The sequence below is a fragment of the Mesorhizobium sp. W067 genome (genome assembly GCF_054719525.1).
On sequence record NZ_JBTTII010000001.1, the window covers coordinates 1,804,755 to 1,860,696 of the forward strand.

Genomic DNA, 55,942 nt, shown 5'->3' on the forward strand with positions numbered 1-55,942 from the left:
TGCCGCACGAGCCGCGCCCGGTGCTGCTGCCATCATCCAGCGCCCGCATCCTGCTCGCCGGCCAGGCGCCAGGCACAAAGGTGCATTCGTCCGGCATGCCGTTCACCGACCCGTCCGGCGACCGGCTGCGAAGCTGGCTGGGCGTAACCAGCGAGGAATTCTACGACACGGATAAATTCGCCATCGTGCCGATGGGGTTCTGCTTCCCCGGCCAGGACGCAAAGGGCGGCGACCTGCCGCCGCGCCGAGAATGCGCGCTGGCCTGGCGCGCGCCGCTGATGGCGCTGATGCCGCAGATCGACCTCGTTTTGACAATCGGCTCCTACGCGCAATCCTGGCATATGGGCGCCACGCGCCGGCCGTCGCTGACCGAAACCGTGAAGGACTGGCGCACCATCTGGGATGCGCCGGCCAGCCTGAAAGTGCTGCCGCTGCCACACCCGTCATGGCGCAACTCAGGATGGCTGAAGCAGAATCCATGGTTTGAAATGGATTTGCTGCCGTTTCTGAGATCGGAAATCCGCTATCGCATAGATTAGACTTTAAGCAAGATATCACTCGCTTTTGTGCCATCCGGCAGAATTTCTTTCTTGTGAAAGGCCGAAATAAGAGGGAGTATAGCCAATCTATTCCCAAAGCGCGTCGCGCCCGAGGGAACGCGGCCTGCACCAGGAGCACCTCAATGGATCGCCTCGACAGAAAAATTCTCCGCCTCCTGCAGGAGGACGCGACGCTCGCGGTTGCCGATGTCGCCAAGAAAGTCGGCCTGTCGACGACGCCGTGCTGGCGCCGCATCCAGAAGCTGGAGGAAGAGGGAGTCATCAAGCGGCGCGTCGCCATCCTCGACCACGAAAAGGTCAATGTGCGCGTCACCGTCTTCGTGTCGATCCGCACCAATTCGCACAGCCATGAATGGCTGCGGCGTTTCTCGGAAGTCATCCAGGAATTTCCCGAAGTTGTCGAATTCTACCGCATGAGCGGCGACGTCGACTATCTCCTGCGCGTCGTGGTGCCCGATATCGCCGCCTATGACGCCTTCTACAAGCGGCTGATCGCCAAGATCGAGATCCGCGACGTGTCGTCGTCCTTCGCCATGGAGCAGATCAAGTACACGACCGAAATGCCGCTCGACTACATGCTGCTGGACAAGGAATCCGGCGCCAACGCGGCCTGAGCGCGGTTGTCCGTGACTGGGCGGTGACGCTGCACAAGCAGGCGGCGCTTAGTTTTTCTTTTTGTTGAGGAAACTCCAGGGCGAGTTGACCGGCAGCGTGATCGTGTCCGGCACCGTGTCGACTGCCACCACATCGGCTTTGCGTACGGTGTAGCCGGACTGGATGATGCTGACGCCGTCGAGAATGAACAACTGGCTCTTCTCCAAGCCGGGCCGCAAGGCGCCGGTCACGGCAACCGACTCATAGGCCTGCGACATCTTGTAGGGACGGGCCGGCGTCACCAGCACGATCTGGTTGGGCGGCGGCGTCGGCATGTGGCTGCAAGCGCCTGTCCACGGCACCAGCAGGAACTGGTAGACGAGATCGCCATCACGGTCGACCGGCAATGCATAGCCGGCTAATTGTACCGTCTTGTCCTGCAGGTTGAGCGACAATGTCTCGCCACGATCGGGCAGTTTTGCCGCAATCATCGGCAGGCCGGCATCTTCGGCCACCGCCTGCGTCGCCGGGCGGAGATCCTTCCAAAAGATATGCGCGGTTTGCGCTGAGGCGTCGAAGGTACCGGCTGTCAACAACGCGGCTGCAAGCGCGAGGGTCGATTGGAGATGTTTGGCCATAGGCCGAGTAAAGACGTCCTGGCCAATTGCGTCAACGCTTGAGCCGCATCATATGTCTGCGAGAGCCGGCGGCCAGGTTGCGTTGGCAAACGGGTTGCCAGGTCAGCCTTTTCTGGCGGCGATCCGCTCGATGATCTTGGCATTGGTGAGTTCCCGTACGGCGTCCTTGCCAATCCAGCGAGCCGTCTTGTCGGTCGACTGGGCCAGCCGTTCGGCCACGGCAAGGGCAGCGCCGTGCATCTCCAACGATCGCTTGCCGATCGAACGAAGCGCCCAGTTTACCGCCTTCTTCACGAAATTGCGGCTGTCGGCGGCATGCGCTTCGATGATCGGCAGGAAGCCAAGGAAAGTCGCCACCGGCTCCTGCTTCCGGTGCACGACGGACCACGCCATCATGGCAAAGGCCGTGCGTCGAACGAACTCGCGCTCGTCCGCCGCGAACTCTTCGATCAGCTCCTTCCAGGCGTCCGTGTCGACGAAGAGATCGGAGACGCCGTCGACGATATCCCAGGAATCGAAGGATGCGGCCCATTGTCGTGCATCCGCGGCTGAGAAGCGCTTCGGGTCGGCCGTGACGGAAGCGATGAATTGCGCCTCCATGATGCCGGTCTGCCAAAGTTCGAAAGCTCGCTCGTGTTTGCGCTTGATCTTTTTGGCGATCTGCCGCTGCATGCCATGCGAGATGCCGAGCGCGCGCTCGATCTTGATGCCGTAGCGCAGCATACCGCGGCGATTGTCCTCCGAGCCGATCGAGCGCAAATGGGCGACGATCTCATCGGCGCTCGATTGGGGCGAAAGCTCGGCCATTGCGAACGCCTATTTTTCCAGGCGCGCCAGCAAGGACGAGGTGTCCCAGCGCTTGCCGCCCATCGCCTGCACATCCTTGTAGAACTGGTCGACAAGGGCGGTCACCGGCAGTCTCGCGCCATTGCGGTCGGCTTCATCGAGGCAGATGCCGAGATCCTTGCGCATCCAGTCGACGGCAAAGCCGAAATCATATTTACCGGCATTCATCGTCTTGTGGCGGTTCTCCATCTGCCAGGACCCGGCAGCGCCCTTGGAAATCACCTCGATGACCTTCTCGATGTCGAGCCCGGCCTTCTTGCCGAAATGGATGCCTTCGGCCAGTCCCTGAACCAGCCCGGCAATGGTGATCTGATTGATCATTTTCGTGAGCTGGCCGGCGCCCGACGGACCCATCAGCCCGACCATCCGGGCAAAGGCGTCGATGACCGGGCTGGCCTTGTCGAAGGCAGCCTGCTCGCCGCCGACCATCACCGTCAGCACGCCGTTCTCGGCGCCCGCCTGCCCGCCGGAAACCGGCGCGTCGAGGAAGGAAAAGCCGGCCTTTTCAGCGGCGTCGGCCAGTTCGCGCGCGACTTCGGCCGAAGCGGTGGTGTTGTCGATGAAGACCGAGCCTTTTTTCATCGCGGCGAAGGCGCCATCGGCCCCGGTCGTCACCGAGCGCAGATCGTCGTCATTGCCGACGCAGGAGAAGACGAAATCCTGGCCCTCTGCGGCGTCCGCCGGCGTCGCGGCAGACTTGCCGCCATGCTGGGCCACCCATTGTTCCGCCTTCGCCGCGGTGCGGTTGTAGACGGTGACGTCGTGGCCGCCTTTGTTCCTGAGGTGCCCGGCCATGGGATAGCCCATCACGCCAAGACCGAGAAATGCCACAGATGCCATGAGTTTGCCCTTCAGACGGAACGGAATTGTCTTGGAAAGCTCTAGGCTCTACGCGCCATTCGTCAAGACGCGCATGAGCCGATCGACTGGTACAGCCGACCGCTCAGCGGATCAGATGAATGGTGATCCGCCGCTCGATCCATTCGACGCCATGTCGCAGGATCTCGACCATCACCAGATAGACGATGGCGACCCAGACATAGGCCTGGAAGTCGAAGGACTTGGCGTAGGCGAGCTTCGCGTTGCCCATCAAATCATAGACGGTGATGATGGCAACGATGGCGGAGGCCTTGATCATCAAGACGAGTTCATTGCCGTAGGGCCGGAGCGCCACGATAAACGCCTGCGGCAGGATGACCTTGCGCAGCGTCTGCAATTTGTGAAGGCCGAGCGAAGCAGCGCCCTCCCATTGGCCTCTCGGAACACTTTCTATGGCGCCGCGCAGGATTTCGGCCTGGTAGGCGGCGGTGTTGAGCGCGAAGGCAAACACACCGCAATTGAAGGCGTCGCGGAAGAACCACCACAGTCCGACGGATTCGAGCTGCACCCGGAATGAGCCCAGGCCGTAATAGACGAGATAGACTTGGACGAGCAGTGGCGTGCCGCGGAAGAAATAGACGTAGCAATAGGCCAGGACGGACAAATAGCGGTTCTTCGACATGCGGGCATAGGTGACGGGCAGCGAAAAGAGCGCGCCGAGCACCATCGAGATGGCCACCAGCGCAAGCGTGGTTCCCAAGCCCTGCAGATAGGCAGGCGCGTATCTGGCGAAGAACTCGCCATTCCAGGCGTAAACCAGATAGACGGCGATGCCGATGCCGAACAGGATCCAGAAGCCGACCAGTGCATAGCCGACGACACGGGCTCGCGGCCAGCCCCGCGCCCGTGGTGGTGGCTTCTCGATGTCGACGGCGGCGCGCGTCACGACGCTCATCGTGCCTCCCTCCGCCCGAGCGAACGCAGGATGAAGCCGGTGGCGATCGACGACAGGATGGCAAGGATGAGAAACACCATCGCCGCGACGCTGTAGAACAGGAAGGAATGTTTGGTGACACGGGCCGCCACGCCGGCGTTGCGCAAGGTTTCAGCCAGATTGACGACCGACACCAGGGCGGTGTCCTTGAGCAGGCTCAGCCAGCAATTCTCGAGGCCGGGGAAGGCGATGCGCAGCAGCTGCGGCAGGATCACCTTGCGCATCGTCTGCCATTTCGACAGCCCGATGGCATAGCCGCCTTCATACTGGCCCTTCGGAATGGCGCGAAAGGCCGAAAGGAAGACTTCGCTGGAATAGGACGAAAAGATAAGCGACAGCACGATCATGCCGGCGAGGAAGCTGTCGACATCGACCGTCGCTTCCGGCCTGAACAGACGGATGACATACTGCAAGAGGATCGGCATGCCGAAGAAGAACAGGAAAAGCGTCACCAGTTCCGGCAGTCCGCGAAACACCGTGGTGTAGATGTTGGCAGCCACGCGAAGCGACGGCTCTTCGGATTGTTTCGCCCAGGCGACGAAAAAACCGATCGTCAGGCCGATCGGCAGTGTCGCCAGCGCGAGCGCAATGGTGACCAGTGCGCCATAGGCAATATCGTCAATCCAGCCATCGGGTCCCCAAGTGAGAAGTATCCATATGTTCTGGCTTGGCATTGACGGGTCTTGTCTCCACTTCTGTCAGGCCAAGGCGGCAGGAGGAAACTTCCCCTGCCGCCTTGTTTCAGACGTTCAGGACTCGGCGCCGAAGACGTCGAACTTGAAGTACTTGTCGTTGATTTCCTTGTACTTTCCGTTAGCGCGGATTGCGTCGATGGCGCTGTTCAACTTGTTGACCAGATCCGTCTCGCCCTTGCGCACGGCGATGCCGGCGCCCGGTCCAAAGATATCGACCGGCTGCGGCGAGGGCTGGCCGAGAATCTTGCAGCAGGCGCCATCAGGCGAATCCAGGAACTGCTGCAACACGACGATATCGTCCTCGATCGCGTCGAGACGCCCGTTGGCGAGATCGGCCTGCTCTTCGGGGCTGCTCGGATAGCCCTTGACCGTGCTGTCCGTATAGGTTTTCGAGGCGTAATTGAAATGCGTCGTCGTGGTTGCGACGCCGATGGTCTTGCCGGCCAGGTCTTCCTTGGTCACGCCCTTGAGGGTCGAATCCTTGGGTACCGCGATCGCCGACGGCGTGTTGTAGTATTTGTGGGTGAAGTCGACCTTCTCGGCGCGCTCCGGCGTGATCGACATCGAGGCGACGATGGCGTCGAACTTGCCGGCCTGCAGAGCCGGAATGATGCCGTCCCAATCCTGGGCGACGAAGGTGCACTTGACCTTCATCTCGTCGCAGAGCGCCTTGGCGATGTCGATGTCGAAGCCCACGAGCTGGCCGTCCGAGGTCAGGTTGTTGAATGGGGGGTAGGCGCCTTCGGTGCCGATTCTCAGGGTCGTTTCCTGAGCCTGGGCGACGCCGAGCGTCAGCAGCGCAGCCGATGCGGCGAGCGCGATACGCAGTGCAATACGCATGATAGTCCTCTCTTTATGGCTCCCGGCCGTCGTTCCGGAACGGCTCTGTGGGGCGGTGCTTTTGACCGCCCGCTGGCGCGATACTCCCACTGTTTTCGGGAGAAAAGCAACTGTAAAACCGTTGCTTGCGGGATTTGCGGGTCCAGCCAATGCCGACGCCGGGTTAATGCATGTCGCCCAAAAGTGCGCAGCGGTTTTGGGACGACGACATGCATAAATAAAACAACCTGAAGCGCGTCGCATGAGGCCGTTCAGGCGCGACGCGCTTAGACAATGCAACGGCGGAAGAGGGCGGCTGACCCGGGCGAGGGCAGGGGCCTCAAGGTTTGAGGCCGGTCATGCTCTCGATGAAGTCGGCTATCCCTCCCGTGTCGTCGAGATCGAACACAGGCAGGCTTTCGCCGGTAACCGCGAAGTCGGCGGCAATCGCCACGATATGTCCGTCGTTCGCCGACAGCGGCGAGCGGTCCTTGGCCTCCCGCCGCCGGGTCTCGATCTTTTTGTGCGCCTCGCGCTTGTAGCCTTCGACCAGCACGATGTCGCACGGGGCCAACCGCGACAGGACCGTCTCCAGCGTCGGCTCGTCCTCACCGCGCAATTCATGCATCAGCGCCCAGCGTTTGCCCGACACCACCGCGACTTCGGTGGCGCCCGCCTGGCGGTGACGAAAGCTGTCGGCGCCAGGCTTGTCGATGTCGAACTCATGATGGGCGTGTTTGACCGTCGACACTGTCCAGCCGCGCCGGACGAGCTCTGTGACCAGCTTCTCGGTCAGTGTGGTCTTGCCGGAATTCTTCCAGCCGGTGATGCCGAAGATGTTCATGGGCCGATGCTCTGCAACAGACGCTCGGCCACCGCAAGGTCGTGCGGTGTGTTGATGTTGAAGAACGGGTCGATCTCGTCACTGCCGTGGGTCAGCAACGGAAATTCCACTTCGACACAGTCGTGCCGCTCGATGAAGGCGGAGACGCGCCTGTTGTCCTCGTCGATCAGGAAATGACGCAAGGCCTCACGCAGCCCGAGCGGCCACAGCGCGAAGGTCGGATGCTGCCGGCCGCCGGAACTGGCAACCGCCATCGAGCCCGGCCGACTGGTCGCGGCAGCGGCCAGCTTTGCCACCAGATCCACCGGCAGGAACGGCGTGTCGCCGGCGGCCGTCGCCAATGCCTTGAAAGCGGTATTCGCTGCCGCCCATTCGAGGCCGGTGAGGATTCCGGCAAGCGGTCCGGCATAGCCTTCGACCGTATCGGCGAGAACCGGAAGACCGGCCGCGGCGAAGCGCGCCGGGTCACCATTGGCGCTGACCGCCAGCGATCCGACCTGCGGCGCCAGGCGGGCAACGACATGGTCGAGAAGCGGACGCCCGCCAAGCCCCAGCAAAGTCTTGTCGCCGCCGCCCATGCGCCGTGACAGGCCTCCGGCGAGGATAATTCCTGCAATGTCTTGGCTCATGGCCAAACTATATGCCGTCCGGCGCCATGTCGGGTCCAGCGCTTTCGGCTGCGGGTTTTTGCCGGCCGGCGACCCGCTCGCGATAGAGCGCGTAGAGGCCGGAGCCGATGATGATGGCGGAGCCGAAGATCATCGGCAGGTCGGGAACATCGCCGAAGATGATGAGGCCAAGCAGCATCGACCAAAAGAGGGCGGTGTAGCGGAATGGCGCAATGAAGGAGATGTCGCCGGCCCGCATTGCCATGATGATGAACTGGTAGCCGATCAGCACCAGCACCGCCGCCAATGCCAACAGTGCCGTGCCTTTGCCGGACATCGGCGTCCAGCCACCCATCGGCGACAGCAGCACGGCGCCAACGATGGTCATGGCGATTGCCGTTGCCGTCGACACCAGCAAGGTCGGGATAGCCCTCGGGATGCGCTTGGTGGCGAGGTCACGTACTGCGCAACAGGCGACGCTGACGAGTGCGTACAGCGAATAGACGCTGAAGCCTTCGAAGCCTGGTCGCACGATGATCAGCACGCCGCCGAAGCCGACGGCGATCGCCAGCCAGCGCCGCCAGCCGACCGCTTCGCTGAATACGAGTGCCGCCCCCATCGTCACCGCCAGCGGCAGCGCCTGCAGCACCGCGGAGACATTGGCGATCGGCAGATGCGCCAATGCGACAAGGAAGGCGACGGTGGCGCCGGCCTCGGCGATCACGCGCAATGCCACCAGCGGCTGCAGCATCGAGCCCGGCCGTGCGAGCGCGCCTTGCTGCCAGGCGAGCAGGCCGACGAGCAGCGACGCAAAGGCGCCGCGCACCAGCATGACTTGCGCCATGTTCATCGATTCCGACGAGAACTTGGTAATGGCGTCGTTGAGGGTGAAGCCGATCATGGCCACCATCATGCACAGCGCGCCGCGAATGTTTGGGGAAAGAGGCAAGGGCGTTACCGGTTTGCAAGAGCAATTCCAGGAAAAGTGTGAAACTGTTTTCCGTCCGGAATTGCGTGAAAACAAAGAACAAAGCGGTTCGACGTTTCGGCGAAACGGTGAACCGCTCAAGCCTGTAGCAGCCGGCGGCAAGACAGCAACGTCAAAGAAATAGGCCACGGATGCTCACCCGTGGCCCCTAGAAATCCCTGAGAGGGCTGGCCGGATGACCGGCAGCCTTATTTCGGCGTCAGCACCTCGGTGCCGCTGCCGTTCTTACCGGCGATGGTCCACAGGCCGTGCAGCGAGCCGTCATCCTCTACCTTGTAGACGACGAGACCGATTTCCTTGCCCATGACATAGCCGGCGGAGAAGGCATCGTCGTTGCGCATGCAGATGCCGTCCGACGATGATCCGCCCGTCTCCCAATGGATGGTGCAGGTGGTCTCGCTGGTCAGCGTGATGGTGGCTTCGCCGCCATATTTCGAGCCGTCGAAATTGGTGCCCGCGACGGTGTAGCTGCCACCGATGGACTGTGCTGCTGCCGGCGCGGCGGCAAACCCAAGCATTGCAAGAGAAAGTAAGAATGTGCGCATGTCGTATTCCCCCAAACCGAGCGACGAGCCGCTATGTCCAGGAATCTAGGCTCGAACGCGCTTGCGGTAAATCCGCCAGCTATATGCGCATGAGACTTTTTCTGGTGTGTGTCCGAAAAGCTCACGGTCCTTTGAGGCTGCCGGCGATGGCGCCGACCAGCGGATCGTATTTCGCTTTAACGGCCGGCGGATAGTCGATCCGCACGGTGCGGATGACGCCGTCCTTGCCGAACAGGCGCCGTTCGTAAAAGATCTTGCCATCCTTCAGTCCCGGCAGCACCGCCCAGTTCTTGCCGGTCTTGCTGTAGCTGATCTGGTAGCCCGCTTCCTTGATTGCCTTCTCCTCGGCGACGAAGCTCTTTGGGGTGTCGTCACTGACGTTGAAAATACCGGAGCAGATCAGGCTGGCGCCGTCGGCGCTGAGCCATTGCTGTCCGTCGCGATTGTACGGCTCGGGCTGGCGATCGGTGAAGATGTCGTCGGGAAAGGTGCAGACCGTGCCGAAGCGCGCATTGGTGTAGGTGAACGGCGCTGCATTGGCGCTGCCTGCCGCGATCAGTGCAACTGCCAATCCAATGGAAAGACGCTTCATTCGATGTCTCCAGCCAACAATGGGAGACACTCCTTGCACCAAATCTCGGAAAAATCAGCCGCCGGTGACGCTCATATGCCTGGATACCGAGGGGCGGCTGGTGCGGCGGTCGATGATGAAATCATGGCCCTTCGGCTTGCGGCCGATCGCTTCGTCGATGGCAGCAGCGACCAGCTCGTTGCCTTCGGAGGCACGCAACGGCGCGCGCAGGTCGGCGGCATCCTCCTGACCCAGGCACATATAGAGCGTGCCGGTGCAGGTCAGCCGCACGCGGTTGCAGCTTTCGCAGAAATTATGCGTCATCGGCGTGATGAAGCCCAGCCTGCCGCCGGTCTCTGCGACATGGACGTAGCGGGCCGGACCGCCGGTCTTGTAGGGGATGTCGCTCAGCGTGAACTGGCGCTCGAGCGAAGCGCGCAGCAGCGACAGCGGCAGATACTGATCGGTGCGGTCGGCGTCGATCTCGCCCATCGGCATGGTTTCGATGACGGTCAAGTCCATGCCGCGGCCATGCGCCCAGCGCATCATCTCCGGCAGCTCGACGTCGTTGAAGTCCTTCAGCGCAACGGCGTTGAGCTTCACCTTCAGCCCCGCCGCCTGCGCGGCATCGATGCCTTGCATGACCTTGCCGAGATGGCCCCAGCGGGTGATGGCGTGGAACTTGTCGGCATCGAGCGTGTCGAGCGAGACATTGATGCGCTCGACACCGCAATCGGCAAGCTCGGCGGCAAAGCGCGACAGCTGCGAGCCATTGGTGGTCAGCGTCAACTCTTCCAGCGCGCCGCTCTTCAAGTGCCGCGACAGCTGGCGCACCAGATGCATGATGTTCTTGCGCACCAGCGGCTCGCCGCCGGTGAGGCGCAGTTTGCGCACGCCCTTTTCGATGAAGACGGTGCAGAGCCGGTCGAGTTCCTCGAGCGACAGCAGGTCCTTCTTGGGCAGGAACGCCATGTCCTCGGCCATGCAATAGGTGCAGCGGAAATCGCAGCGGTCGGTGACCGACACGCGCAAGTAGCTGATCGTGCGACCGAAGGGATCGATCATGTCCATGCGTTCAAGCGTTTCCAATGCTGCGAGTGGTGCCGTTATATACGGCTATGTGATACGATCCAACCCGCCATTCAAGATAGCCGCTCTCGATCTTTGGTGACATTCCCTGGCCGACATCCGATGTCGGCCGGGTTCAAATGGCCTTTTCCGCTCGCGCGAAGCAGCGTAGGGAAGGGCGGAGCGATGCGGGATGCAGAACAATGACGGCGCCGAAGGAACTCAGGGTCTCGAAGGACAGAAAACTGCTGTCCGTCACCTTTCCCGATCATCGGCCGTTCGAACTGCCGGCCGAATTGCTGCGCGTCGCTTCGCCCTCGGCCGAGGTGCAGGGCCATTCGCCGGACCAGCGGGTGACGGTTCCCGGCAAGCGTAACGTTGCTATCCTGAAGATCGAGCCGGTCGGCAACTACGCCGTGCGCATCACCTTCGACGATTTTCACGACACCGGCATCTTCACCTGGAATTACCTGCACACGCTTGGCCACGAAAAGGACGCGCGCTGGAATGCCTATCTCGCCGAGCTCCAGGAGAAGGGACTGAGCCGCGACCGCTAGTTCGGCACTGTCGGCAAAACGTCATTGACTGGGGGTAACGCCGGCAAAGGTTCGGAGACGGGAAAATGTCTGACATCACCACGGTCGAACAGCTCGAAGCCCTCTACGGCCTGCCCGGCGAAGCGTCGACGGTCAAGGAACTCGACCACGTCATTCCCGAATATGCCGCCTTCATCGAAGCCTCGCCTTTTGTCGCCCTGGCAACGAGCGGGCCGGAAGGGCTGGACTGTTCGCCGCGCGGCGATCTCGCCGGCTTTGTGCGCATGCATGACCCGAGAACGCTGATGATGCCGGACAGGCGCGGCAACAACCGCGCCGATTCGCTGAAGAACATCATCCGCGATCCGCGCGTCGGGCTGCTGTTTCTTGTGCCGGGTTCGGGCACGACGCTGCGCGTCAATGGCCGCGCCCGCATCACCACCGACGCCGCGCTTTGCGCCTCCTTCGCCGTCGAAGGCAAGCCGGCGCGCTCGGTCACCGTGGTCGATGTCGATTCGGTCTATTTCCAGTGCGCCCGCGCCATCGTTCGCTCGGAGCTGTGGAATCCGGCAAAGCACGTCGACCCGAAATCGCTGCCGACACCCGGAACAATCCTGGAAGTCACCAGCCGCAAGAATATCGATGCCGGTACTTACGATAAGGAATGGCCGGAGCGGGCGAAGAAGACGATGTGGTGAGGTGGGAGGCGCGTGGATCGAACGGCTCAGGTATCCTTCAGCACGTCATAGATCTTGCGCATCTGTTCGCCGATCATGTCGCACTGTTCCGCTGTCGACTGGCTCATCGCCTTTTCGATCAGCGCCATATGCACCTTCAGCGCCTTCATCAAAAGCTCCGTGCCGGCCTCGGTAAGCGTCAGCCGCAGCACGCGCTTGTCCTTCTCGTCGCCTTCGCGGCGCAGCAGGCCGCGCGCCTCGAGCTGCGGCAACAGCATGGTGATGTTGGAGCGGCCGACCAGCAGTTTGCGGGCGAGATCGTGCTGCGACATGCCGGGATGGCGATAGAGGTTCATCAGCACGTCGAGCTGCGCCGGCTTGAGATCCAGCGGCGCCAGCTTTACCGCCAGCGCACGCTCCAGCACATGGCAGGCGCGCGCCACCGCGACCCAGTTGCGAAAGCGCGGGTTGTCCCAGGGCAGCTCTTGTTTAATGTTCATGTTTGAACTATTATGTTCATGCTTGAACGGAATGGATGGATCGCCACTATGGCATCATTTGGACTGAAGGTCATCCGGGGCGTGTTCCGCGCCGCCGAGCATGTGGCGCCCCGCCTGAGCGGGCGCGCCGCCTTCGAACTGTTCTGCCGCACGCCGAGCGTGAAGGCGCTCAGTGACGGCGAGCGGCGTGCGGTCGACCGCGCCGCCGGCTTCATGGCCGAGGCGCGCCATCATCGGCTGCCGACCAAGGCCGGCTGCGTCATGGTGCACGAATTCCGGCCCGAGCCGGGCAGGGCGTCCGCCGGCACGGTGCTGGTCGTCCATGGCTGGCGTTCGCGCACGGAATATATGCGCGCTCTGATCGAAGGTTTTCGCGATGCGGGCTACCGGGTCGCCTCGCTCGACCTGCCGGGCCATGGCCAGTCGCTGGGCCGGCATCTCAACATGGTCAATGCGGTCGAGGCGGTCAGGGTCGCCAGCGAATGGTTCGGTCCGTTCAAGGCGATCGTCGGCCATTCCTTCGGTGGCGCCGTCGCCGCCAATGCCATTGCCGGTTCGATCAGGGGTATCCACCCAGTGGCGGCCGAGCGGCTGGTGCTGGTGGCCGCGCCAAGTTCCCTGCCGGCGATCTTCGCCGACTTCAGCCGCATGCTCAACGTCGGCCCGCGTTCGCAGGTTTCCATGGCCGATCAGGTGAAAAGGTTGTCGGGCCGGCCGCTGCACGAATTCACCGGCGATCGCCAGCTGGCCGAAGCGCCGGTGCCGACGCTGGTCATCCACGCGCCGGACGACCGCGAAGTCCCCGCCGATCATGCCACACGTTATGCCGGCGCCGGCAGCCATGTGCGGCTGCACTGGGCCGATGGGCTCGGCCACCGTCGCATTCTCGCCGACAAAGGTGTTGTCGAACGCGCCGTCACCTTTGTCAAAAACGAGCGCGAGCCGATACTGCATTGATTCCAATGGTGTATTGTCGACTCCGACAACGCCGGAGCGGTGAAACTAGCCCTTCTTCTTGCCGCCCGGCTGGACGGGCAATCCGGCCGCCTTCCAGGCGGTATAGCCGCCAAGGATGTGCTTGACCGGCGACAGCCCCATATCCTGCGCCGTCTTGGTGGCCAGCGCCGAGCGCCAGCCGCCGGCGCAAAAGAAGACGAAGCTTTTGCCCGAGGCAAAGAACGGCTTGTGGTAAGGGCTTTCGGGATCGATCCAGAATTCCAGCATGCCGCGAGTGACATGTTTGGCGCCGGGGATCTGGCCGTCCCGCTCGATCTCGCGTGGATCGCGCAGGTCGACGAAGATGGTGTCCTCGTCGTCGAGCAGCCCGGCCGCTTCCTCGGGCGAGACCACCTCGATCTCGGCATTGGCCTCGTCGAGCAACTCGCGATACCCTTTTTTCACGGATGATCCCTCCCGGCGCATTTCGCCGCCGACTGGATTTCCAGCACAAGCTCCGCGCTTTGTCACGCTGTTCCGACCAGCCCCTGCCACGCCGCCATCGCTCCGGCCACTGTGGCCATCAGCGCGTCGCACGAGGCGCCGTCGCGGGCCTGGATCGACATGCCGTGCTGGACCGTCGCATAGAAGGTCGCCGCCGCGTTGCTGTCGAAGCCCGCCGGCAATTCGCCTTCCGCCACACCGCGTTCCAGCCGTCTCAGCAAGAGGGTGTGGTTTTCGGCGCGGCGGCGGCGCAAATCATCGCAGATCGCGCCGCTGCTTGAATCCTGGTGCAGTGCGCCCAGCGCGATGAGACAGCCCTGCGGGCGGTCGTCCTGAGAGTACGCTTTTGCCGTCTGGCGCAGGAAATTCTCGATCGCCTGGCATGCCGTCGGCGCTTCGTCCAGCGCGCTCCAGATCTCGGTGCCTTCGTTGCGGGTGTAATACTCGGTCGCTTCCAGAAACAGCGCCTCCTTGCTGCCGAAGGCGGCATAGAGGCTGGGCGAGCTGATCCCCATCGCCGCGGTCAGGTCGGCGATCGAGGTGCCCTCATAGCCTTTGGCCCAGAACAGCTCCATCGCCTGCCGCAAGGCGGCGGTTCGATCGAAGGTGCGGGGACGGCCTCTTTCCGGCATGACGATCTTTTCTGTGTTGACCGATACATAATTCACTTGACGTCGCCAGGCAAGGTTGCCAGATTTATGTATCGATCGTTATATAAAAGGAGCATGACGTGTCAGCGAACGGATTGAACGGCAAGGCAGCACTCGTCACCGGCGGCAGCCGCGGCATTGGTGCTGCGATTGCCAAGCGGCTCGCGGCCGATGGCGCCGACGTCGCCATCACCTATGTCAACAGTGCGGCGCCGGCCCAAGCTGTCGTCGCCGAGATTATAGCGGCAGGTGGTCGCGCGATCGCCATCCAAGCCGACAATCGCGACGCTGCCGCCATCGAAAATTCGGTCACCGAGGCGGTGAATGCCTTCGGCCGGCTCGACATCCTGGTCAACAGCGCCGGCATCTGGCGCGCGGCGCCCATCGAACAGATGTCGCTGGCCGACTTTGACGAGACCATTGAGGTCAATCTGAGAGCGCCGTTCGTGGCCTCGAAGGCGGCAGCGGCTCACATGGGCGAGGGCGGCCGCATCATTTCGATCGGCAGCAATCTGGCCGAGCGCGTCACCGACACCAGCCTCAGCGCCTATTCGACCAGCAAGGCTGCGCTGGTCGGCCTGACCAAGGCGCTGGCGCGAGACCTCGGTCCGCGCGGCATCACCGCCAACGTCGTTCATCCCGGTTCGACCGACACCGACATGAACCCGGCCCAAGGCCCGCATGCCGAACACCAGCGGCGGAAGATGGCGACGCCCCGCTTCGGCAAGGCTGACGAGATCGCCGGCATGGTTGCCTGGCTCGCCGGTCCGGAAGGGCGCTTCGTCACCGGCGCCGCGCTCACCATCGACGGTGGCGCCAACGCCTGAAGCAGCAGCCGCTTTGACCGGTCTGGAGCGGCAACGCCGCTCCAGACGTCACGATGTTGTGAAACCGTTCTGCAACAGGCCTGCGGAAATTTATGGAAGCTTAACGAAATCGGTATGAATCGGTATAGTAGCGCCTTACATCCGCCATGCGGTTGGCAAGATCGTCTAGCGGCGCGGAACGGGAGCCGGCTTGCAGCCGGAGCGGGTGATTAATGAAATTCCTCGGAAATAAAGCCACCGTGATGCCGCTTGCAGTGGCGGCAGCACTGGCCTTCGGTGTGCCGCAGGCAAGCGCGCAAGGCCTGTTCGACATGCTGTTCGGCGGTGGCGTCAAGCACAGGCCGCAAGGCGAATTCCCGCCGCCGCCAAAGCGCAAGCCGAAGCCCGCCGTATCGGGCGGCGGCGGCACGAGGATCAGCAGCCCGTCCTACTACACCTACAAGGCCGACCGGCTGGTGCGCGTCGACTTTGCCGCGTTGGTGGCAGCACCTCCCCAGGTGGCAACAGCTGAAGACGCCGCCTTTGTGCCGTCGGCGACCAGCACTGCCTTCCGCGAAGCCGTTGCAGGCCTCAGTGACTATGAACTCTATGCCGAGCCCGATATCGCCAAGGCACTGATTGCCTATTACTCTGCCAATCCTGATTTCATCTGGGTGAACGAGGGCAATCCCAATGCCCGCGCCCAGGATGCGGTGCAGGTGCTTGGCGAAGCCGCAAGCTATGGTCTCACGTCGGCCGACTACACGGTCGAGGTGCCGGCAGCCAACGCATCGGCAGTCGATGCCGACGCCCGTCTGAAGGAACTCGTCCGCTTCGAGATGGCGCTGTCGGCGCGCGTACTGCGCTATGCCCGTGACGCCCAGAGCGGGCGCGTCGATCCCAATCGCATCACCGGCTACTATGAATTTCCGCCGAAGCCGGTCGACATGGAAGGCGCGCTCAAGACGCTGGCCCACACCCAGGAAGTGCGCACCTACCTCGAATCGCGGCACCCGCAGAACGCGGAATATCAGGCGCTGCGCGTCGAACTTGAATCGCTGCAGGCGAGCGCCGAAAACGAAATCGTCGTCGATCCCAAGCTGTTGCTGAAGCCCGGCGAGACCAGCGCCGAACTGCCGAAGCTGCTGACGCTGATCGCGCGCAATCTCGACGACGAGATGGGCGGCGCCTATGGCGAGATCCTGTCTCGTCTCGGCACCAGCGATGTCTATGTTCCCGAACTGGTTCCGATCATCAAGGCCGTGCAGGTGAAGGCCGGCATGAAGGGCGACGGGGTCATCGGCCCGCGCACCGTCGCCTCGCTCGCCGGCACGTCCAAGGCCGACAGGCTGCAGAAGGTGCAGGTCGCGCTGGAAGAATTGCGCTGGATGCCGTCCGATCTCGGCAGCCCGCGGGTCTTCATCAACCAGCCCGCCTTCACCGCCAGCTATATCGACAATGGCGAGGAGAAGCTGAAGACCCGCGTCGTCATCGGCCGGACCACCAACCAGACCGCCTTCTTCTTCAAGGAGATCAAGCAGGTCGATTTCCATCCCTATTGGGGCGTGCCGCAGTCGATCATCGTCAACGAGATGCTGCCAAGGCTGCGTGGCGATCCGGGCTATCTCGACCGTGCCGGCTACGAGGTGACCGATTCGCGCGGCAGGCGGGTTCCCTCTTCCTCGGTCAATTGGGGCGCCTACGGCGCCAACATTCCCTACAGCGTGCGCCAGCAGCCGAGCGAAGCCAATGCGCTGGGCGAACTGAAGATCCTGTTCCCCAACAAGCACGCCATCTACATGCACGACACGCCGCAAAAATCCTTCTTCCAGCGCGATATGCGGGCGCTCAGCCATGGCTGTATTCGCCTTCAGGATCCACGTGGGATGGCGGCGGCGGTGCTCGGCGTCTCGGTCGACGACATCGCCGAAAAGCTCAAGCACGGCCATGCCAGCGAAGACGTGACACGCACGATTCCCGTCTATGTCTCCTACTTCACTGCCTGGCCGGACCTGTCCGGCAAAGTCGAATATTTCAACGACGTCTACGACCGCGACACGCGGCTGATGCAGGCGCTGGACGCGACCGAAGCGGTGCGTTCGCCGACGAGCTGAACCAGCGGAGTTCCTCGTTCAACGAAACGAGGAACTCACTTTGTCTCTCTGGTTTTATTAGATTTTTGGCCGATAGACGGTCACCCGTTTCCTGCGATCAGCGCTGGATGAGCGGACGCCGGAAGCCGGCGTCGCGGCCCGCGATCAGCCAATAGACCAGACCGGCTACGAGGCCGGCGGCGGCGATGATGCCGATATCGGCCCAGCGTCCGGCATCCTCTTCCGCGGCCGGCCAGACCAGGAAGAAGCCGGCTGCAGCGGCAGCGGCGCCAAACAGCATGTGCACCAGGAAATTGCGCAGGGCAAAGAATTCGGCGAGCAGCGCGAAGATCAGCGTCTGCAGGCCGGTCAGCACGATCGTCAGGAAATAGACGACCATGCCGAGCGGCGGCCACAGCAGCACGACAATGGGCGAAAATTGCATGGCGCCGAAATAGTCCGGCGCGTTGGGCAATACGGCGAGTGCGCAATATATCGCCACGACCGCGAACAATCCGATCAGCACCGAAACGAAATAGCCGGCAAGCATCATCAGGATGCGCTTCAAAACATGCTTAACCATGGCCATGCACCCCCGTGCCCTGCAACTGTTACGCGCACTCAGCCATCAAAGGCGGATCGGCGCAAGAGTGCATCCAGCAGTGCTTTGCGGCAAATCTTCAGGCGCCGCCGCATAGATGTTGTGAATCCGGCAAAACCCATGTGCCTTTTATCGTGAGGTCGACGCCGTAATAGACCCGCCCGCGCTCGTCGCCCTGCGGACAATCCCTCGGGATCGATATCAGGCACATGACGACAGGATCGCCGGCTTTCGAACTGGCAAGGCCAGGCTCCCGCTCGTAGGAAACCCCGGCGCCGCCATTGCTGAACCGCGCCAGGCTGCCGGCTTCAGGGCCGGCGGTTTCCAGCGGGTCGTCGCCGAGCCGCGTCGTCAGCGCGGTGATGTGGGTCAAGGCGCATTGGCCGATCGACGAGGGCAGGGGCTGGTCGGGGCTGCCCGGATGGCGGGCCGCGGTGTCGAGCGCCTTCTTGCCGATCAGGGCGATGTTGTAATCCTGCACCCAGGACGGCGCATTGCCGTAGGTCTGCAGCGCATTGTTCTGGGCGCTGACGATGCAGGCGGCATCCTGCCCGCAGGCGTTCCTGTCAGTGATGAGCGCACGGGCGATCTTGCGCTTGTCGCGGCCAAAGGCTGGCTCGAAACCCGTAAAGGCCTTGGCGACCGAGGCATCAATTGCCGACAGTTGCGGGTCGGCACAGATCGCCTTTTCCACCGGCAGGCTGGCTTTGCGGCAGTCGAAGGACGGCCCGTCGGCACGCGCTGGACCAAGGCAGACCGCCCCGGCAGCAAGTGCGACGACAAGCGCAAACGAGTTGGCAATTCGATTGGAAGAAAGCATGGTCGCCCCGTTGTCCGACAACTGCCACCATTCTAGGCAAAAAACGCAGCGGACGGAATTGCCGAAGCGGTGTCGGTATCGGCGCTATTTCGGTTCGGCGGTCACGGGATCGAAGGTGATTTCGACTTTCGCCTTGTCGGCGGTGTAATAGGTGACGGTGTACCCTTCCTTGTCCCAGTCGACCTCCTTCACATAGCGAAAGCCGTCGCGCTGCTCGACCTTGGCGATGATTGCCGACAGTTTCTGGGCATTCGTCGGCGGCAGTGGGCTGTCATCCGCGGCAAAGGCCGTCGAGCCGGCCAGAAGAACGACGACACCGGTCGCCAGAACAAGATTTCGCATGATTACCCTCATTTCACGTTGGCATGAACCGCACCGGAAACTCGCAGGCAGCACAGTTTGTTCCGAGAGCTGACATCGCGCAGCTTCCGTGAAGCCCTGGATCGCCGCGCTCAGAGCGACGGCACGCCAATATTTGCGCCAACCGCCGGCCAACCATGAGTGCTGCTACGGCCCGCGCTGGACAACCCGATGGTGGTAGAGCTTTGCCCAAGACCCTGCTAGACTTCTGGTCCTGGCGGGGTGGCATGGCGCGCCAACCCCGCCGGAATCTTCATCTCTCAGCGCGCGGCGAAGTGTTTCAGGAACGGGTCGTCGCCTGTGCTGGACCAGAACCAGAAAGGGAGCGGGGGCTCGAACATGGCTGTACGGAACTACACCCGTCAGCTGGCGACAATCATTTCTATCGATGCCGTCGGGTTCTCCCGGCTGATGGGCATCGACGACGAGTCTGCTGTCGCGGCATTCGAGGAACGGCGCGACATCATCGCCGACAGCTGTGGCACATTTGGCGGCCGCACGTTCGGCGACGCCGGCGACAGCATCATGGCCGAGTTCGGCAATCCGATCGAGGCGTTGCGCGCGGCCTTTGATTTCCAGGGCCGCATCGTCGCCCTCAACGCCGAGGTTGCCGACGACATGCGCATGCCGTTTCGGGCCGGCATCAACACCGGCGACGTCATCGTGCGTGGTGGACGCCTCTACGGCGACGACGTCAACATCGCCGCGAGAATCCAGGAATTCGCGCCGGGCGACGGTCTCGCCGTTTCGGAGACGACCTGGCACCATGTGAAGGACAAGACGGCGGCCGAATTCACCGATCTCGGCGAATTCATGCTGAAGAACATCGCCTTGCCGGTGCGCGTTCTGATCGCCGGCCGCAGTGGCAACGGATCCTCGCCGGCGGCGTCGTTCGCCGCCATTCCCCAGGCCAATGCGCAGCAGAAGCTGTCGTCCAAGGGGCCGCCGGCGATCGCCGTCCTGCCCTTCCACGCCGATGGCGGCGAGCATGACATCGGCTACATGGCCGACGGCATCGCCGAGGACATCATCTATGGTCTTTCCAACACCAGATGGCTCTCGGTCATCGCCAAGGGCTCCAGCTTCCAGTTCCGCGACGACACGCTGGGCACGCGGGTGATCGGCAACGCGCTCGGCGCGCGCTACATCGTCAGCGGCACGCTGATGCGCAATGGTGGCCAGATCCGCCTCAACACCTCGCTGGCCGACGCGTCCAACGGGCGGCTGGTGTGGTCGCAGCGCTTCGATCGCGATCTGGTCGACATCTTTAACCTGCGCGACCAGATCGGCGCTGAGATCGTTTCGATCCTCGACAAGGAGGTCGACCGGGCGGAACAGGCACGCACCTTCCAGGTTCCCTGGGAAAGCCTGGAGACCTGGCAACTGGTGCGACGGGGCCGCTGGCACATGAACCGGCGCACCCGCGGCGACACCGAAACCGCACTCGAGTTCTTCCAGAAGGCCTACCGCGAGGACGCCAACTCGAGCGCCGTGCTCAACGAACTGGCGTGGTGGTATTTCTGGCGGGCATGGCTGCGTTTCGGCGACAGCGACGATTTGAACAAGGTCGAGCAGTTTGCCCGCAAGACGTTGCTGGTGGACAGCCTGGATGCGCGCCCGCACGCCCATCTCGGCGCCGTCGACATCATGCGCGGCGAACCGCGGTCGGCCGTCGACCATCTCGAGGAAGCGATCCACATCAATCCGAGCTTTGCCTTCGCGCGCTCGGCCATGGGCAGCGCCCAGCTGCTGCTCGGCAATGCCGCGACCGCGATACCGTTCTTTCTCGATACCGAGCGATTGAGCCCGTTCGACCTCTACCGCTTCCACAATCTGGGGGAACTGACGGCGGCCTATTGTCTGGTCGAGAACTGGCCGGCGGCTATCGCTGCCGCTGACCGCTCGCTCAACCTGTCTCCCGGCTATTTCTATTCCAGGTTCCTGAAGATCGGCGCGCTGATGCGAAGCGGCCGGCCGGAACAGGCGCGGCGCGAGATGACCATTTTCACCACCCGGCATCCCGATTTTTCAGAACAGCGTGTGCGCTGGATACCGTTCACCGACAAGGCCGCGAACGAGATCCTCGTCGCCAATTTCCGACTGGCCAAATGAACATGGCGTCAATGCTGGCTGGAACATGGACCAACTGTGAAAAGATTCACATACGTGCAACCGATGCAAACCTAGGCGTTGAACGGCCGGCATCGCAATAACGTGGATAGCCGGGGGGCTTGAACGCGCATGACCGAACTGAAGTATTTCGACGCTATTCGCGCGGCCCAGAAAAACCAGCGCCCGCTGTCGGAAATGCCGCCCTTCGATCTCGGCCGGATCCGGAAGACAGGGCTGATTGCGCGCATCGTCGGGTCTCTGGCCGAAGACCCCCGCTGGGCGCTTTCCTTGTTGCGGCGTTTCCGGCCGACCGGCAAGCTCTTCGGTGTTCTCGTGGTCACCAAGAACGCCGATGTCCGCGACATATTGGAGCGCGGCGACGAATTCCAGACCCCATACGGCCCGGAAATGACCGAGCTTGCCCGGGGATCCAACTTCATCCTCGGCATGCAGGACGGCGCCGACTACCGGCGCATGAAATCGTCGGTGCTGAGTGCATTCCCGCCGGCCGAGGTCGAAGCCGCCGTCAGGCCGATCGCGGCGCGTCATTCGCAAGAGATCATGACGCGCGCCAGCCCCGGCTTCGATGCGATCTCCAGGTTGATGAAGATCGTCCCGGTGCATATCTGTCGAGATTATTTCGGCGTCGAGATCGACGATGAATCCGAATTCGCCGACTGGGCGATCGCGCTGAGTGCGCTGTTCTTTTCGGACCCGACGGCGAGCCCCGTCATGCGCGAACTCGCAGTGGTGGCGGGCGACCGTCTTCTCAAAGTCATCGATCGCTCCATCCAGTCGGCTAGGGACCGGGGCTTGAAGGCCGAGCAACCGCTGGCGAGGCTGGTTGTCCAGATGGATCAGGGCCGCCTGTCGCGGGACGACCTCAATTCGATCATGCTGGGCATGATCGCCGGCTTCGTCCCGACCAATGTGCTGGCCGCCGGCAATTGCCTCGACGTGATCCTGTCGCGGCCCGACGCAAGGCAGGCTATCGATGCCGCATTGGCCGAAAACGATACCGCCAAGCTCGACAGGGCCGTCCTTGAAGCCATGCGCTTCAAGCCGATCTGGGTCGGCCCCTGGCGCTACACGGCCCGCGACGCGATCATCGGCAAGGGTACGCGCCGCGAGCGCCTGGTGAAGGCCGGCACGGTGGTGATGCCGGCGACGCTGTCGGCGATGTTCGATGCCGACGCCGTGCAGAACCCGGACCAGTTCGACACATCGCGCCCGCATCGCGACTACATGGTGTTCGGCCACGGCATTCATCAGTGCATCGGCGCCGAGATTGCCAGGATCCAGATCGGCGAAAGCCTGCGCGCCCTGTTCCAGAAGCAGGGCGTGCGCCGCATGCCCGGCAAGGCCGGGCGGATGACCCGCATCGGCGCCTATCCCGAAACCCTCAAGGTCGATTTCGAACGGGCAGAACTCTGCCGCACCGTAACGCAGTCTATGGTGACGGTGGTCTGCCCGGTCACCCGATCCGCGTCGCTGGATGCTGTCCGCGACAAGGTTGCCAGCCTCGGCAACCCGGCCGTCGAAGATATCCGCACCGCGCTCGACATTGCCGGCACCGTCCACTTCACCAGCCTGACCGTGGTCGGCACCGGCGAGATCGGCGCTGATTCCGGTCAGGAAAAAGGAGCTCTGGTTCTCGAGATTTCCGGTGACGGCAGCATCGACGATGTCATCGATGCGGTCACGCACGCCATCGGGCACCGGCTACGGCCGATCTTCAAGGATGTCTGCGATCTGCGCGATGGCGGCGCATTGAACGATTTCCTGCGCAAGCACAATGTCGACATATCGCCGTCCTTCGGCAGCAATGCCGGACTGGTGTTTTCGGGCACGCCGGGGCACTCGGTCCAGCGTATCAAGGCCGAGCAGCAGCTTTTCGAAGCCGTGCGCGACATCGTCGAGCGGCCACGCAAAGGCGCCGGCAACGCTCCTGCCGTGCTCGCTGAAGTTCGCCAGCATGTCCAGTCATTAGAGACGTTTGCCTGGGCGTTCGAGCCGGCCGAGAGCCTGCTGGAAAAGCCGCCGGGTCATTGGGGCCGTGCCCTGATGACGACGTTGCTGGTACCGCCGGTCTTCGTCACGGTGGCGATCATCTGGGCTGCTTGCTGGTACATGGCCTACGGTGTGGTGTTCGGCAGATCTATCGACATCAGTTCCCAGGAAATCTCCTTCACCGCCATAGCCGTAGCAATCACCTCACTTCTGTTGTCGGGACTCGGAGTGTTGGTGGCAGCGGCGCTGCTGGCGTTTTCGTGCTTGCTGGCGCTGCGACGCCGCGAGGACAGGGATCGGCCGGAAAGCACATCGATCGGCATATCTGAATTGAACGCGATACTCGTCAAGGAGGGCCACGCGGCACAAAACCATCTGACTGCGATTTCGACGATGAAGGCCGGCATTCTGCGGCGGCTGGCGCTCAGGTTTTCTTTCTACCTGATCTCGATAGCTGCCCAGAAGGTATTCAAGCCAGGCTTCCTCAACACCATCAACACCATCCATTTCGCCCGCTGGATACTGCTGCCCGGCTCCAACCGATTGATGTTCTTCTCCAACTACGGCGGCAGCTGGGAAAGCTATCTTGAGGACTTCATCGCCAAGGCGTCCGCTGGCCTGACCGGCGTGTGGAGCAACACCGTGGGCTATCCACGCACACGATGGCTGTTCCTGGACGGCGCCCGCGACGGCGATCGTTTCAAGCGCTGGGCGCGGCGCCAGCAGGTGCCGACCCTGTTCTGGTACTCCGCCTATCCCCAAATCAACACAGAGCGCATCCGGATCAATTCCCGGGTCAGGCGCGGCATTGCTTCCGCCGTCGGCAACGAGGCGCGCGACTGGCTGAGCTTGTTCGGTTCGCTACGGCGCCCGGCGAGCGAAACAACCACCGTTCAAAAGACCACTTCGCTGCTGGCCAATATCAGCTCTGCCTTTCCGGCGCCTCTCGAGCAGCAGCTGGAAACCGGCGAGATCCAGTCCATCTTCTTCGGCCCGCTCGGCCCGCTCGCTTATTCGCATATGCTTGCGATCCGGGTGCCGGACAAGTTGCCGGCGCCCAAGCGCAGAGCCTGGCTCGATTTCGTTGTCGAGCAGACGAGTTTCGGCGAAGGCAGGCCCGCCGGGCGCGCTATGATAGTCGCCTTTGGTCCCGGTGGCCTGCGGCAGTTTGGGCTCGACGAGGGTGTGGAGGGCGATCCACTGGAAACATTTCCGATCGCCTTTCGCCATGGCATGGGCAACCCCGAGCGTGGGCGCATACTGGACGACCGAGGCCGCGACGGCCCGGACGAATGGGAGTGGGGGTCGTTGGAGAACCCTGTGGACCTGGTCATCGTCTGCTATGCTGAAGACCCGGGACGGTTGAAGACCGAGATTGCCACCGTGAGACGAAAGACGACCGGTGCAGGCATGAAGGTCGTCGCCGAACTGCCGCTCGCCGTAAACCGGGGTCCGACCGACACGAAGACGAAATCGTCCGACGGGGCAAAGCGTGACGATCGGTCGGAACGTGGGCCAGCCTACGAGCATTTCGGTTTCGCGGACGGGATTTCGCAGCCGATTGTCCGGGGCACGACCCGCGCCAGCAGGGGCGCCGCGCCCATGCATCTGGTCGCGCCCGGCGAGTTCCTGTTCGGCTATCGTGATGAGCATGGGTTCTATCCAGCCTCGCCCTCGGTAAGCGCATCACGCGATCGGACCGGAATCCTTTCGCAGGTGCGCCGTAGCCGGCTGATTCCGGGCCTGCCGCCACCGCCGCGCGATTTCGGGCGCAACGGTTCATTCCTGGTTATTCGCCAGTTCGAGCAGCACGTCGACGTCTTCAACAACTACTGCAAAAAGGCTGCAGCCTTGGTCGCGAGCCAACTCGGCAACCAAGCCATCACGCAAGACTGGATTGCCGCCAAGATGCTCGGCCGCTGGCAGAACGGCAGCTCGCTGGTGCGCAACCCCGATCATCCGGGACGCGTCATCGACAACAACTTCGCCGCTGGCGCCGAGGATCCGCAAGGCCATCGCTGCCCGCTTGGTGCCCACATTCGCCGTTCCAACCCACGCGACTCGCTGGGTGAGGACCGCGATACGCAGATCAATATCGGCAAGCGCCATCGTATCCTGCGGGTCGGCCGTACCTATGAGAAGCAGGACGGCAAGAATGGCAAGGTCGAAAAAGGGCTGCTGTTCATGTGCCTCAACGCCGACATAGAGCGCCAGTACGAATTCATTCAGCAGACCTGGGTTTCGTCGGCCACGTTCCAGGGCCTCGTCGCTGAAAAGGACCCGACGATTGGTTCGCGCGGCGGTGATGGCAGGTTCACCATTCCGTCATGGGAAAAGGTCACGACGCTCCGTGACATGCCGCAATTCGTCACCACCAAGGGGGGTGGATACTTCTTCATGCCCAGCCGCTCGGCGCTGCGCTACCTGATTTCGCGGCTCTGATTCGGCGTCAGTCGTCGTCCTGCGACTCGGCGATATGGCGCAGTGCCCCGGTGTCCGTGATACGCAGCCCGCCGCGTTTGATGGCAATGAACGAGCGGTTGCGCCAGTCGTTGAGCGTCTTGTTGACGGACTCGCGCGTGGCGCCGAGGAACTCTCCGAGTTCCGATTGCGAGATCGGGATCCAGCCGGCGCTGTCGGCCATCACCTTGGCCAGGAAGACCAGGCGTTTGGCGAGCCTCGCCTCGATGCCGAAGAAGGCCTGGTCGCCGAGTTCGCCGCTGACCCAGCGCAGCCGGGCGCACAGAAGTTCGATCATCGCGCGTGCCAGCGGTGGATTTCTCTCAATGCGATCAAAGAGTTGTGTCCTGCTGAGCGAAACCAGCTCGCAAGCGGTCAGGCAGATGGCGGTGGCGGTGCGTGGCCGCCCGTCAAGCGCGCCGATCTCGCCGACGAGGCTGCGCGACAGCTCGATATTGGCCACCAGCTTCTGCCCGCCAGGCGAATAGATCGAGATTTCCACCGTGCCGCTCATCACCCCGTAGATCCGGTCGGCGGCGTCTTCCTGGACGAACAGATGCTGGCCGGCGGCGTAGCGCTCGGCCTTGCAGCCGCTGAACAGGATATCGAACAGCTTTGGATCGATGCGTGCTAGGCGCGGCAGATCGTTTCTGTCGTTTGGGCCGCCAAAAGCCATGTTCCAAATTCCCAATTGCCGCAATCGGCGAAGTTTAAGGGCCGAAGTCTAAGGCAAGAGTGCACCGCGTCAAAGGCCGGCGTTCATCCCTTGCGATTACGCCTTGTGAAGGCTTGGCGCAGTGGTCGCGCCCAGTGCCTGGCTCGTGCCGGGCGGAAAGCCGCCTGCACGCGCGGCGAGAGGAGCCGCGCGTGCAGGCGCCAACTGATTAAAATGGTTAGGTGATAAAATTTCTGTAAAACCGAGCGGCCGCAATGGCCTTTCCGCCTGTTGCGATAGCTGGGCGCAAACAGCGTGAGCGTCTGTGACGGAGATCACATACAGCATCGCTGAAATAATGCGAGCGTCATACATCGCGCGAGCGACTGCGGGCAAAGAGACATGCCGACGTTGCGCCCCGGTCATATTCGACGCAAGTTGATTTGTTTCCTTGCCTGCCGGTCAGAATTGCACCAGTCTAAAATGGGGCAATACACTTCTTTACTTCGACAGAATCTTTGGGGGCGACTATGCCGGTCAGCAGAGAGCAGCGAATCCGTCAATATCTCGATCTCGTCACCGGGGGCGAGGGGACTGAATCGGTCCTCGGCAACATGGAGACGATGGCAGGCGGCGGCCTGGAATCCCTTGCGCCTGCGGAAGCCGGCAAGACGGAGGCGGCGTTTGAATCGGCGCGCGCTGGCATGGAGAGCCTTGCGCGGGGCGCCGAAGTCGCGCCCGAGCAGCTTTCCGATCTGGAAGCCATAATCATCCCGGAGTTGCGGCCGGTCTATGACATCAAGGATGGCACCTTTACGACGCTGACTTTCGACGGCGCTCCGACACCTGGCCATTCGCTGTGGACGAAGCTTACCAGCGAGGCCGCATTGAAGCAGCGCATCGAAGCCGCCCTGCCGGCGATCGGGCGTATCGAACTGTTGTGGGACACCAATATCCCTTACGGCGGCACGGGCTTCGTGGTCGGCCGCAACCTGTTGATGACCAACCGTCATGTGGCGCAGATATTTGCGGACGGCCTTGGCGACCGCAATCTGCAATTCATCAACGGCCGCGCCGCCGGCATCGACTTCAAGCGCGATTCGGCGGCAGGAAACGTCTTCAAGATCCGCAATGTCCGGATGATCCATCCCTATTGGGACATGGCGATACTCGAAGTCGAAGGCCTGCCCGACAACATCACGCCGCTGTCGCTCGCGGTCGCCGACGCGCGCGATATGCTGCGCCAGGAAGTCGTCGCCATCGGCTATCCCGCGTTCGACAATCGCAACGCGGTCGATATCCAGAACGAGCTCATGCGCAATCGTTTCCAGGTCAAGCGCCTGCAACCGGGCATGCTGCAGGGCGGCTTCGATACGGAGAGTTTCGGCAAGATCGTCAGCGCGGCGACACATGATTGCTCGACCACTGGCGGCAACTCCGGCACCGCCATGATCAACCTCGCCACCGGCGAGGTCGTGGCGCTGCATTTCGCCGGCCGCTATATCGAGCGCAACTACGCCGTGCCCACCGGCGCGCTCGCCAAGGACCAGCGTGTCGTCGACCTCGGCCTCAATTTCGCCGGCGCCGCCAGCGGCGGCCCAAACGATTGGGGCGCATGGTGGAACAAGGCGGACAGCGGGTCGCCGGCCGAGGGCGTAAACCTGGTTGAAGTCGGCGGCGTCCAGCAGATCCCGGGCGTCGCCACTCAGACGCCTCCATCCGGAGGTGTCGTCGTTTCGCCGGGCGGCAGCGTCACCTTCGAAGTGCCGTTGCGCATCACCGTCTCGCTCGGCGCAACGCCTGCCCATGAAGCGGTCACGGAATCGGTCGAGCTCGAAGCGGCCAAGTCGACCCCTCCAGGCGGCGCATTCGTTCCCAAAACGGTCGCGGACTATGCCGGCTATAAGGGCTACGACGAGAAATTTCTCTCTGGCGGCACTAAACTCGCGCCGGTCGTTGTGCCGATGCCTGAGGCCACCGACCTCTCAGTGCTGGCGCCGCTCAAGGCCGGCGGCACGCAACTCGACTACCAGAATTTTTCGCTCAAGATGCACGCCAAGCGGCGGCTGGCGCTGTTCACCGCCTCCAACGTCACCGAGGAGAGCAATCTGCGCGAGCCGGAAAAGGGCCGCAACTATTCGCGCGGCGGCCTGTTCAACGAGCGCTGGTTCCCGGATCTGCGGCTCGACGACAAGTACCAGATCCCCGACGTCTTCTACACCCAGGATCAGGGCGCCTTCGACAAGGGCCATATCGTCAGGCGCGATGACGTGGCCTGGGGCAGCACGTTCGAGCTTCTGCTCAGGGGCAATGTCTGCTCCTTCCATGTCACCAACTGCTCGCCCCAGGTCGAAGGCTACAACCGCTCCGACAGCGGCGAGAAGAACTGGGGCGATCTTGAGAACCACGTCCTGTCGGAGGCGGCCAGCGAGCGGCTTTGCGTCTTCGCCGGGCCGGTCCTCGCCGAAGACGACCGGACCTTTGCCGGCAAGGGTCCCAAAGGCACCAGCCTTCGCGCGCTAGTGCCGTGCCGCTTCTGGAAGGTGGTGGTCGCCCGCGTCAGTGACGGCATCGCCAGCTACGGCTTCGTGCTCGAACAGGATCTGTCAGACACCGAGCTCGAGTTTGCCGTCTCCGACGAGTTCGTCGGCGCCATGTACCCGCTGACCGAAATCTCCGAAATGACCGGCGTCAGCTTCGACCAGTCGCTGATCGACGCCGACCAGTACGAAACGGTTCGCGGCACCGAAATTGCGATGCGGGCGGGATCACGCAAGCGGAAGAAGAAGGCTTAAGGTGGCGCGGCGCTGCGATGCCTTCCAGTCTGAGGGGACACCATGACCGAATGGAGCAATCCAAGCCGACCTCACTGCCGCCGGCCACGCGGTAACCGCCCGAGCGGTGCCGGTCATCGGCGCCAACACTGGAGATCTGGATCAGCACATAGCTGGCTGCGAGCCGGGCATCGGAAAGAAGTCGCTCGTCAAAAAGCCGTGATGCAGCGCTTCAAGATAGCGGCAACAATACGGGCTGGTTTTCATTCGGGGTTTTTACATGCGCACACGTCACGCCATCATGCTTGCACTTTCCGTGCTTTCCATTCCTGCCGTCTCCATCCCGGCGCAGAAGGCACGAGCGCTGGAGCCTGAAAAATACACGGTCTACTGCGCCAACGATCACATCGAGGTTTCGTTCTGGGATCTCGAGCAGATGAAGGTGCGGAACGGATCCGATGTATGCCAGTTCCAAAGCTACACGAGCTACTCAAGCGCGTTGAACTTTGCGCAGAAGAATTTTGGTGGGGAAGAGGCGAGTTGCAGCTGCTAGGAGTGCTGGCTTGGAGTGTGCTGTTCCGGGAAAGAAAATGGTGGGCGATGCAGGGATTGAACCTGCGACCCCACCCGTGTGAAGGGTGTGCTCTCCCGCTGAGCTAATCGCCCGCTCGTTGCCCGAAGGCCAAGCGAGCCGCGATATAAGGGAGGCATGCCGTTGAAGTCAAGGCGATGCGCCCGCCTTCTATGCCTGAAATAGCCGAGGGCGGGTGCTGCCGCGCACTCGCCCGTTTCGCTCAGCCGGCCGCCGCTGCAATCAGCCGTTCCGCCAGCTCCAGCGTCAGCGCGTCGAAATGCGAAATCACCGCCGACGGCTCGAATTCCCTGACATGGCGGTCGGTGTAGCCGAAATCGACGGCGACCACCGGAATGCCGGCGGCCTTTGCCGTGTCGATGTCGGTCTGCGAATCGCCGACCATCAGCGCATGGTGCGGGTCGCCGCCGGCCAGCTTGATCGTTTCGGTGAGATGGCGCGGGTCGGGCTTGCGGAAGGCGAACGTGTCCTGGCCGGCGATCGCGGCGAAATGCTTTGTCAGGCCGAGCGCCTCGATCAGCGCCACCGAATTCGCCTGGTATTTGTTGGTGCAGATGGCGAGCAGATAGCCCGCCTTTTCGAAGCGGGCGATCGCCTCGACCACGCCAGGGTAGGGGCGCGACTTGCCGGGGATGTTGAGTGTGTAATGGTCGAGGAACAGCTTCAGCAGCCGGTCATGCTCCTCCACCGCCAGCGACTTCTGTTGCGCGGTATGGGCGCGCTCGATCATCACCCGTCCGCCCTGGCCGACAAAACGCCGGAAGCCGGCTTCGTCGACAGCCGCAAGCTCGCTGGCGGCAAGGCTGTGGTTGAGGCTGTCGAGCAGGTCCGGCGCCGTGTCGATCAGCGTCCCGTCGAGGTCGAACACGATGATCGGTTGGGTCATGGCCTGTCCTGTGGCTGATGCATTGCAGGCAGGCGATAGCGGCTGCGCTTCTTTCAGGCAAGCCGGTGCGAGCCAAAGTCTTTGACCCTGCGGGCAAAAGTGCTAGGAGCGCGCATCCAGAAAAATCAGAACCAAGCCAAACCCCTGGGGCGAGCATGGATGCGAGGCAGTTGAAAGTCGAGGCCGCGCGGGCAGCCCTTGCCCATGTCAGCGACGGCATGCGCATCGGCATCGGCACCGGGACGACGGCCGACGAATTCGTGCGGCTGCTGGCCGAAAAGATCGCCACCGGCTTGTCCGTCATCGGCGTGCCGACGTCGGAGCGCACCGCAGCCCTTTGCCGCGAACTTGGCGTGCCGCTGTCGACGCTTGAGGAAACGCCCGAGCTCGACCTTACCGTCGACGGCGCCGACGAGATCGACGCGGCGCTGACACTGATCAAGGGCGGCGGCGGCGCGCTGCTGCGCGAGAAGATCGTCGCGGCGGCATCTCAGCGCATGATCGTCATTGCCGATCGCTCGAAGATGGTCGGCACCCTTGGCCGGTTTCCCTTGCCGATCGAAGTCAACCAATTCGGCCTGTGCGCGACCGAAATCGCGGTCGCGGCAGCGGCCAAAAGTCTCGGCCTTTCCGGCCCGGTTACATTGAGGATGACGGGGGGCCAGCCTTTTGTTACAGACGGCGGCCATTTTATCCTCGATGCATCTTTTGGCCGCATTCCGGATACAAGAGCGCTTTCTAATGCTCTCCATGCCATTCCTGGTGTGGTCGAGCATGGTCTTTTCATCGGGCTGGCGTCAGCGGCCATCATCGCCGGCGGCGACGGCATCCAAACAGTCCATGCCGCCCGAAAACCAGGGAGTTCTACCGATCATGATGTTGCATAACCGGGTTCGCAATCTTTGCGCCGTTCTGGCGGCTTCGGCCGTTTTCGCCTTCTCTTCCCCGGCGTTCTCGCAGGAGATCACGGAATCGCATCTGAAGGCGGCACGGGCGGCGGTCACGGCAATCCACGCGACCGACTCGTTCGACAACATCCTGCCGCAAGCGGCGGCCTCGCTCGAGCAGCAGCTTATCCAGAAGAACCCTGATATGCAGGAGCTGATCGGCAAGACCGTCAGCGAAAAGGCACTGGCGCTGGCCTCGCGCCGTGCCGATCTGGAGAAGGAAGCAGCGCTCGCCTATGCCAAGGTGTTCTCCGAGAAGGATCTCACCGACATCGCCGCCTTCTACAATTCCGATGCCGGCAAGAAGCTGCTCGACAACGGCCCCAACGTGACGCGCGAACTGGTCAAGGCCGCCGACATCTGGCAGAACGGCCTGGCGCGCGATCTCGCCCAGCAGGTCGGCGAAACGCTGGCAGCCGCCGCGAAGGCCGCTGCTCCGGCCGCGCCTGCGCCGGATAACGCAACAGCCCCCGCCGATGGCGCTGCACCTGCCGACGGCGATGCGCCCGCAGACGGTGACCAGCCGGAAGCGCCGAAGAACTAAGACGTCTGATTTCGCCACCGGCATCCTTGCCGCTGGACCAGAAAGCCCGGTGGAAACCGGGCTTTTCTTTTGGCTTCATGCGGCCTACCTGTCTCAAACATTTCTTGAGGCAAGGAACAGCAGCATGGCCGGTTACGACTACGATCTCTTCGTCATCGGCGGCGGCTCCGGCGGGGTGAGGGCGGCGCGCGTGGCGGCAGCGCTCGGCAAGCGTGTCGGCATCGCCGAGGAATACCGCTATGGCGGCACCTGCGTCATCCGTGGCTGCGTGCCGAAAAAACTCTATGTCTATGCCTCGCAATTTCCCGAGCATTTTGCCGACGCCGCCGGCTATGGCTGGACGGTGCCGGAGGCGAGCTTCGACTGGCCGACGCTGGTCGCCAACAAGGACCGCGAGATCGCCCGTCTGGAAGCGATCTACGAAAAGAACGTGAAAGGCGCCGGCGGCGAGACGTTCCACTCGCGCGCCATGCTGGTCGACCCGCATGTCGTGCATCTCCTGGGCGATGACCGCACCGTCACCGCCGACCAGATCCTGATCGCCACCGGCGGCCGGCCGGCGCCGCACCCGGCGCTGCCCGGTCACGAGCATTGCATCTTTTCCAATGAGGTTTTCGACCTCAAGCAACTGCCGAAGGCGATCATGATCGAGGGCGGCGGCTACATCGCCGTCGAATTCGCCAATATCTTCCATGGCTTGGGCGTCGACACCACGCTGGTCTATCGCGGCAAGGAGATACTGTCGCGCTTCGACATGGACCTGCGGCGCATGCTGCACGAAACCATGGAAAAGAAGGGGATCAAGATCCTCTGCCACGCCGTGTCGGAATGGGTCCGCAAGCGGCCGGACGGCAGGCTGGATGCGTTGGTCACCGGCGGCAAGGTGCTGACAGTCGACCAGGTCATGCTCGCCATCGGCCGCCTCCCCAACACTGAGAATATGGGCCTGGAAGGCGTCGGCATCGAACTCGGCAAAACCGGCGCCATCGTTGTCGACGAATATTCCCGCACCAACATCGACAACATCTGGGCGATCGGCGACGTCACCAACCGCGTGCAGTTGACGCCGGTGGCGATCCACGAAGCCATGTGCTTCATCGAGACCGCATTCAAGGGCAATCCGACCGCGCCCGACCACGACACCATTCCGACCGCCGTCTTCTCACAGCCGGAGATCGGCACCGTCGGGCTGTCCGAGGACGATGCCGTCAAGCGCTACTCCGATATCGAAATCTACCGCGCCACATTCCGGCCGATGCGGCACACGCTGTCGGGCCGCGACGAAAGGATGCTGACGAAGCTGGTGGTCGATGGCGCCACGCGAAAAGTGCTCGGCGCGCACATCCTCGGGCCGGACGCCGGCGAGATGGCGCAGTTGCTCGGCATTCCGCTGAAGGCCGGCGTCACCAAGGATGATTTCGACCGCACCATGGCCGTCCACCCGACGGCAGCGGAGGAACTGGTCACCATGTACAAGCCTACCTACCGCGTGAAGAACGGCGTGCGGGTCGATTGACGCCCGCGCGCTCGATCTTGAAGAACCCCCCATGGCAGCCGCTGTTGCCACCGAGATGGGAGGCCTGAAGCTTATTACAACAAAGTGCCGCGCAGGATGACCAGCGCCACCGAGAAATAGATCACCAGGCCGGTGACATCGACCAGCGTGGCGACGAACGGCGCCGAGGCGCTCGCCGGATCGAAGCCGATCCGTTTCAGCGCGAACGGCAGCATCGACCCCGACAGCGAGCCGAAGGTGACGATACCGACAAGGGCTGCCCCCACGGTCGCCGCGATCAGCGGCCAATGCGGCCCATAATCGTAGAAGCCCATATACTGCCAGAGCGCGATGCGGCAGATGCCGACCACGCCAAGCATGGCGCCGAGTACCAGGCCGGTTGGCAATTCGCGCAACGCCACCCGCCACCAGTCACGAAGGCCGATCTCGCGCAGCGCCAGCGCGCGAATGACGAGCGAGGTCGCCTGCGAACCGGAATTGCCGCCCGAGCTCATGATCAGCGGAATGAACAGAGTGAGCACGATCGCTTTTTGCAGTTCGCCTTCATAGCTTTGCATGGCGTTGGCGGTCAGCATCTCCGAGATGAACAGCGCGCACAGCCAGCCGCCGCGCTTCTTGATCATGGCGAGGAAACTCATCTTCATGTAGGGCTCGTCGAGCGCCTCCATGCCGCCGAAGCGATGCGCGTCCTCGGTCGTCTCCTCGATCATGGTGTCGATGATGTCGTCGATGGTGACGATGCCGAGGATCTTGCCGTGGTCGACGACCGGAACCGCGAGCAGGTCGTATTTGGAGATCGTCTGCGCCAGTGTTTCGCGATCGGTAAGCGGCGTCACCGTCACCGGGGCGCGATCCGGCGCCACCGACAGGATCGGATCGTCCGGCTCGCCGGTGATCAGCCGGCGCAGGCCGGTCGAGCGCACCAGCACATGCGTGTCTGGATCGACGATGTAGATGGCGTAGACGGTCTCCCGCGTCCGCTCCACCTTGCGGATGTAGTCGAGCGTGCGCCCGACGGACCAGTCCGACGGCACGCTGACGAATTCGGTCGTCATGATCGAGGCGGCGCTGCCTTCGGGATAGCCGAGAATGGAAAGCAGCGTTGCCCGCAGCGGCGGGACCAACCCGCCGAGCAGCTCGGAGCGCGCCGGTTCGTCCAGTTCGCGCAGGATATCGGCGGCGCGGTCGACCGACATGGCGGTCAGGAGCTTGCACGCCTTGGCGCGCGGCAGCGCCTCGGCCAGATCGGAGGCGCCGTCGAGTTCAGGCTGGTCGAAGATCTCGACCAGCCGCTCGAACGGCATTTCGCAAAGCAGTTCTATCGCGGTATCGCGAGATTCCCGGTTCAGGGCCTCGACGACATCGGCGACGTGATCATTGGCAAGGATACGCGCGATAGCGACGGCATCGTCGCTTGCTACGACGGGGGTAAATTCGTTCATGGCTCACTCCTTGCCGTCCGGCGGGACGTGAGCCGTTAGAGGTCACATCGAGGCGGACGGCGGTTGCGTTCGACTACTGTCGCCAGGCATGGCGCGGTGACCTTTCTGCTCGCGGGTTCGAGTTGGAATTCAGCGAGCGGGCGCAACATAGGAGCGCATCTTGGCGAGTCAATCGCGGGGGTGGCGGAAAACAGCCGGGAGCCGGCCCAATCGCGAGACTGTGATGATTATTGAAGGGGGAGGGAGCGAGTGCCCCGCCGCCAGTGGCGGAACGCGCTTCGGCGTGGCTGCTATTTCTGCTTCAGCCGGCGTGAAAAACGCATCCATTTGTCCTCGACCGGCCGCGGCTGCGTAAGGATGGTGGTGAGCTCGCGCGGAAGGTTCGGAACAAGCGGCCTCTTGGTGGCGACGCCGTCTGCGATCGCGACCACGCTGTGATAGAATTCCTCGCCCGAGGCCGAGCGTGGCGCCACCGCCTCGTGCATGATGCTGATCACCGTGACATCGGGACAATTGTCCTTGATCGCCTGATGGAAGGCAATCTTGCCATCGGGATCGAGCGCGCCGGTCGCTTCGTCGAGGAACAGCAGTCCCGGTTGCTGCAGCACGATGCGGGCCACCACCAGCTTCTGCTTCTGGCCGCCCGACAGCAGCTGGTCCCAGATCTTTCCCTCGCGGCTTTCATCGGCCATGTGTTCGATGAAATCGCCAAGGCCGGCCTTGTGCAGGGCTGCCGCGACCTGCGCATCGCCATAGTCGTCCTCGGAGCCGGGCAGGCACACCAGCTGCTTCAGCGACACCTGCTGCAGCTTGACCTCCTGGGCGGCATAGAAGCTCCTCACACCGTCAGGGAAGACGATGGTGCCGCGGCCATAAGGCCACAAGCCGTTGATCGCCTTGATCAGCGAAGTCTTGCCGCAGCCGGATTCGCCCTTGAGGAATGCCCACTCGCCGCGCCGAAAGCGCAGATTGGCTGCGCTCAGGAACGGCGTGGCGTCTTCACCCTGATGCGCCAGTTCAAGCTTCTGGATGGTCAGGCCGAAGACCGGGTTCTGGCTGGCATAGTGGAAGTCGGAACGGCCGGTCTGGCTGTAGAATTCCTGCGGCTGTTGGACGTTTTCAATGGCGTGCGCCAATTCAATGACGCGCTGGCTGTTGGCCCGCAAGGTGGCGAGACTCGGCATGACATGGATGAACCAGGAACATTTGCTGATCAGCGCGTTGACCTGCTCGGAACCGGTTATGTAGCCCTTGAGGTCGACGCCGTTGTGGATGAACGGCACCAGACCAGGTCCGTAGGCGACAACTTTGGCCCCGACGAAATTATAGACCGATTCGAATCCCGCATAGAGGGTGTTGACGATGTTGAGCTTCGACCAGGTGGTATCGATATCGAGATAGAGCCGTCCATGTATCGTCTTTTGCACGTCTTCGCCTTGCGACGCCGACACATGGAAACTGCGGCGCAACAAAGTGATCAGCTCGCTGCGATAGGTGCCTTCGGCCTTCTGCATCCTGACGTTGAGCCACTCCAGCATTCCGCCGAGTTTGATCGCGATCCAGGTATTGACCGGCACGTAGATGGCAACCGCCAGCAGAGCGAGGACGGCGCTGCCATAGCTGCCGAGGGCATCCAGGCCTTTTACCTCCACGGAATTCGCCAGCAAAGCGCCGCCGACAAAATAAAGTGAGGTGAAGACGCCGAACACACCTTGGGCAAGCCCGATGGCGCCGCCCGCCATGTCTTTGATGGATTCCTGCACGCGCTGATCAATGTTGTCGGGCGCTGGCGCATCTGGCGAGCCATTCTGGGCGTGGTAGTGCGTATGGTTGGTATCGAGCAGCGCCGCATTGAAACGCGCGTTCAACCAGGCGCGCCATTTGCGATGCAATGTCGCCGATACAAATTTGCAGGCGCCTATGATTCCCATGTCCTTGAACACGACCAGCAGGACAAGCAGGCCGGCATTGGTAAGCACCGATTCAAGGGGCGTGGTATTCGCGGCGTCGTGAAAAAAAGCGATTGAGGCTGCCAGTTCGCCCGCCAACACGGTAAACCACACGTCCGCCTTGCTCGACAGGGCTATGATGAGTGCGAGGACGACGGTGAGAGCCCAGGCTTCCCTCCACCGGTCCGAGAACCAGTAGGCCCGCATCAGTCCCCAGAAGGTCCGCATCGACGATACTGGCGTCAGGGGCGACGGCCCGGCGGGGGCGTCGCGGTTCCAAAGTGCCGATATTGAACGTCGCGGTCTGTCGACCCGAATCACAATCCCGCCCAAACCTTTTTTAGTTTTGTTACGGATAGTAACACCAATTGATCATTTTCTATGAATTTTATCCCGGCGAATGTGAGGCAGCCCACCCCCGTTGCTATGAGGCAACAGTTGGTGCTGCGAGACCGCCGTCTTTGGGCCGAATTTGTCCTTTGTTTCAATGTGTTGTGAGAACGCTTAGATGTGCGAAAATATTCCCTGGGGGAAGGCTCATACACGGCTTTGTGACCAAAAGGCCTGCCCGTCGGCCGGTTTTCCCACCGCGCGCTAACCGGATCGCCCGAAAAATTGCCGTCCGTGATCGCCCCAGGCCGCCCGAATCATTTCACTGGCCATCATGGTTGGGCACGCAAGATCGTCGCTCCTGTAAAGCGACTGTTCATGAGGTGGCACGCGCTTTTTAGGGTTGTGTGCGTCAAGTTCTGCAAAATGGGGCAGCCATGATGCTGGTCATGCGGCTTGGCGCAGAGCGAGCTTCTTGTGCTCGCGCAGGTCGTCCATGTTGATGTATCGGTTGGCCTCCATCCAGTTTTCGTTGGTCTCGACGGCCAAGGCCCTGACCAGGCGCAGGCAGCTTTCGGTGTTGGGGAAGATGCGCACGACATAGGTGCGCCGGCGGATTTCCTCGTTGAGCCGCTCCAGCATGTTGGTGGATTTAAGATGCTTGTGGTGCTGTCTCGGCAGCCTGAAGAAGGTCAGGGTTTGTTCGATGGCATCCTCGGCCCAGCCTGTCAGGCGCGGATAGCGTGCCGACCATTTGGCAAGCCATGCGGCAAGATCAGCCCTGGCCTCTGCGAGATCGCGCCGGTCGTAGAGCCAGCGCAATTCCTGCAGGCAGTCGTCGCCGTGCTTCCTCGGCAGATGATCGAGCGCGTTCCTGAGGAAGTGCACGTAGCAGCGTTGCCAGGCGGTTTCGGGGATCACCTCGCCGATCGCTGCCACCAGGCCGGCGTGATCGTCGGACACAACCAACTCGACGCCCTTGAGGCCGACGAGGAAGTCCCTCCAGGCCGAGCGGCTCTCGCGATTGGCCATCTCCACGGCCAGGATCTGGCGCCTTCCGTCCCAGTCGATACCGACCGCGATCAGCACCGCCTGGCTCATGACAACACCGGCTTCACGCACTTCTCGTAGCGCGCATCGAGGATGAGGTAAGGAAACGGCTCTTGAAGGGGGCGCCTGGCAAAGGCAGCGAGGCTCTCGTCCAGCCGCTTGTTGATGGCCGAGATCGACGAGGCCGAGAAGGCATGGCCGCACAGTTCTTCCGTGATCGCCTTCACCTTGCGGGTCGACACGCCCTGGACATACATCTCCGCCAGTGTCGCCACCAAGGCCCGCTCGGAACGCTGGTAGCGCTCGAACAGCTCGGTGGAGAAGCGGCCGGCCCGGTCCTGCGGAACCCGCAGCTCGAGCTTGCCGACCCGCGTCACAAGGGTACGGCCGTAATAGCCCGAGCGATAGCCAAGCCGTTCGGGCGTGCGCTCGCTCTTCGAGGCACCCAGCGCCTCGTCCATCTCGGCCTCAAGCACCTCCTGCATCACCGCACGGAGCACTTCGTGCAATCCATCCGGGTTCGAAAGCAAAATGTCTTTGACGGCAGCGCTGGCGGTCTTAACTTCAGTCTTGGTCATGGTGGCGTTCCTTCGCGGGAATCAGGTGACGTGAACAATCACCAGCCTGCCATGACCGCCCCCTCTCAGCGAATTTGCAGAACTCTCAGCACACTACCCTTTTTAGCTGCAGCTCAACACCGTTTGACAATCAAGCGCACTGGAATGAACCTCGTCGGGCACTGTCGGCACCAATGCATGTCCGGTCCCCAACAAGGAAGCTCCCCAATGCTTGCACACGCCGCCGCTCCCGCGATCCTGTCGCTCTTTGCCTGGCTGCCTCTGGCGCATGCCGGCAGCCAGACCATTGCGGCAAGCGCCGAAGGGCAAATCGAGTTCAATGGGCCGTCCGGCAACATCGGCTGCATCTACACGCCGAAGGGCGGCACCAGCACCTACGAGCCACAGGATGGCGGTCCGGAACTGAGCTGTTCGCGCGTCGAGCCCAGCTACGTCACCGTGATCCTTGGGCCGAACGGCCCGGCGACATTGATCAAGAATCCGGGAGAGCAGGGCTGCTGCAGCGATGTCGCGAAGCTGGCCTATGGCAACAGCTGGAGCAAAGGGCCGTTTACCTGCCAGTCGTCAACCAAGGGACTGACCTGCACGGGCAGCAACGGGCATGGCTTCTTCCTCAGCAAAGCCAAGGTGACGGTGAAATAACTTCGGTCAGCCGGCCTTTTCCAGCTCGCCCTTGGCCTTTGCAGCCGCGACCTGGCGGATGGCATCAGTCAGCGTGTCGGCGTCCTGCGCGCCCATGACGGCGTATTTGCCTTCGAGCAGGAAACACGGCACGCCGGTGATCCCCATCCGCGATGCCGTGGCGATTTCTGTGCGCACCTCCTCGACGTCGGCATCGGTCGGCAACAGCGTTTCGACCACGGCAGCGTCCATGCCTGCCTCGCGGGCGGCATCGACCAGCACGGCGTGGTCGCCAATATTGCCGCCTTCCTCGAAATACAGCTGGAACAGCCGGCGCACGAGCCGGTTCTGCACGGCTTCACCGGCGGCACCGGCCCAGCGGATGACACGGTGCGCGTCCAGCGTGTTGGCGGCGACCTTGATGGCGTCGAAAGCGAAATCGATGCCTTCGGCTTCGCCGAGCGGCTCTATGCGGGCATGCATCTGACGGATGCGCTCGTCGCTGCCGAATTTGGCCAGCATGTATTCGCGCCGGTCCTTGCCCTCGAGCGGGATGGTCGGGTCGAGCTGGAACGGCCGCCAGCGCACATGAACCTCAACGTCGCCGGCAGCGGCAATCGCTTTATCCAGCCGCTTCTGGCCGACGAAGCACCAGGGGCAGACGACGTCGGAAACCACGTCGACCGTAATGGAATTGTCATCGCTCATCTTGATCTCCTGCAGCCGAGCGTTTTACCGAGCATGATCTCGGCTACGCTCAGTTCGGCTTGCGCCACCATGTCGGCCATTGATAACCGAATATGGGTGTCTTTTTGGGATGATCCAGGTAATTCCAGTAAGCGAGCCATTGCTGCGCGTTGTACTGCATCGGCACCATGTAATTGCCGGAGATCAGCAATCGGTCGAGCACGCGCACGGCGGCGACATAGTCTTCCTTGGTCCGTGCTCTCAGCATCGCGTCGATCGCCGCGTCGACCGCCGGATCGGCGACGCCGGCCAGATTGAATGAACCTTCTCTTTTGGCCTCTGAAGAACCCCAGCGAAGGTTCTGCTCCATACCGGGAGACAGCGAGTTGCTGAACCCGCTCGACCCGACAAGAACCTCAAAGTCGAAACGCTGCTTGCGCGACTGGATCTGGTCGGCCTCGAGGCTGCGGATGGTCACCGCGATGCCGATCTTTTCCAGCGAGCGCTGATAGATGGCGGCAAAGCGTTCCTCGTCCTGCGACGCCGTCAGGATCTCGAAACCGAACGGGTTTCCCTTGGGATCCAGCAGGACGCCATCCCTAACGGCGTAGCCCTGGCTCTTCAGCAGGTCGAACGCCAGCTTCAGCACCTTGCGGTCCTGGCCGGTGCCGTCATTCACCGGCGGGCGCCAGCTGCCGTCCATGACATCGGCCGGCACGCGGCCGGGGTAGGGCGCCAGCAGCGCCTTTTCCCTGTCGCTAGCGGGATGGCCGAGCGCGGAAAGTTCGGAATTCTGCCAGTAGCTCATCGTGCGCGTGTACTTGCCGCCGAACAGGTTCTTGTTGGCCCATTCGAAGTCGTAGAGCATGCCGAGCGCGCGCCGCACCTCCGGATTGGAAAACTTCTCCAGCCGCGTGTTGAACAGGAACCCGGTCACCACGGGCGGTATGCCGGTGTCGAAGGTCTCGGCGATCACCTCGCCGCGATGAAAGGCGGGAAAATCGATATCGCGCTCGCGCTTGACCGGATCGCCCTCATCGTAAATGGCGCAGATGCCTTTCTTGAACGCTTCCGTCTTGGCATTGGCGTTGAGGAAGTACTCGATGGTGATCTGGTCGTAATTGTCGAAGCCGCGCTTGGAAGGGATGTCCTTGCCCCAGTAATTCGGGTTGCGCTTGAACACGATGCGCTGTCCCGGCTGCACCTTGTCGATGATGTAGGGACCGCTGCCGATCACCGGCTTCAACGTCGTCTTGTCGAAGGTATCCTTGTTGAAGGCGTGCTTTGGGATGATCGGCGTCAGCGCGATGATCAACGGGGTCTCGCGATTGGCCTTGTCGTTGAAGGTGAAGCGCACGCTGTGATCGCCGGTCTTTTCGAGCTTGGCGATCAGGCTCATGCGATCCCTGTAGGGCGGGCGGCCCTTGTCGGTGAAGACATCGTAGGTGAACAGCACGTCATCCGGCGTCACCGGGTCGCCATCGGACCACTTTGCATTTGGGTTGAGATGGAACTCGATCCACTTGCGCTCGGGATCCATATCGGCTGTGTCTGCGAGCAGGCCATAGAGGCTGAAGGCCTCGTCGTAGTTGCGCATCATCAACGGCTCGAAGACGAGATTGCCGAAAATGAGGTCCTGCATGCCGCGCGCCGTGGTGCGCAGGCTCTTCAGGATGAACGGGTTCAGATTGTCGAAGCTGCCGACGACGCAGTAAGTGATGTTGCCGCCTTTCGGCGCATCGGGATTGACGTAGTCGAAATGCTGGTAGTCGGCTGGCAGCGCCGGCTCGCCCTGCATGGCGATGGCATGTTTCGGTTCCGACATCGCCACGCCGGGTGCAAAGGCGAAGAACGAAATTGCGGCGATCAGCCAAACAAGAATGCGGCCCATGACCGTCTCCTTACTGGGCGGCTTGATGATTCGGAGTGCACCCTAACATGGCCCCGCGGCGCTCCGGCCAGATACATCAACCCAAATCGCACGACCCAAATTGCGAGGCCAAGAATTGCAGGCGGCGGGCTGGATTCGGCTGCTCATGCAGTGTAACACGCGCTCCGAAGTCATTCTGTTGCCTCAATTCGGCAACAGGTAGCAGGACCACACGGCGCGAAGAAGCCGGTCCCGGGATCATTTGAGAGGAAATGCACGACATGACGAGCCTGAACAGCAACGCATACCGCCTTTCGGTCCTGGCCGCGGGCGTGGTCGGCTTTCTGGGCGCCGGACTTCCCACCGCTTCGGCACAGCAACAGATTCCGCAGGGTTGGTTCAAGGCCTGCACCAAGCAGGAAGATGTCGACATCTGCAATGTCCAGAACATCATCACTGCCGGCAACGGCCAGTTCGTCACCGGCGTCAGCCTGATCGAGTTGAAGGGCAAGGTAAACCGCAAGGTCTTCCAGGTCACGGTTCCCCCAGGTCGCCTGGTGCCCCCCGGCATCGCCCTGCAAATAGACGCCGGCAAGGCGACGAAGCTGGATTATGTCATTTGCTTCGCCGACCGTTGCGTTGCCGAAGTGCCGCTGACCGACGCGCTCGTCGCGTCCTTCAAGAAGGGACAGGCGATCACGCTGACCTCGATCAACTTCCAGAGTCAGCCAAATCCAATCAAGGTTGCCTTGACCGGCTTCAGCGGCGCCTTTGACGGCGCGCCGCTGCAGCAGTCGGACATCGAGGATCGGCAGAAAAAACTCCAGGATTTCGTCGTCAAGAACAACCAGGACTTCGCCAAGAAGCTCAAGGACGAGCAGGCCAAGGCCAAAGCCGCCAACTAATCGCCGGGACAGATACCGGAGCGACAAAAAGCGGGGTCATGCCCCGCTTTTTTGTTGTCGTCACGTCGATGCAAGGTGATGTCAGTGTCTCGACTGGCGTTTCGGCTCATAGCGTCCGTCCGGCCGCTTGTCGAACATCTCGCCGATCTGCGGATGCCGGACCGGTTCGCCCGATTGATCCTCGAGCAGATTCTGCTCGGAGACATAGGCAATGTATTCGGTTTCCGAGTTTTCAGCGAGCAGATGGTAGAACGGCTGGTCCTTGCGCGGCCGCACGTCGGCCGGGATGGCTTCGTACCATTCGTCGGTGTTGGCGAATTGCGGATCGACATCGAAAATGATGCCGCGGAACGGAAACAGCCGATGACGAACCACCTGTCCGATCGAAAATTTGGCCGTTTTCATCATACTCACCACTAAGCCTCTAGAGCGCCCGGCGTCCCCTCGAATGTGCGAAGAGCGCTCTAAGACTTTGAATTTACACACACCGTGGCCAAAAATCGAGCCCGACTTAGGTCTGGGATCAGGCTTTATTTGGCGCAGATAGCGTGTCAGTTCAATGCCGAAGCGCTTGACGCCCGATGAAGCTACGGGCTAGCCCGGTCCAGGGGTTTCGGGCCAGGGCAAAAATGTCTGACGTCGTCGGTCTTGTTCTTCCGTTCTTCGGGCTGATTTTCATCGGCTTTCTGGTCGCACGCATGACCAGGCAGCCGCTGGAGGCGCTTGGCTGGATGAACACTTTCATCGTCTATGTCGCGCTTCCTGCCCTGTTCTTCCAATTGCTGGCCCGCACGCCGTTCGAACAGTTGACCGAATGGCGCTTCATCTTCGGCTCGGTATTTTCCACCTACACGATCTTCTCGATCATGTTCGTATGGTCGGTGACGGCGTCGCGCGGCGAGATCGCCCAGTCGACGATCAAGGCGCTGGCCGCGGCCTACGGCAATATCGGCTATATGGGGCCGGGGCTGGCGCTGCTCGCCTTCGGCGAACAAGCGGCGGTTCCCGTCGCGCTGATCTTCTGCTTCGAAAATATCATGCATTTCGCCATCGCGCCGATGATGATGGCGCTGTCGGGCGACGACAAGACATCGCCGTGGCGGCTCATCCTCGGCGTAGTCAGGAAAATCGTCCTGCACCCGTTCATCATCGCGACCGCGCTTGGCGTCGGCGCCGCCTATCTCGGCTTTCACCCACCGCAGCCGGTCGATCGCCTGCTTGAATATCTTTCGCGGGCAGCCGCCCCTTGTGCCCTGTTTGCCATGGGCGTGACGCTTGCGCTCCGGCCGCTCAACCGCGTGCCGCATGAACTGGCGTCGATCGCGGCGCTGAAGCTGATCCTGCATCCATTGCTCTGCTACGTCGTGCTGAGCTGGATCGGGAACTTTTCCGAAATCTGGGTTTTTTCAGCCGTGCTTTTGGCGGCATTACCGACTGCAACCAACGTCTTCGTCATCGCCCAGCAATATGGCGTCTGGGTGCAACGCGCCTCGGCCAGCGTCATGATCACCACCTGTCTCTCGGTGCTGACGGTGACCGGGCTGCTCTACATGATCCGCCACGGCATCTTACCGCCGGACCTGTTTCCCTGAACCGCCGGTAAGCGCCGCAAAGCCGCTGCCCGGCCTCAAGCCTTCGCGCATGAAAAAGGCGCGCAGCGGCGCGAAACTGCCGAGCACATTGAGGCCGGCGCTGCGTGCCATCTGCGCCGGCAACATGTCCGACAGCAACGACATGTTAAGCAGATTGACCGCGCCCGAACGCGCCAGAACGTCGGGACGGCGCCTGGAATCATAGGCGGCCAAAGCCCTTGCGGCGCCAGGGTCGCCGCGATTTTCGCGTGCGATTCCAATCAGATCCTCAACGTCCCTGATGCCGAGGTTGAGACCTTGGGCCCCGATCGGCGGGAACACATGTGCAGCCTCGCCGACCAGCGCCACACGGTTTTGCGCGAAGCGCCCCGGTGATGCCGCTGAAAGCGGGTAAATTTGTCGGCCGGGCTCAACCGACACCCGGCCCAGCATCGACTGCATCTGCTGCTCGACACGCTCGGAAAGTGTCACGTCATCGAGTGCGGCGAGGTCCTTCGCCGTCTCCGGTTTCACCACCCAGACGAGGCTGGAGCGGTTGCCGGGCAGCGGTACCTGGGTGAACGGCCCGGTCTCTGTGTGGAACTCGGTCGAGGTGAAACCATGCTCGCTGCGATGGCCGAAATTCAGCACCAGCGCCGCTTGGCGGTAGGATCGCACCGAGGCCACTATGCCCGCCGCCTCACGCGCCGGCGACAGGCGCCCATCGGCAGCGACCGCGAGCGAGGCCGAGACTTCGCGGCCATCAGCCAAAACGGCATGCGCCTGATCGGCGTCCAGACGCCAACTCTCGACCATCGACGTCAGCCATTCGATCCCCGAATGTGCCGCGACGGACTTGGCCAGCGCCGGGTTCAGCGCACTGTTGGGCAGGTTGAGCCCGAACTGCTCCTCGCCGATCTCCATGGCGCGAAAAATCACCACCGGGCTGCGGATGAGCCGGCTGGTCGCATCGACGATGCGCATGACCTTCAGCGGCGCGGCCTTCGGCGCAAGTTCGGCCAGCACGCGCAGCCGATCGAGAACCTTGAGAGCAGGGTTCATCAGCGCCGTGGTCCGGCCATCGGGCCCGCCTGCTTCGGGTCCGACCAGGGTTACCGGAAAGCCCGCCTCGGCGAAACCGAGCGCCGCGATCAGTCCGGCAGGGCCGCTGCCGGCTACCAGTATCCGTGCTGTCTCGCGATGATCCAAATTGGACTTCCAGTTTGCGATGCAGGTGTCTACCCATGGATATAGGTCAGACCATGCGGCTTGATCAACGCGGCGATTAGGCTCATTCGGTTGTCATGACCGGCCAGCAGGACGATTTCAGCCATCTCGACCGCGCCGGCCGCGCCACGGCAAGCCTGGCCCGCAGCCCCCGCCTGACGGTCAACATCGCCATCGCCGGCGGCATTCTGCTCGCCTGGTTCATTCTCGGCGCCATGGCGATCCGCGACGCCGAAGGCCGGCTCCCCGGCGTACCAGGCGATGTGGTCCTGCGATATCTGCCGCAACTGCCGCTGCCGGATGTCCTCGACCGCTTCTTCGGCATGTGCCTGACGCCCGCACCACTTGATGCCGGCGGCGCACAGCTTCTGGCGTTGATCGTGATGTGGTTTTCGATGGCTGTGGCGACGATGCTGCCGTCGGCGGCGCCGATGATCCGTACCTATTGTGAAATCGCCGACACCGCCCGCATCAAGGGCGAACCGGTGGTCCACCCGCTGGTCCTGGCTGCCGGCTACCTCTCGACATGGCTTGTCGCCTCTATCGGCTTCGCGGTGCTGACGTTGCTCGTCCACGCATTTACGTCCTCCGCTCGATTGCTCGATCCGGTGAGCGGCCTTGCCGCGGCGGCCGCGCTGCTGGTTGCCGGCCTCTACCAGTTCAGCAGCCTCAAGCAGGCCTGCCTGACAAAATGCCGGAACCCGTTCTCGACACTGTTTTCCAACTGGAGCGCGGAGCCGGGTGGCATCTTCCGGCTAGGGCTGAAGCAGGGCCTGTGGTGCCTCGGCTGCTGCTGGGCGCTGATGCTGGTGATGTTTGCCGTCGGCGCGATGAACGTGTTCTGGATGGCGCTGATCGGCCTGTTCACCTTGATCGAAAAACAGACCACCGGCAGCCTTCCAACCCGAGTGGCCGGTGCGATACTGCTTGTCTGGGTAGTCGCCCTGCTAGTAGTCTCGGCATGACGGGGGAGAATTCTATGGCAGAGCAAGGCTGGGCAATGAAAGGAGAGCTCGTACTCTCCTGCAATTGCACGGTTTTTTGTCCTTGCGTGCTGTCGCTTGGCAGCCATCCGCCGACGGAGGGTTATTGTCAGACCTGGGCGGGCTTCCGCATCGACGCAGGCCATTTCGGCGAGGTCGACCTGTCCGGCCTCAATCTCGGTCTGGTCATGGAAATCCCCGGCTTTATGAGCCGCGGCAACTGGACCGCAGGCCTGTTCATCGACAAGCGCGCCTCCGTCTATGCGGTGAAAGCGCTGACCAGGATCTTCACCGGGAAGGCCGGCGGAACAACCTCGCTGTTGTCGATCCTTGTCGGCAAGTTCCTCGGTGTCGAGCAGGTGCCGATCACCTACGAGACGCGTGACAAGACCCGTATTTTCCAGATACCGAAGATCATCGACGGGGCGGTCACACCGATTCCCGGCAAGGATCGCGAGAAGGATACCGTGATCGGCAACTCGGAATACTGGATCGCGCCGGAGATCATCGTGGCCAGGTCCGACAAAAGCAAGATGCGGGCGTTCGGCCACAACTGGAACTTTGCCGGCCGCTCGGCCGAAATCTGCAAACTGGATTGGCGGGGCCCGTGAGCAAGAACACAACCGCCAGGAACGCCGCCAAAAAGATCACCGACCGGATACCCAGGCCGAAGAAAAAGGTCACCTGGCCGCAGGCGCGGGCATTCTCGGTGCATCTGTTGACCGCGTCTGGCTCGTTCCTGGCCTTCCTGTCTCTGGTGGCGGCAAGCGAGCAACGCTGGACGGCGATGTTCTGGTGGCTGGGGCTGGCGCTGTTCGTCGACGGCATAGACGGGCCGATCGCGCGCAAGCTTGAGGTCAAGGAGATCCTGCCGACCTGGTCGGGCGAACTCCTCGACAACATCATCGACTATGTCACCTATGTGCTGATCCCCGCCTTCGCGCTCTACCAGCGCGGCTTCATGGGCGAAGGGCTGTCTTTCCTGTCGGCGGCCATCATCGTGGTGTCCAGCGCCATCTATTATGCCGACACCGGAATGAAGACGAAGGAGAACTTCTTCAAAGGCTTTCCGGTGGTCTGGAACATGGTCGTGTTCACGCTGTTCGTCATCGAGCCGGGACAGTGGGTGTCCTTCGGCGTCGTCGTGGCGGCCGGCATCCTCACCTTCGTGCCGATCAACTTCATTCATCCCGTGCGGGTGGTGCGGCTGCGGCCAATTAATCTTGGCATGACGCTGCTCTGGTGTGCTTTCGGTGCGCTGGCGCTGGCGCAGGCGGCCCTTGCCGCCTTCTACGACCAGATCGGCGTTTTGGGCGAACAGGTCAGCGTCTTTACCAAGGTCGGCATCACCATCACCGGACTTTACCTCGCCTGCATCGGCGGTATCATGCAGTTCTTCCCCAAACTCGGCGCCAAGCCGGACACTAAGAAAGCCTGACCGCAGGAAAGCCCACAATGTCCAAAGCAGTCCGTATCCACGCCCATGGCGGTCCGGAAGTCCTGACCTATGAAGACGCCGATCCGGGACAACCCGGCGCCGGGCAGATCCTGGTCAGGCATACCGCGATCGGCCTCAATTTCATCGATGTCTATCACCGCATCGGCCTCTATCCGCCGGCCGGCGGCTTCCCGCTGATCCCCGGCGGCGAGGCGGCAGGTGTGGTTCTCGAGGTCGGCGCAGGCATCGACTGGCTGAAGCCGGGCGACCGCATCGCCTATGCCGTCAACGTCGGCGCCTATGCCGAACAACGCGTCGTCGCCGCCGACCGCGTCGTCAAGGTGCCGGACCGCATCAGCGACGAACAGGCCGCCGGCATGATGCTTAAAGGCATGACGGCGGAGTATCTGTTGCGCCGGACCTTCAAGGTGAAGGCAGGCGACACCATCCTGTTCCATGCCGCCGCCGGCGGCGTCGGGCTGATCCTGGGACAATGGGCAAAACATCTCGGCGCCACCGTGATCGGCACGGCAAGCTCAACCGACAAGATCGAGCTCGCCAAGGCGCATGGCTTCGGCCATGTCATCAACTACAAGGAGCAGGATTTCGTCGCCGGGGTCGCCGCCATCACCGGCGGCAAGAAATGTGACGTCGTCTACGATTCGGTCGGCAACGACACATTCCCGGCCTCGCTCGACTGTCTGAAGCCGCTCGGCATGTTCGTCTCTTTCGGTCAGTCCTCTGGACCGATCCCGCCATTTTCGATGTCGCTGCTGGCGCAGAAGGGCTCGCTGTTCGCTACCAGGCCGACTTTGTTCGTCTACAACGCCAAGCGTGAAGACCTCGAAGTCTCCGCCGCGGCATTGTTCGACGTGGTGTTGAGCGGTGCGGTCGAGATCAAGATCAACCAGCGTTATGCGCTGAAGGACGCGGGCAAGGCGCAAGCCGATCTCGAAGGGCGCAAGACCACGGGCACGACCATACTGATCCCCTGATCTGCCTTGCTGTTCAGTGTTTTGCCGCGACGCTAGGCACTGTTTACCCGAAAAACCGGGCGATCGGTCTGTTGTACGAAGCAGGTCGGTCTTTACCCCTTGAGTTTCCGCTGAAATTCTTGAAGCTCTTTCAAGGTGGGTGCTGCTTTCGCACGAGAGCGGCCAGCGCATACCATGCTGGCGGGAACACAGAACATGTCCGGGAACCGGATGGGAGGCACTGTGAGTGCAGATCATGATGGAGCGAACCTGCTTGAGGTTCGTGGCCTGACCAAGATATTCGGCACGTTGACGGCGTGCGATCATATCGACCTCAACATCGCCAAGGGCGAGATCCACGCGCTGCTTGGCGAAAACGGCGCCGGCAAGTCGACGCTGGTCAAGATGCTGTTCGGCTCGCTGGAGCCCAATTCCGGCGAGATATTCTGGAACGGGGAAGCGGTGCGGATCACCAGTCCGGGCATGGCGAAGAAGCTCGGCATCGGCATGGTGTTTCAGCACTTTTCGCTGTTCGAGGCGCTGACCGCGGCCGAGAATATCGCTCTGTCTCTGGATGACGGCTCACCGATCAGCTCGATCGCGGCCAAGGCGAGGGCGCTTTCCTTCAGCTATGGCCTGCCGCTCGATCCGGACTCGCTGGTCGGCGATCTCTCGGTCGGCGAACGCCAGCGCATCGAGATCATCCGCTGCCTGTTGCAGACGCCGCAGCTCATCATCCTCGACGAGCCGACCTCGGTGCTGACGCCGCAGGAAGCCGACAAGCTGTTCGAGACGCTAGAGCGCCTGCGCTCCGAGGGCAAATCCATCCTCTACATTTCGCACCGGCTGGAAGAGGTCAAACGCATTTGCGACCGCGCCACCGTGCTGCGTCACGGCAAGGTCGTCGGCCATTGCAATCCGCGCGAGGAAACGGCTTCGTCGCTGGCCCGCATGATGGTCGGCAACGAGGTGAAGGCCGTGGTGCGTGCGCCGGCCGAAGGCATCGAGGCCGCGCAGCCGCTGCTCGAAATTCGCGCCCTCAGCCGCAAGCCGGCAACGCCGTTTTCGATCCCGCTGAAGAATATCAACCTCGCTGTGCGCGCCGGCGAGGTGATCGGCATTGCCGGTGTCGCCGGCAACGGCCAGGGCGAGTTCTTCGAATCCGTCTCCGGCGAGGTGCTGCAGCAGGACGCCGCATCCGTGCGCATCCGCGGCAAGGATGCCGGCTCGCTCTCGATCACAGGCCGGCGGCTGATGGGCGCTGCCTTCGTGCCGGAAGAACGCCTCGGCCATGGCGCGGCGCCACGCATGAAGCTTTCGGAAAATCTGCTTCTGTCGCGGCACGCCACCGACGGCAAGGTTTTTGTCGGCGTCGGCGGCGCAGTCAAAAGCGGTGCGGTCTATGCCGCCGCCCAGCGCATCATCGTGGCGATGGATGTGCGCAAGAGCGCGCCCGATCCGGAAGCCTCGGCCCTGTCGGGCGGCAATCTGCAGAAATTCATCGTGGGCCGCGAACTCGACCGCAGCCCTGCCGTCATGGTCGTCAACCAGCCGACCTGGGGCGTCGACGCCGGTGCCGCCGCTCATATCCGCCAGGCGCTGATCGAACTGGCGCGCAGCGGCTCGGCAGTTCTGGTCATCAGCCAGGACCTCGATGAGTTGTTCGAGATTTCGGATGCGATCGCGGTCATGCACAATGGCGAATTGTCGAAACCGCTGCCGATCGCCGAGGCAACTTTCGAAAAGGTCGGTCTGTTGATGGGCGGCGCCGAGCCCGGCCACGCCGAACATGGTCTGGAGACGGCATGATGCGCCTCGAACTCGTCAAACGCCCGCAGCGCTCTATGCTCTTTTCGGCGCTGTCGCCCTTCATCGCCTTCGCCCTAACGATCATCGCCGGCGCGGTTCTGTTCGCGCTGCTCGGCGTCAACCCGCTGAGCGCATTCGAGATCTATTTCATCGAGCCGATCAGCCAGGTCTGGCAGTTGCATGAACTGGCGATCAAGGCCGCACCTTTGATCCTGATCGCGGTCGGCCTGTCGGTCTGTTACAAGGCCAACATCTGGAACATCGGCGCTGAGGGACAGTTCATCCTCGGCGGCATTTTCGGCTCTGCCATTCCGGTGCTGTTTCCCGGGTTCGAAGGCCCGCTGGTGCTGCCGCTGATGCTGTTGTTCGGCATGGTCGGCGGCGCCGCCTATGCGGCAATCCCGGCTCTCCTAAAGACGCGCTTCGGCACCAACGAAATCCTGACCAGCCTGATGCTGGTCTATGTCGCCCAGCTTTTCCTCGACTGGCTGGTGCGCGGTCCCTGGCGCGATCCGCAGGGCCATGGTTTTCCGCAGACGATCCAGTTCAACGACTCTGCCGTCCTACCGGAACTGATGCCGGATGCCGGCCGTGCCAATTGGGGTTTTGTTTTCGCGCTGATCGCCGCCGTGCTGATCTGGGTGCTGATGAGCCGCCTGCTCAAGGGTTTTGAGGTCCGCGTGCTCGGCTCCAGCCCGAGGGCAGGGCGCTTCGCCGGCTTCGGCCTCAACCGCATGGTCTTCTTCGCCTTCCTGCTGTCAGGCGCGCTGGCTGGGCTTGCCGGCATTTCGGAAGTCTCCGGCGCCATCGGCCAGCTGCAGCCGGTGATTTCGCCCGGCTACGGCTTCACAGCGATCATCGTGGCGTTCCTCGGCCGGCTCAATCCGCTCGGCATCGTCGCCGCCGGCCTGGTGCTGGCGCTGACCTATCTCGGCGGCGAGGCGGTGCAAAGCGCGCTCGGCATCTCCGACAAGGTGGCGCGTGTGTTCCAGGGCATGCTTTTGTTCTTCGTGCTCGGCTGCGACACGCTCATTCACTACCGAATCCGTCTGGTCGGCATGGCGCTGACGAAAAGCGCGGCGAAGCTTCAAGCCGCGCCGAAGTTGAAGGAAGCCCGCTGATGGACATCGCCGTCAACATCCTTTTGACCATCGCCACGGCGGCGACGCCGCTTTTGATCGCGGCAATCGGCGAACTGGTGGTCGAGCGCTCCGGCGTGCTCAACCTCGGCGTCGAAGGCATGATGATCATGGGCGCCGTCGGCGGCTTCGGCGCCGGCTATCTCACGGGATCGCCCTGGATTGGCCTGTTGGCGGCAATTGCCATGGGCGCGGTGTTCTCGCTGCTGTTTGCGGTGATGACGCTGTCGCTCGCCACCAACCAGGTGGCGACCGGCCTGTCGTTGACGCTGCTTGGCCTCGGCCTGTCCGGCATGATGGGGACCAGCTTCGTCGGCCAGCCCGGCGAGCGGCTGCCAAACCTCTACGTTCCGGTGCTCACCGACATTCCAGTGGTCGGCAGGCTGTTGTTCGGCCAGGACCCGATCTTCTACATCTCGATCGCGCTGACGGCGGCCGTCATGTGGTTCCTGTTCAAGACCCGCACCGGCCTCACTCTGCGCTCGATCGGCGACAGCCACACATCGGCGCATGCGCTCGGCATCAAGGTCATCCGCTACCGCTATCTCGCGGTCATCTTCGGCGGCGCCTGCGCCGGCCTTGCCGGCGGCCACCTGTCGCTGGTCTACACGCCGCAATGGGTAGAGAACATGAGCGCGGGCCGCGGCTGGATCGCGCTGGCGCTGGTCGTCTTCGCCTCGTGGCGTCCGTGGCGCGTGCTGGCCGGCGCCTACATCTTCGGCGCGGTCTGGATCGGCCAGCTTCATGCACAGGCATTTGGCATTCCGGTGCCTTCGCAGCTGCTTTCTTCTCTGCCCTATCTGGCAACCGTCGTGGTTCTCGTTCTAATCTCGCGCAACAAGCGTCTGACGATGATGAACACGCCGGCTTCCTTGGGGCAGCCATTCGTTCCGGATCGTTGACAACAAAAACAAACGGGAAGCTCCAAGGCTAAACTCAGAGAGGTAACACAATGAAAAAACTGCTTATCGCGTTGATGACCACGACCGCCGCCATGTCACTGGCGGCGTCGGCGCAGGCCGCCGACAAGTTGAAGGCATGCTGGGTCTACACCGGCCCGATCGGCGATTTCGGCTATTCCTACCAGCACGACCAAGGCCGCCTCGAGGTGGAGAAGGCCCTCGGCGACAAGGTCGAAACCGCCTATCTCGAGAACGTCTCGGAAGGTCCCGATGCCGACCGCGCTTTCGAGCGTCTGGCGCGCGAAGGCTGCAAGATCATCTTCGGCACCTCTTTCGGCTTCATGGACCCGGAAGTGAAGGTCGCCAAGAAGTTCCCCAAAGTGATGTTCGAGCACGCCACCGGCTACAAGACCGCTGACAATCTCGGCATCTACAATGCGCGCTTCTACGAGGGCCGCTACGTGCTCGGCCAGATCGCCGCCAAGGAATCGAAGGCAGGGGTCGCCGGCTATATCGTTTCTTTCCCGATCCCCGAAGTGGTGATGGGCATCAACTCCTTCATGCTCGGCGCGCAGTCGGTCAACCCGAACTTCAAGGCCAAGATCGTCTGGGTGAACTCCTGGTTCGATCCGGGCAAGGAAGCCGACGCGGCCAAGGCGCTGTTCGACCAGGGCGCCGACATCATCGTCCAGCACACCGATTCCACTGCGGCACTGCAGGTGGCGGAAGAGCGCAAGCTGCACGGCTTCGGCCAGTCCTCCGACATGATCAAGTTCGCGCCGAACGCGCAGCTGACCTCGCTGACGGACGAATGGGGGCCGTACTACATCAGCCGCGTCCAGGCAGCGCTCGACGGCACCTGGAAGCCGGACAATGTCTGGCTCGGCATCAAGGACGGCGCCGTCAAGCTGGCGCCCTTCACCAACATGCCGGACGATGTGAAGGCGATGGCCGAGGCAACCGCGAAGAAAATCGCAGATGGCTGGAACCCCTTCACCGGACCGGTCGCCAAGCAGGACGGCACGCCGTGGCTCAAGGACGGCGAAGTAGCCGACGACGGCACGCTGCTCGGCATGAACTTCTATGTGAAGGGCGTCGACGACAAGTTGCCGCAGTAAGTATCGGAAACGCAAAAGAGAAGGGGCGCCGCCCGGCGCCCTTTTTTCATTCGCGGGCTGCACGCTTCGACTGCGAAACCGCGCCGAGGGCTGTGCCAAAAATCCGAGGGCGCCGGGAGGCGCCCTTTTTGGTAATTTTCTAAACCGCCGAGCCGTAAAGGTCGTAGGCGTCGGCGCGGTCGATCTTGACCGTGACGATGTCGCCTTGGCGCAGCGGGCGGCGCGACTGGATATGCACCGAACCGTCGATCTCGGGCGCGTCGTATTTTGTCCGGCCCTTGGCAGACGTGCCATGCGCCTCGTCGATCAGCACCGGCAGGCGCTTGCCGAGCTTCTTGGCCAACTGCGTCGCCGAGATCTTCTGCTGGCGCTGCATGAAGCGATGCCAGCGCGCTTCCTTGATCTCCTGCGGCACCTGTTCGAGGCCGAGATCGTTGGAGCGGGCGCCGCGTACCGGCTCGTATTTGAAGCAGCCGGCGCGATCGATCCTGGCCTCGTCCAGCCAGTCGAGCAGCATCTCGAAATCCTCGTCGGTCTCGCCGGGGAAACCGACGATGAAGGTCGAGCGTATCGCCAGATCCGGGCACACCTCGCGCCAGCCGCGAATGCGCTCCAGCGTCTTTTCGCCATGCGCGGGCCGACGCATGTTCTTCAGCACCTGCGGCGAGGCGTGCTGGAAGGGGATGTCCAGATAGGGAAGGATTTTTCCATCCGCCATTAGCGGGATGACATCGGCGACATGCGGGTAGGGGTAGACATAGTGCATGCGTACCCAGATGCCGAGCTTGCCCAGCTCCTCCGACAGGTCGAGGAATTTCGCCCGCACTTCGCGGTCGCCGAACATCGACGTCTGGTACTTGATGTCGATGCCGTAGGCGCTGGTGTCCTGCGAGATGACCAGCAGTTCCTTGACGCCGGCCTTGGCCAGCTTCTCGGCCTCGCGCAGCACATCGGCCGCCGGGCGCGAGACGAGGTCGCCGCGCAGTGCGGGAATGATGCAGAAGGTGCAGCGGTTGTTGCAGCCTTCGGAAATCTTGAGATAGGCGTAGTGGCGCGGCGTCAGCTTGACGCCTTGCGGCGGCAGAAGGTCGATATACGGATCGTGGCTGGGCGGCGCCGCCTCATGCACCGCGGCCATCACGCTCTCATAGGCCTGCGGGCCGGTGATGGCGAGGACGTTGGGGTGCTTCTCTCGTATGACGTCCGGCTCGGCGCCGAGGCAGCCGGTGACGATCACCCGGCCGTTTTCCGAAAGCGCCGAACCAATGGCGTTGAGCGATTCGTCGCGGGCCGAATCGAGAAAGCCGCAGGTGTTGACGACGACCAGGTCCGCGCCGTCATGCTTGCGCGCGATCTCATAGCCTTCGGCGCGCAGGCGCGTGATGATGCGCTCGGAATCCACAAGCGCCTTCGGGCATCCAAGGCTGACGAAACTGACGCGAGGCGCAGACATGAGAAAACATTCCGGGTTTTTCGGGATCGGCGGCCAGTACCACACTTATTGCGGCATTGGTATGGGCAGCGGCTGCGGCGAACGCGACCACTGCCTCCGGCAGATACCCGTACTATACAGAAGCTGTAGGACCGGCAGCGTCAGCTCACCACAGGACTGACATGCGGCCAGACCTCGACAAGGCCGCGATAGACCATATCGATCGCGACGTAGAGAATGATCAGCAGGCCGACATAGGCGATCCAGCGGTGGCGATGCAGCAGCTTGGCAATGAAGCTCGCGGCCAAGCCCATCAAGGCGATCGACAGCACCAGGCCTATGACAAGCA

At 62.5% G+C, this 55,942-nt stretch carries 54 protein-coding genes, 1 tRNA gene and 1 pseudogene (2 of these 56 only partly in view); 26 read left to right on the forward strand and 30 right to left on the reverse strand.

What is annotated here, in order from left to right; genetic code table 11:
- Positions 1-539 carry the 3' portion of a uracil-DNA glycosylase family protein gene (locus tag ACYG97_RS08895; RefSeq protein ID WP_023688514.1) on the forward strand. 79 nt of this gene lie to the left of the window's left edge, so 539 of the gene's 618 nt are visible here — the last part of the coding sequence; its start codon lies beyond the left edge, outside the window; the stop codon is at positions 537-539.
- A 143-nt stretch (positions 540-682) separates the two neighbouring features.
- Complete coding sequence (locus ACYG97_RS08900) at positions 683-1,174, forward strand: Lrp/AsnC family transcriptional regulator (RefSeq protein ID WP_023669013.1); 492 nt, start codon at positions 683-685, stop codon at positions 1,172-1,174.
- 48 nt (positions 1,175-1,222) lie between these two features.
- Here the strand turns inward: ACYG97_RS08900 and ACYG97_RS08905 are convergent, their stop codons facing one another.
- The 9 genes from ACYG97_RS08905 to ACYG97_RS08945 form a co-directional block, all read right to left on the reverse strand.
- Positions 1,223-1,792 carry a DUF3299 domain-containing protein gene (locus tag ACYG97_RS08905; protein ID WP_023734700.1) on the reverse strand — a complete coding sequence of 190 codons (570 nt, stop codon included), beginning with the start codon at positions 1,790-1,792 and terminating at the stop codon, positions 1,223-1,225.
- A gap of 102 nt (positions 1,793-1,894) precedes the next feature.
- Positions 1,895-2,599 carry a DNA alkylation repair protein gene (locus ACYG97_RS08910; RefSeq protein WP_023734701.1) on the reverse strand — a complete coding sequence of 235 codons (705 nt, stop codon included), beginning with the start codon at positions 2,597-2,599 and terminating at the stop codon, positions 1,895-1,897.
- Positions 2,600-2,608: 9 nt separating this feature from the next.
- Complete coding sequence (locus ACYG97_RS08915) at positions 2,609-3,478, reverse strand: NAD(P)-dependent oxidoreductase (protein ID WP_023734702.1); 870 nt, start codon at positions 3,476-3,478, stop codon at positions 2,609-2,611.
- Positions 3,479-3,581: 103 nt separating this feature from the next.
- Positions 3,582-4,412, reverse strand: coding sequence for an ABC transporter permease (locus tag ACYG97_RS08920; protein ID WP_023734703.1), 831 nt, complete (start codon positions 4,410-4,412; stop codon positions 3,582-3,584).
- Complete coding sequence (locus tag ACYG97_RS08925; RefSeq protein WP_023669007.1) at positions 4,409-5,125, reverse strand: ABC transporter permease; 717 nt, start codon at positions 5,123-5,125, stop codon at positions 4,409-4,411. The genes ACYG97_RS08920 and ACYG97_RS08925 overlap by 4 nt, the downstream gene beginning before the upstream one ends.
- 75 nt (positions 5,126-5,200) lie before the next feature.
- Positions 5,201-5,986 carry an ABC transporter substrate-binding protein gene (locus tag ACYG97_RS08930; protein WP_023688509.1) on the reverse strand — a complete coding sequence of 262 codons (786 nt, stop codon included), beginning with the start codon at positions 5,984-5,986 and terminating at the stop codon, positions 5,201-5,203.
- A 319-nt stretch (positions 5,987-6,305) separates the two neighbouring features.
- A complete protein-coding gene (gene mobB / locus ACYG97_RS08935; protein ID WP_023708354.1) occupies positions 6,306-6,809 on the reverse strand; it encodes a molybdopterin-guanine dinucleotide biosynthesis protein B in 504 nt (167 codons plus the stop codon).
- On the reverse strand, positions 6,806-7,438 hold the full coding sequence (gene mobA / locus ACYG97_RS08940) for a molybdenum cofactor guanylyltransferase MobA (protein WP_023708355.1): 633 nt from the start codon (positions 7,436-7,438) through the stop codon (positions 6,806-6,808). The genes mobB and mobA overlap by 4 nt, the downstream gene beginning before the upstream one ends.
- Before the next feature lie 7 nt (positions 7,439-7,445).
- Positions 7,446-8,366, reverse strand: coding sequence for a DMT family transporter (locus ACYG97_RS08945; RefSeq protein WP_023708356.1), 921 nt, complete (start codon positions 8,364-8,366; stop codon positions 7,446-7,448).
- Here ACYG97_RS08945 and ACYG97_RS08950 point away from each other — a divergent pair.
- Positions 8,317-8,529: a hypothetical protein gene (locus tag ACYG97_RS08950; protein ID WP_196813887.1), complete on the forward strand. Its 213-nt coding sequence runs from the start codon at positions 8,317-8,319 to the stop codon at positions 8,527-8,529. The genes ACYG97_RS08945 and ACYG97_RS08950 overlap by 50 nt on opposite strands.
- Before the next feature lie 64 nt (positions 8,530-8,593).
- Here the strand turns inward: ACYG97_RS08950 and ACYG97_RS08955 are convergent, their stop codons facing one another.
- The 3 genes from ACYG97_RS08955 to moaA form a co-directional block, all read right to left on the reverse strand.
- The gene (locus ACYG97_RS08955; RefSeq protein WP_023669002.1) at positions 8,594-8,950 is read right to left on the reverse strand and encodes a hypothetical protein; all 357 of its coding nucleotides are present in this window, start codon (positions 8,948-8,950) and stop codon (positions 8,594-8,596) included.
- A 121-nt stretch (positions 8,951-9,071) separates the two neighbouring features.
- The gene (locus ACYG97_RS08960) at positions 9,072-9,542 is read right to left on the reverse strand and encodes a hypothetical protein (RefSeq protein ID WP_023734704.1); all 471 of its coding nucleotides are present in this window, start codon (positions 9,540-9,542) and stop codon (positions 9,072-9,074) included.
- Between the two features lie 54 nt (positions 9,543-9,596).
- Positions 9,597-10,592, reverse strand: coding sequence for a GTP 3',8-cyclase MoaA (gene moaA, locus ACYG97_RS08965; RefSeq protein WP_031193366.1), 996 nt, complete (start codon positions 10,590-10,592; stop codon positions 9,597-9,599).
- Between the two features lie 200 nt (positions 10,593-10,792).
- Here moaA and ACYG97_RS08970 point away from each other — a divergent pair, with 200 nt between their 5' ends.
- Positions 10,793-11,146 carry a gamma-butyrobetaine hydroxylase family protein gene (locus ACYG97_RS08970; protein WP_023668999.1) on the forward strand — a complete coding sequence of 118 codons (354 nt, stop codon included), beginning with the start codon at positions 10,793-10,795 and terminating at the stop codon, positions 11,144-11,146.
- Between the two features lie 65 nt (positions 11,147-11,211).
- Positions 11,212-11,823, forward strand: a complete 612-nt coding sequence (locus ACYG97_RS08975) for a pyridoxamine 5'-phosphate oxidase family protein (RefSeq protein WP_023682499.1) — start codon at positions 11,212-11,214, stop codon at positions 11,821-11,823.
- Positions 11,824-11,849: 26 nt separating this feature from the next.
- Here the strand turns inward: ACYG97_RS08975 and ACYG97_RS08980 are convergent, their stop codons facing one another.
- Positions 11,850-12,302, reverse strand: coding sequence for a MarR family winged helix-turn-helix transcriptional regulator (locus ACYG97_RS08980; protein WP_023668997.1), 453 nt, complete (start codon positions 12,300-12,302; stop codon positions 11,850-11,852).
- Positions 12,303-12,350: 48 nt separating this feature from the next.
- On the opposite strand from ACYG97_RS08980, the gene ACYG97_RS08985 reads away from it, so the two are divergent.
- A complete protein-coding gene (locus ACYG97_RS08985) occupies positions 12,351-13,259 on the forward strand; it encodes an alpha/beta hydrolase (protein WP_023734705.1) in 909 nt (302 codons plus the stop codon).
- 45 nt (positions 13,260-13,304) lie between these two features.
- Here the strand turns inward: ACYG97_RS08985 and ACYG97_RS08990 are convergent, their stop codons facing one another.
- Both ACYG97_RS08990 and ACYG97_RS08995 read right to left on the reverse strand, forming a co-directional pair.
- Positions 13,305-13,703, reverse strand: coding sequence for a rhodanese-like domain-containing protein (locus ACYG97_RS08990; protein WP_023734706.1), 399 nt, complete (start codon positions 13,701-13,703; stop codon positions 13,305-13,307).
- Between the two features lie 62 nt (positions 13,704-13,765).
- Complete coding sequence (locus ACYG97_RS08995; RefSeq protein WP_023668995.1) at positions 13,766-14,374, reverse strand: TetR/AcrR family transcriptional regulator; 609 nt, start codon at positions 14,372-14,374, stop codon at positions 13,766-13,768.
- Between the two features lie 98 nt (positions 14,375-14,472).
- Between ACYG97_RS08995 and ACYG97_RS09000 the strand changes: the two genes are divergently transcribed.
- Both ACYG97_RS09000 and ACYG97_RS09005 read left to right on the forward strand, forming a co-directional pair.
- Positions 14,473-15,219, forward strand: coding sequence for a 3-oxoacyl-ACP reductase family protein (locus tag ACYG97_RS09000; RefSeq protein WP_023734707.1), 747 nt, complete (start codon positions 14,473-14,475; stop codon positions 15,217-15,219).
- A gap of 212 nt (positions 15,220-15,431) precedes the next feature.
- Positions 15,432-17,312, forward strand: a complete 1,881-nt coding sequence (locus ACYG97_RS09005) for a L,D-transpeptidase family protein (RefSeq protein WP_023734708.1) — start codon at positions 15,432-15,434, stop codon at positions 17,310-17,312.
- 97 nt (positions 17,313-17,409) lie between these two features.
- Here ACYG97_RS09005 and ACYG97_RS09010 read toward each other — a convergent pair whose 3' ends face one another.
- The 3 genes from ACYG97_RS09010 to ACYG97_RS09020 form a co-directional block, all read right to left on the reverse strand.
- A complete protein-coding gene (locus ACYG97_RS09010; protein ID WP_023668992.1) occupies positions 17,410-17,880 on the reverse strand; it encodes a hypothetical protein in 471 nt (156 codons plus the stop codon).
- 91 nt (positions 17,881-17,971) lie between these two features.
- Complete coding sequence (locus ACYG97_RS09015) at positions 17,972-18,712, reverse strand: lysozyme inhibitor LprI family protein (RefSeq protein ID WP_050590424.1); 741 nt, start codon at positions 18,710-18,712, stop codon at positions 17,972-17,974.
- An 84-nt stretch (positions 18,713-18,796) separates the two neighbouring features.
- Positions 18,797-19,054 carry a PepSY domain-containing protein gene (locus ACYG97_RS09020; RefSeq protein ID WP_023690752.1) on the reverse strand — a complete coding sequence of 86 codons (258 nt, stop codon included), beginning with the start codon at positions 19,052-19,054 and terminating at the stop codon, positions 18,797-18,799.
- 357 nt (positions 19,055-19,411) lie between these two features.
- Here ACYG97_RS09020 and ACYG97_RS09025 point away from each other — a divergent pair, with 357 nt between their 5' ends.
- Positions 19,412-21,184, forward strand: coding sequence for an adenylate/guanylate cyclase domain-containing protein (locus ACYG97_RS09025; RefSeq protein ID WP_023734710.1), 1,773 nt, complete (start codon positions 19,412-19,414; stop codon positions 21,182-21,184).
- Between the two features lie 129 nt (positions 21,185-21,313).
- Complete coding sequence (locus tag ACYG97_RS09030) at positions 21,314-25,636, forward strand: cytochrome P450 (RefSeq protein WP_023734711.1); 4,323 nt, start codon at positions 21,314-21,316, stop codon at positions 25,634-25,636.
- A 7-nt stretch (positions 25,637-25,643) separates the two neighbouring features.
- Here ACYG97_RS09030 and ACYG97_RS09035 read toward each other — a convergent pair whose 3' ends face one another.
- A complete protein-coding gene (locus ACYG97_RS09035; protein ID WP_023706835.1) occupies positions 25,644-26,330 on the reverse strand; it encodes a Crp/Fnr family transcriptional regulator in 687 nt (228 codons plus the stop codon).
- A 509-nt stretch (positions 26,331-26,839) separates the two neighbouring features.
- Between ACYG97_RS09035 and ACYG97_RS09040 the strand changes: the two genes are divergently transcribed.
- Together ACYG97_RS09040 and ACYG97_RS09045 are read left to right on the forward strand one after the other, a co-directional pair.
- Entirely contained in the window at positions 26,840-29,104 is a 2,265-nt protein-coding gene (locus ACYG97_RS09040; protein WP_460221575.1) for a DNA/RNA non-specific endonuclease, read from the forward strand.
- A gap of 259 nt (positions 29,105-29,363) precedes the next feature.
- The gene (locus ACYG97_RS09045; RefSeq protein WP_023734713.1) at positions 29,364-29,636 is read left to right on the forward strand and encodes a hypothetical protein; all 273 of its coding nucleotides are present in this window, start codon (positions 29,364-29,366) and stop codon (positions 29,634-29,636) included.
- Positions 29,637-29,674: 38 nt separating this feature from the next.
- On the opposite strand, the gene ACYG97_RS09050 is transcribed toward ACYG97_RS09045, so the two are convergent.
- Both ACYG97_RS09050 and ACYG97_RS09055 read right to left on the reverse strand, forming a co-directional pair.
- Positions 29,675-29,749 (reverse strand) — tRNA-Val (locus ACYG97_RS09050).
- A 128-nt stretch (positions 29,750-29,877) separates the two neighbouring features.
- Complete coding sequence (locus ACYG97_RS09055) at positions 29,878-30,561, reverse strand: phosphoglycolate phosphatase (RefSeq protein ID WP_023734714.1); 684 nt, start codon at positions 30,559-30,561, stop codon at positions 29,878-29,880.
- Between the two features lie 155 nt (positions 30,562-30,716).
- Between ACYG97_RS09055 and rpiA the strand changes: the two genes are divergently transcribed.
- From rpiA to gor, 3 genes are all read left to right on the forward strand, one after another.
- A complete protein-coding gene (gene rpiA / locus ACYG97_RS09060; RefSeq protein WP_023734715.1) occupies positions 30,717-31,448 on the forward strand; it encodes a ribose-5-phosphate isomerase RpiA in 732 nt (243 codons plus the stop codon).
- Complete coding sequence (locus ACYG97_RS09065) at positions 31,435-32,052, forward strand: DUF2059 domain-containing protein (protein WP_023668979.1); 618 nt, start codon at positions 31,435-31,437, stop codon at positions 32,050-32,052. Before rpiA ends, ACYG97_RS09065 begins: the two co-directional genes overlap by 14 nt.
- A gap of 124 nt (positions 32,053-32,176) precedes the next feature.
- Positions 32,177-33,568 carry a glutathione-disulfide reductase gene (gene gor, locus ACYG97_RS09070; protein ID WP_023682513.1) on the forward strand — a complete coding sequence of 464 codons (1,392 nt, stop codon included), beginning with the start codon at positions 32,177-32,179 and terminating at the stop codon, positions 33,566-33,568.
- A gap of 74 nt (positions 33,569-33,642) precedes the next feature.
- Here gor and mgtE read toward each other — a convergent pair whose 3' ends face one another.
- From mgtE to ACYG97_RS09085, 3 genes and pseudogenes are all read right to left on the reverse strand, one after another.
- Entirely contained in the window at positions 33,643-35,010 is a 1,368-nt protein-coding gene (mgtE, locus tag ACYG97_RS09075) for a magnesium transporter (protein ID WP_023706828.1), read from the reverse strand.
- Positions 35,011-35,300: 290 nt separating this feature from the next.
- A complete protein-coding gene (locus tag ACYG97_RS09080) occupies positions 35,301-37,187 on the reverse strand; it encodes an ABC transporter ATP-binding protein/permease (RefSeq protein WP_023682514.1) in 1,887 nt (628 codons plus the stop codon).
- Positions 37,188-37,736: 549 nt separating this feature from the next.
- A pseudogene (locus ACYG97_RS09085) lies at positions 37,737-38,917 on the reverse strand (IS256 family transposase).
- A 207-nt stretch (positions 38,918-39,124) separates the two neighbouring features.
- Here ACYG97_RS09085 and ACYG97_RS09090 point away from each other — a divergent pair.
- The gene (locus ACYG97_RS09090) at positions 39,125-39,559 is read left to right on the forward strand and encodes a hypothetical protein (RefSeq protein WP_023706826.1); all 435 of its coding nucleotides are present in this window, start codon (positions 39,125-39,127) and stop codon (positions 39,557-39,559) included.
- A 6-nt stretch (positions 39,560-39,565) separates the two neighbouring features.
- On the opposite strand, the gene ACYG97_RS09095 is transcribed toward ACYG97_RS09090, so the two are convergent.
- Both ACYG97_RS09095 and ACYG97_RS09100 read right to left on the reverse strand, forming a co-directional pair.
- Entirely contained in the window at positions 39,566-40,246 is a 681-nt protein-coding gene (locus ACYG97_RS09095; RefSeq protein WP_023730583.1) for a DsbA family oxidoreductase, read from the reverse strand.
- A gap of 49 nt (positions 40,247-40,295) precedes the next feature.
- The gene (locus ACYG97_RS09100; RefSeq protein ID WP_023706824.1) at positions 40,296-42,116 is read right to left on the reverse strand and encodes an extracellular solute-binding protein; all 1,821 of its coding nucleotides are present in this window, start codon (positions 42,114-42,116) and stop codon (positions 40,296-40,298) included.
- Between the two features lie 260 nt (positions 42,117-42,376).
- Between ACYG97_RS09100 and ACYG97_RS09105 the strand changes: the two genes are divergently transcribed.
- Positions 42,377-43,000, forward strand: a complete 624-nt coding sequence (locus ACYG97_RS09105) for an invasion associated locus B family protein (protein WP_023668972.1) — start codon at positions 42,377-42,379, stop codon at positions 42,998-43,000.
- A gap of 81 nt (positions 43,001-43,081) precedes the next feature.
- Here the strand turns inward: ACYG97_RS09105 and hspQ are convergent, their stop codons facing one another.
- Positions 43,082-43,405 (reverse strand): heat shock protein HspQ, encoded by a 324-nt coding sequence (gene hspQ / locus ACYG97_RS09110; protein ID WP_023668971.1) that lies wholly within the window; start codon positions 43,403-43,405, stop codon positions 43,082-43,084.
- A gap of 224 nt (positions 43,406-43,629) precedes the next feature.
- Here hspQ and ACYG97_RS09115 point away from each other — a divergent pair, with 224 nt between their 5' ends.
- On the forward strand, positions 43,630-44,592 hold the full coding sequence (locus tag ACYG97_RS09115) for an AEC family transporter (RefSeq protein WP_023734007.1): 963 nt from the start codon (positions 43,630-43,632) through the stop codon (positions 44,590-44,592).
- Here ACYG97_RS09115 and ACYG97_RS09120 read toward each other — a convergent pair.
- Entirely contained in the window at positions 44,569-45,780 is a 1,212-nt protein-coding gene (locus ACYG97_RS09120; RefSeq protein ID WP_023734008.1) for a UbiH/UbiF family hydroxylase, read from the reverse strand. The two genes, ACYG97_RS09115 and ACYG97_RS09120, sit on opposite strands and share 24 nt — an antisense overlap.
- Before the next feature lie 95 nt (positions 45,781-45,875).
- On the opposite strand from ACYG97_RS09120, the gene ACYG97_RS09125 reads away from it, so the two are divergent.
- From ACYG97_RS09125 to ACYG97_RS09160, 8 genes are all read left to right on the forward strand, one after another.
- A complete protein-coding gene (locus tag ACYG97_RS09125) occupies positions 45,876-46,763 on the forward strand; it encodes a DUF2182 domain-containing protein (protein WP_023734009.1) in 888 nt (295 codons plus the stop codon).
- 14 nt (positions 46,764-46,777) lie between these two features.
- Positions 46,778-47,392 carry a DUF1326 domain-containing protein gene (locus ACYG97_RS09130; RefSeq protein WP_023691317.1) on the forward strand — a complete coding sequence of 205 codons (615 nt, stop codon included), beginning with the start codon at positions 46,778-46,780 and terminating at the stop codon, positions 47,390-47,392.
- The gene (gene pcsA, locus ACYG97_RS09135) at positions 47,389-48,219 is read left to right on the forward strand and encodes a phosphatidylcholine synthase (protein ID WP_023668966.1); all 831 of its coding nucleotides are present in this window, start codon (positions 47,389-47,391) and stop codon (positions 48,217-48,219) included. Before ACYG97_RS09130 ends, pcsA begins: the two co-directional genes overlap by 4 nt.
- A 17-nt stretch (positions 48,220-48,236) precedes the next feature.
- Complete coding sequence (locus ACYG97_RS09140; protein WP_023734010.1) at positions 48,237-49,214, forward strand: quinone oxidoreductase family protein; 978 nt, start codon at positions 48,237-48,239, stop codon at positions 49,212-49,214.
- A gap of 210 nt (positions 49,215-49,424) precedes the next feature.
- Positions 49,425-51,002, forward strand: a complete 1,578-nt coding sequence (locus ACYG97_RS09145) for an ABC transporter ATP-binding protein (protein WP_023734011.1) — start codon at positions 49,425-49,427, stop codon at positions 51,000-51,002.
- A complete protein-coding gene (locus ACYG97_RS09150; protein ID WP_031262272.1) occupies positions 50,999-52,123 on the forward strand; it encodes an ABC transporter permease in 1,125 nt (374 codons plus the stop codon). The genes ACYG97_RS09145 and ACYG97_RS09150 overlap by 4 nt, the downstream gene beginning before the upstream one ends.
- Positions 52,123-53,043: an ABC transporter permease gene (locus tag ACYG97_RS09155; protein WP_023668962.1), complete on the forward strand. Its 921-nt coding sequence runs from the start codon at positions 52,123-52,125 to the stop codon at positions 53,041-53,043. The genes ACYG97_RS09150 and ACYG97_RS09155 overlap by 1 nt, the downstream gene beginning before the upstream one ends.
- A 50-nt stretch (positions 53,044-53,093) precedes the next feature.
- Entirely contained in the window at positions 53,094-54,161 is a 1,068-nt protein-coding gene (locus tag ACYG97_RS09160; RefSeq protein ID WP_023682527.1) for a BMP family ABC transporter substrate-binding protein, read from the forward strand.
- Between the two features lie 139 nt (positions 54,162-54,300).
- On the opposite strand, the gene rimO is transcribed toward ACYG97_RS09160, so the two are convergent.
- Together rimO and ACYG97_RS09170 are read right to left on the reverse strand one after the other, a co-directional pair.
- Positions 54,301-55,614, reverse strand: a complete 1,314-nt coding sequence (rimO, locus tag ACYG97_RS09165; RefSeq protein WP_023668960.1) for a 30S ribosomal protein S12 methylthiotransferase RimO — start codon at positions 55,612-55,614, stop codon at positions 54,301-54,303.
- Positions 55,615-55,754: 140 nt separating this feature from the next.
- A protein-coding gene (locus tag ACYG97_RS09170; protein ID WP_023682529.1) for a TerC family protein crosses the window boundary here: on the reverse strand, positions 55,755-55,942 show its final stretch. The gene runs 472 nt beyond the window's last position; the window shows 188 of its 660 coding nt (coding positions 473-660); its start codon lies off the right edge, out of view — the gene reads right to left on this strand; it ends in the stop codon at positions 55,755-55,757.

Coding starts and splice junctions, on each gene's coding strand:
- ACYG97_RS08900 (WP_023669013.1), top strand. CDS start 683: ATGGATCGCCTCGACAGAAAAATTCTCCGCCTCCTGCAGGAGGACGCG.
- ACYG97_RS08905 (WP_023734700.1), bottom strand. CDS start 1,792: ATGGCCAAACATCTCCAATCGACCCTCGCGCTTGCAGCCGCGTTGTTG.
- ACYG97_RS08910 (WP_023734701.1), bottom strand. CDS start 2,599: ATGGCCGAGCTTTCGCCCCAATCGAGCGCCGATGAGATCGTCGCCCAT.
- ACYG97_RS08915 (WP_023734702.1), bottom strand. CDS start 3,478: ATGGCATCTGTGGCATTTCTCGGTCTTGGCGTGATGGGCTATCCCATG.
- ACYG97_RS08920 (WP_023734703.1), bottom strand. CDS start 4,412: ATGAGCGTCGTGACGCGCGCCGCCGTCGACATCGAGAAGCCACCACCA.
- ACYG97_RS08925 (WP_023669007.1), bottom strand. CDS start 5,125: ATGCCAAGCCAGAACATATGGATACTTCTCACTTGGGGACCCGATGGC.
- ACYG97_RS08930 (WP_023688509.1), bottom strand. CDS start 5,986: ATGCGTATTGCACTGCGTATCGCGCTCGCCGCATCGGCTGCGCTGCTG.
- mobB (WP_023708354.1), bottom strand. CDS start 6,809: ATGAACATCTTCGGCATCACCGGCTGGAAGAATTCCGGCAAGACCACA.
- mobA (WP_023708355.1), bottom strand. CDS start 7,438: ATGAGCCAAGACATTGCAGGAATTATCCTCGCCGGAGGCCTGTCACGG.
- ACYG97_RS08950 (WP_196813887.1), top strand. CDS start 8,317: ATGGCCACCATCATGCACAGCGCGCCGCGAATGTTTGGGGAAAGAGGC.
- ACYG97_RS08955 (WP_023669002.1), bottom strand. CDS start 8,950: ATGCGCACATTCTTACTTTCTCTTGCAATGCTTGGGTTTGCCGCCGCG.
- ACYG97_RS08960 (WP_023734704.1), bottom strand. CDS start 9,542: ATGAAGCGTCTTTCCATTGGATTGGCAGTTGCACTGATCGCGGCAGGC.
- moaA (WP_031193366.1), bottom strand. CDS start 10,592: ATGGACATGATCGATCCCTTCGGTCGCACGATCAGCTACTTGCGCGTG.
- ACYG97_RS08970 (WP_023668999.1), top strand. CDS start 10,793: ATGACGGCGCCGAAGGAACTCAGGGTCTCGAAGGACAGAAAACTGCTG.
- ACYG97_RS08975 (WP_023682499.1), top strand. CDS start 11,212: ATGTCTGACATCACCACGGTCGAACAGCTCGAAGCCCTCTACGGCCTG.
- ACYG97_RS08980 (WP_023668997.1), bottom strand. CDS start 12,302: ATGAACATTAAACAAGAGCTGCCCTGGGACAACCCGCGCTTTCGCAAC.
- ACYG97_RS08985 (WP_023734705.1), top strand. CDS start 12,351: ATGGCATCATTTGGACTGAAGGTCATCCGGGGCGTGTTCCGCGCCGCC.
- ACYG97_RS08995 (WP_023668995.1), bottom strand. CDS start 14,374: ATGCCGGAAAGAGGCCGTCCCCGCACCTTCGATCGAACCGCCGCCTTG.
- ACYG97_RS09005 (WP_023734708.1), top strand. CDS start 15,432: ATGAAATTCCTCGGAAATAAAGCCACCGTGATGCCGCTTGCAGTGGCG.
- ACYG97_RS09010 (WP_023668992.1), bottom strand. CDS start 17,880: ATGGCCATGGTTAAGCATGTTTTGAAGCGCATCCTGATGATGCTTGCC.
- ACYG97_RS09015 (WP_050590424.1), bottom strand. CDS start 18,712: ATGCTTTCTTCCAATCGAATTGCCAACTCGTTTGCGCTTGTCGTCGCA.
- ACYG97_RS09020 (WP_023690752.1), bottom strand. CDS start 19,054: ATGCGAAATCTTGTTCTGGCGACCGGTGTCGTCGTTCTTCTGGCCGGC.
- ACYG97_RS09025 (WP_023734710.1), top strand. CDS start 19,412: ATGGCTGTACGGAACTACACCCGTCAGCTGGCGACAATCATTTCTATC.
- ACYG97_RS09030 (WP_023734711.1), top strand. CDS start 21,314: ATGACCGAACTGAAGTATTTCGACGCTATTCGCGCGGCCCAGAAAAAC.
- ACYG97_RS09035 (WP_023706835.1), bottom strand. CDS start 26,330: ATGGCTTTTGGCGGCCCAAACGACAGAAACGATCTGCCGCGCCTAGCA.
- ACYG97_RS09040 (WP_460221575.1), top strand. CDS start 26,840: ATGCCGGTCAGCAGAGAGCAGCGAATCCGTCAATATCTCGATCTCGTC.
- ACYG97_RS09045 (WP_023734713.1), top strand. CDS start 29,364: ATGCGCACACGTCACGCCATCATGCTTGCACTTTCCGTGCTTTCCATT.
- ACYG97_RS09055 (WP_023734714.1), bottom strand. CDS start 30,561: ATGACCCAACCGATCATCGTGTTCGACCTCGACGGGACGCTGATCGAC.
- rpiA (WP_023734715.1), top strand. CDS start 30,717: ATGGATGCGAGGCAGTTGAAAGTCGAGGCCGCGCGGGCAGCCCTTGCC.
- ACYG97_RS09065 (WP_023668979.1), top strand. CDS start 31,435: ATGATGTTGCATAACCGGGTTCGCAATCTTTGCGCCGTTCTGGCGGCT.
- gor (WP_023682513.1), top strand. CDS start 32,177: ATGGCCGGTTACGACTACGATCTCTTCGTCATCGGCGGCGGCTCCGGC.
- mgtE (WP_023706828.1), bottom strand. CDS start 35,010: ATGAACGAATTTACCCCCGTCGTAGCAAGCGACGATGCCGTCGCTATC.
- ACYG97_RS09080 (WP_023682514.1), bottom strand. CDS start 37,187: ATGCGGACCTTCTGGGGACTGATGCGGGCCTACTGGTTCTCGGACCGG.
- ACYG97_RS09090 (WP_023706826.1), top strand. CDS start 39,125: ATGCTTGCACACGCCGCCGCTCCCGCGATCCTGTCGCTCTTTGCCTGG.
- ACYG97_RS09095 (WP_023730583.1), bottom strand. CDS start 40,246: ATGAGCGATGACAATTCCATTACGGTCGACGTGGTTTCCGACGTCGTC.
- ACYG97_RS09100 (WP_023706824.1), bottom strand. CDS start 42,116: ATGGGCCGCATTCTTGTTTGGCTGATCGCCGCAATTTCGTTCTTCGCC.
- ACYG97_RS09105 (WP_023668972.1), top strand. CDS start 42,377: ATGACGAGCCTGAACAGCAACGCATACCGCCTTTCGGTCCTGGCCGCG.
- hspQ (WP_023668971.1), bottom strand. CDS start 43,405: ATGAAAACGGCCAAATTTTCGATCGGACAGGTGGTTCGTCATCGGCTG.
- ACYG97_RS09115 (WP_023734007.1), top strand. CDS start 43,630: ATGTCTGACGTCGTCGGTCTTGTTCTTCCGTTCTTCGGGCTGATTTTC.
- ACYG97_RS09125 (WP_023734009.1), top strand. CDS start 45,876: ATGACCGGCCAGCAGGACGATTTCAGCCATCTCGACCGCGCCGGCCGC.
- ACYG97_RS09130 (WP_023691317.1), top strand. CDS start 46,778: ATGGCAGAGCAAGGCTGGGCAATGAAAGGAGAGCTCGTACTCTCCTGC.
- ACYG97_RS09140 (WP_023734010.1), top strand. CDS start 48,237: ATGTCCAAAGCAGTCCGTATCCACGCCCATGGCGGTCCGGAAGTCCTG.
- ACYG97_RS09145 (WP_023734011.1), top strand. CDS start 49,425: ATGGGAGGCACTGTGAGTGCAGATCATGATGGAGCGAACCTGCTTGAG.
- ACYG97_RS09150 (WP_031262272.1), top strand. CDS start 50,999: ATGATGCGCCTCGAACTCGTCAAACGCCCGCAGCGCTCTATGCTCTTT.
- ACYG97_RS09155 (WP_023668962.1), top strand. CDS start 52,123: ATGGACATCGCCGTCAACATCCTTTTGACCATCGCCACGGCGGCGACG.
- ACYG97_RS09160 (WP_023682527.1), top strand. CDS start 53,094: ATGAAAAAACTGCTTATCGCGTTGATGACCACGACCGCCGCCATGTCA.
- rimO (WP_023668960.1), bottom strand. CDS start 55,614: ATGTCTGCGCCTCGCGTCAGTTTCGTCAGCCTTGGATGCCCGAAGGCG.